Consider the following 52,954-nt stretch of genomic DNA (forward strand, 5'->3'; position numbering starts at 1 on the left):
AGATTATCCGGAAATTTTTTGGGATAATTACTTTTACTTAATCAAGCATTAATAATGAATTTTTAAGGGATCTTGTATGTTTAAGCAGCTATCAAAAGGAAAAAATATTTATGTTGGCACTGAATTAAGAGACAGATTAGACAAGATTGTACTCGACATCGGTCATTACATAGGAAGACCTGTCACAGTAAATGAATTTATCCGTTATTTGGTTGAGAAATCAGGAGATGAAGCGAAAGATAAATTAAAAGAGCTACTAGGGAGCTCAGAAGAAAGAAAATGTATCGATGAAATGAGGTAAATAGGAGATCACGCAATCAGAGATTTTCTCCTTCAATTTATAGACGCCTTATTTTTCAACGTTATTAAGACACAAACGCTAAGTTTTTACTCAATTTAACTATTAACCGTTTTAAGGAGACTTAAATGAACGGCAAGGTCACTTCATGCCTAAAAAACCCTTTCACTGTGGGTGCGGTAGCTATGTGTAAGGTGTTAAAGCAACAAAAATCGTTATTCACTCTGATGTTTTTTGGATTATTAATGTTTATTCCTGCCATGCAGGTTTATGCAGACCCACCGACAACCGGGGATTTATTCAGTGGTGGCAAGGAGGTGGTGAAAAGTACCTTTGGTAAAGGCTCAACCGTTGTCTGGATTTTGTACGTACTGAAAATCCTTGCTGCGATTTTTGCTTACGTAAAAACCAAAAATCTGGCGGTGTTTGGCGGGATTGCCGCGGTGATTGTGTTTGTTAACGTGGTCTTCGGGTTGATTTAAATGGATGCCGCTTCTCGCTATCAGTTCCCTACCACGCTTACCCATCAGCGTCGTTTTTGTGGGCTGACGATGGATGAGGGGGTGGTTTACTTGCCGCTTATTGGTTGTGCGATTTTCGTCAATATGTGGATATTTGCCCCCGCATTAGCCATCGCCTTTGTTGGGCTTCGCAGGCTTAAGCAGGGCAAAGGGTCAAGTTATCTGTTGGGGCTGGCGTACTGGTGTCTACCGACTTCCATTATGCGTTTTTTTATCACTGTTTTACCCGAAAGTTTCAAACGGTACTGGATAGCGTGAGGCGCGTGAATGGATTATCAACTGCGAAAATCATCACAAAAACAACTGGCCATCGGGGTCGTGACCTGTGTGGTGATAACGGTGTTAAGTTTAGGTGTTTGCTACCGCCTGCTGATGCAAAACAGGGAATTGACTTCTCAGCTTATTAACAATCATCAAACGATTATTACCCCCATGGTTGACCACGAAGGTTTTAGCTTTTACGGCACGCGCGGTGATGCGCGTTATCTTCGGCTGATGGCCTTAAGTCTGCTGAATCTGCGTCTTAACGTTTCGGCGCAAACCATTAAAGACAGTCATGATTTGTTGCTGGCCTATAGTGATACGCATTTACGCGAAAAATTAATAGAAGTGTTAGCCGAAGAGCGTCAGCGGATGGCTATCAATGAAGCCAGCTCTACCTTTTATCTCAAGGAAGTCAAAGTGAGTCCTGATAGTGGGGTGGTGGATATTACCGGCGAATTGCATTTCTTCTACGGCATTAAAGCGGTGGAGCCGGTCGAGAAGCACTATCGCTTGCTCCTTGAGACGCGCGACGGGGCATTGAAACTGACGGATTTTGTGGAGTTGCCGGCATGAACAAACCGCTTTTTTGCTTAAGTTTTATTTTGATTTCCACATCGGGTTGGGCAGAGAACCTGACCGTTACCCCCCACAGCGTGGTGCGACTAATGGTGAGTAATCGTGAACCCAATGTGATTGCGGTGATGAACGACCGGATTGTGGAAGCCAATAGCGCCGCCGGCAAGCTCGCCGATAAAAAAGCGACCGACAGTGGGGCATTAATTTTCACCACCGAGGAAACCGCGCCGTTTTCGCTCTACATCGAAACCGAAAAGGGCTTTGGTTTCACGGTCAATGCGATACCGGTTAAAAAATCCCAGGGCATCAATGTGAGCGTGATGAATGCCGAGGCGAAAGCGGAGGCGGTTGCCCAGGATTGGGAGAAGACTAGCGACTCTTATAGCCAGTTTATTACCCGTACTTTCACAGTAGCGATGAACGACAATATCCCTACCGGTTTTGTCAAAAATGGTCGTGTAAATGTCAACTGGTCAGCTTCGGCATTAAACAATTTTCGCTTTCGGGACAGTGTCAGCTTCCAGGGTAAACAGTTTCGGCTATTACGGGTTAATATTGAGAATAAAACGACCCAACCCATTCAGTTAAATGAGCGGGTCTTTTGGGTACCCCAAACGATGGCCATTGCGTTTAATCCGACCGTTAACACCTTACTACCGCATGAGCAGGTCACGCTGTTTCTTTTGATTAAGGAGAAACCGCAATGAATATCAATCATTTTATCCGCAAAAATCAAAAGGTGGTATTTGGTGCAATTGGCCTCGGTGTGGTGGCGATTTTCACGCTGCTGTGGTGGATAAACAGGCAAGCCTCAGGCGTGGAACTCACCGCTGCTGACAGCACCGCACAATCAGGTAATCCCACCGCTCAGGAGCCGGATTTAACCGGCGCCATCACTAATACCTTTGACAATAAGGTGCAAGGCAATGTGGTTACGGATGCGCAGCTAAGCGAAAAAGCGAATCGGCAGACGATGGACATGTTGCTAAAAGAAATTCAGGGCATTAAGCGTGATTTTGATGCGGTTAAAAACGAAAATAGCCAGTTAAAGGCTAATGTGGGTCAGCTTCAGGCTGAAATACAGAGTAATCAAAAAGCAATGGAAAGCCGGCCGACACCAGGGGCAAGTCAAACAGAGTATTCCTCGCAAATCGCTATCCTGCCACCGAAAGGCCAGCTTGAAAGTACCCGTTTTACTTATCCGAAAAAAGAAAATACAGCCTCATCCGGTTTTTATGTCCCCTCGGGGACGTTTTCAACCGCCATCGTGCTAGAAGGGGCGGATGCCAATGCGTCGGTGAAAGGCGAAACAAAAAAAGTCGCCATGCAGTTTAAGTTAACGGGACTTGCCCATCTGCCTGGCAATCAAAAGCTGGATAAATTAACCCACTGCTTTGTCACCGCATCGGCCTGGGGCGAGATTTCGAGCGAACGGGCAGAAGTGAGACTTGAGCGCCTGTCGTGTGTCATCAACAACAAACATATTGACCAGGTGGTTGAAGGACATGTCGGTTTTTATGGCAAAAACGGCATTAAAGGCATACCCGTTATGCGCAATGGTGCCATGCTGGGACTGGCTTTTGGGGCGGGTGCACTAGGGGGGTTGGGTAACGCCTTCTCGCAAATTGGCAATACCACCGTCGGCATGGGGGCAACTCATCAGGCTACGACTCAGGAGGTCGCCAGACAAGCGCTCGGTAGCGGGGCTTCGACCGCAGCCAATAAACTGGCGGATTATTACATTGAGCGCTCCGAGCAATACCATCCGGTTATCCCGATAGGCGCTGCGAATCGTGTCGAAGTGGTTTTCCAAAAAGGGTTTAAGGCGGAATTTATTGAAGACCTGGAAGCGAAAAAGGTCAGCGAATCACCCACCAACTGGCGAAAAACGTCAGCAACAGCGTGAAAACCAACCTGCCACCGGAACTGCTTAACCAGTTGGGCAGTGCCGCCTCAATGGATTTATCTGATTTTGTCACACCCACAAAACCACCGTCAAATCACGGAGGCATAAAGCCATGAATCGATTCGCAACAAACATCCTCGTCGACATTAATCAGTGCGTTGAACACACGTTACAACAGGTTAAAAAAGGCTTTTTTTACTTACCGGTTATCTTTTTCTGGTTAACGATGATGTTTTTTTATGTGGGGCATTTATCAACGGATGAAGTGTTTAAATTTAGCGAAGTAAGCCAGGTGATGGATGCCGGCTGGCAACTGCTTGAACAGGTTTTTCGCTTGTCGCTTTGTATCACGCTGATACTTTGTGTTTTGCAGCTTGCTATCGGTCTTTTTCGTCGAAATTCCGACCGGACGCCATTAACCAAAGAGGAATAACCTGATGAATACGTTAGCGCAGAAACCCATTATCAAACATCCATTCCTTAATGGGGTGAGTACAAAAAACCCCGCGATGCTGCCGATTAAACAAAAGGCGTCAATCGTTAAAAAAATCGCCCTGCATGGCTTGCAACTGATAATGAATGTCAGTTTTTATTTTCCCATGACGTTTATTTGGCTCACGGTGGCGTTTGCATTAAACGGTCATTTTTCAATGACCTATCCCTTTGAACCTGAGGCGGTGGTTTTAACGTTCGATAAGGTCGCCGACCTGCTTTTCCCTGTTTTTCGTCTGTCACTTGCTATCACCTTAATGCTTAGTTTTTTGAGGCTGGCTATCGGGGTTTTTCAAAAAAAATCTAACAAGAAGGACTCAACATTATGTTGAAGTATCGCATAGCGCTTATCAGTAGCATTGTGTTGCTCTCCGGCTGCGCTGGCATGAATAGTGAGTTTGAATTTGGCAAACCTGCCAAAGACTCCGGTTACTGGATGAGCGAGGCGGATGCGATGACCGATACCGCCAGTCACTTAGTCGCCCAATATAAAGGCGAGGTCGTCAAGTCCGCTAAAGGATTTACGCTATCGGCTTATCGTTTAATTCAATTAAACCCGATGCAAACAGCTGTAACATTTTTAACTGAACGACCTCAGAACATAAACAACCCATTACCGTCACCCGCTAAAAATCTTTCTTCACGCTGGCTAACGAATAACGCCCTCACACAGTCCAGTACTGCCTGTCCGGCAAGTCCTTGTCTGTCTGAAATCAGCGCACCGTCTCGGCAGGTGGAGCGGATAACGCGTGCATGGATTGCGCCTTATGTTTCACCGGATGAAGTCGTTCATGCTGGTGAAGTGGTTTATTTCGTGACCACCCCGTCCAGCTGGGCAAATGTGGAGAAGGTGTGATGTTAAAACACGTCAATCCACTCAAAATTATTGAACTGGTGGGCAACGCCTTGATGGAAAAAGACACCACCCGTGAAACGGCAAAAAAGCTCGAGTCGATGGATTATCCGCATTTACGCGATCTGTTGCCCTATCGGGATTATGACAGCGACCATCAGTTGTTTATTAATCAGCACTCACTGGGCTTTTTGCTAGAAGCGCAGCCCCTAATCGGTGCCAATGAAAAACTGGTCGAATCACTCGAAGAACTGGTGAAAAACAATCTACCGCGCGATATGCCACTACAGGTGATTTTACTGTCCAGTCAAACGGTGTATGAAAAATTAGCTAACGGATTGCGTGATTTTAGCTGGCAGGGCAATCGTGCTGATGAATGCAATCAAATCACGCAGGGGTTTTATCTTGATGCGACGCGCCATCAGTTTGCCAATCCCCAAAATCTGCCGTTGACGCTCAGAGATTATCATCTGTTTTTTGCGTTCTGCCAGCCGTGCAAGCGGGTAACGGAAAGGGAAATCATCAAAATCCGTGAAACCCGCCGTAATCTGTTAAGTGCACTTAATGCTTCGGATATTCATGCGGACAATGCGTCAATTACCCGCTTTTTGCAGATGATGCGCGAAATGATTAATTTGGACACAGAAAGATTGAAGCCGTATTTAGCAGAGTGGATAGAAGACAAAGCGATTAATCAGCAGATTGTGCAGAACAATACCTGCTACTGGTTTAAGCCTGGGTATGTCGAAATCACGGGGCGCAATGAAGAAGATAACCCGTTTTCCACCCGAGCCATTCACTTTAATCTCGACAGTAATCCCAGAGAGCACTACCTCTGGCAAAACGGCAACATCATTTCTAATTTACTCAATCCGCAAAACGGCATCCGCTGCCCATTTGTGATGAGTTTTATTATTCAAACTGAAGACCAGTCACGGAGTCAGGGTGAAGCCAATAAGCAGTTTCTGGATTTGGAGCGGAAAGTCTCCTCGTCTTATGCCAAATATATCCCCTCAACCAAACGCCAGCACGCGGAATGGAAGAGTTTGCGCGAAGGCTTGCTGTCCACCGCGACGTCACTGTCCGGTTATTACTTCGGGGTTACGCTCTTTTGTCGTGATGATGAAGAGGAGGCCGCTAAAGAAGCGGAGCGCACCAAAAAAGCGTTTGCCATGCAGGGGCTTAATATGGTCAGAGCGGATTTAATGCAGATGCGTAACTTCCTGGGGCACCTACCTTTTGCGGTAGGCGATAACCCGAAGCTCTGGAAAGACTTCTTAAAAACCGGAGCCATTCAACGAGCCGAATCTTTTCAGGCGGTCAATCTCATGCCGATTATCGCCGATAACAAGCTCAGTCAGGCAGGGATAGTCTTCCCGAGTTACCGCCATCAACTGGCGTTTCTCGATATTTTTGACGCAAGTTTGCCCAATACCAATTTCAACTGGTTTGAATCGGGCACCTCCGGCGCAGGGAAATCGGTGTTGGCACAAACGATTGCCAGACAGGTATTAGATAGCGGCGGTTATTTGTCTATCTTTGATATCGGTGACAGCTACAAGGCGTTTTGCCAGAGTGTGGGGGGCACCTACATTAACGGCGAAACCTTGCGCTTTAATCCGTTTGCCAACATTACCGATATCACCTTGAGCGCTGAGCGCATTCGTGACCAGTTGTGCATTCTGGTAAGCCCCAATGGATTGATGGATGAAGTGCATGAATCACTGATACTCGAAGCCATCACCGAATCCTGGCCTAACAAAAAACAGGATATGCGTATTGATGATGTCGTTAACTATCTAAAAAAACATCGCGGTAAAATCGAGACGGCTAGCCGTATCACCGGTCGCATTGATGAAATTCTGGTACTGCTAAACAAATACACCACCAAGGGGATATACGGCAAATACTTTAATAGCAGTGAGCCGACCTTAAAGCCGGATATGCGCTTTGTGGTCACCGAACTCGGTGGCTTAAAAGCCAATCGGGATTTGCTCATGGCAGTGTTATTTACGCTCATGCTCTGGTCAGAAAACCTGATGTACAACACGCCACGCAGTTTACGCAAGATGAACATCATTGATGAAGGCTGGAAACTGCTGGATGCCAAAAGCCCTAAAGTCCGCGATTTCATCGAAGAAGGTTACCGTACTGCCCGTCGGCATAATGGCTCATTTGGCACTGTAACACAAAGCATCCGCGATAAAAATTTAAGTACGGCAGCGCTGGCCGCTTATGACAACAGCAGCTTTAAATTCACGCTGATGCAGGATGCAAAAGCCTTTACCACCTTCCAGAAAGAAGAACCTTCCACCTTCAACGAAATGGAGTGGGCATTAATTCAAAAGTTTCCCCCTGCCAGCCGTGCCGGATTTAGTGCCGTGCATTTAAGTGTGGGCGGTTACAGCAGTTTTCATCGATTGATGCTCGACCCGTTAAGTAATGAGCTTTTCTCTTCCCGAGGTGACGACTTCACCTATCGGGAAAAACGCCTAAAGGAAGGGGCAAGCATCAATGACATTATTTTTGAAATGGCGCAACAAAAAGACCCTGCGTTATTGGCGAAATTAAAGCAGGTGAAACCATGAGAGAGGTGGTGTGAATTGGACATCATAATCATCATGGCGTTGATAATCATCGCATTGTTGTGTGTGCTTCTCAAGTTACATCCGCAGTCAAGGTGGCGCTGGGTGATTCAGGTGGTGCTGGTAGTTGCGATGACCACTGAGTTTTTCATGATTTCAACAAGTATTCGGGGTATTACCTAGGTATGTCATGGGATAAGGCTTTAGTTAGCGTTTGTCATATCGATTAACTGTTTTTGGAGTACAAATAAATGCAAAAAATAGTCGCATTACTCAAAGGCATAGCCGCATGAAAAAGACCGCCATCATCAATTTTATCACGGGGAGCTTATTAAGTGCTCTGCTGATGATTTCCGTACACCACTGTCTTTGTCCTCGGACGAACATTATCACCTTTGATATGAAAAAGACCCCTGATCGCTTTTTACTGCAGGTCAGCAAACTGGACTTGTCAGATGAGAAAAAAGACCAGCTGATAGAACGATATAACAACACCTTAAAGCGGGTACTAGAAAAAAATAGTAAAAGTAACACTGTAATACTGGTCAATAGTGCGGTGATGGCAGGGGCAGTCGATAAAACCGCTGATATCCAGCAACAAATTGCCGAGGCAATGAAAAACCATGAATAAGTGGCTGCCTTGTATCGGTATTTTGATGAATTTCAGTGCAGGAAGTCTAGCCACTGAAATCGGCACGTTTGGCGATGTTTGGGCGATAGCCGAACAAAATTTGCTGACGGTGATTAAAGAACAGGTGGAAAGTGCCTTTTTAGGCAATGAGGAAAAAATTCAGCAGGAATGGCGGCAACGGGTAACAAAAAATGCCGAGCGACCTGAACCGGTGCAGGGACTCACCAAAGCGGTAAAATATACCACACGAACGTTTGACCCCAGTTTCACCGTCACCAAAGATATTCGTGACCACAACGGCACGGTGTTTGCGCGCAAAGGGCAGAAGATAACCCCCTTTGATATCACCCCTTTTAATGAAACGCTTTATTTCATCGATGGCGATGACGAAAAACAACTTGCCTGGGTCGTGGCGCAAAAACCCAAGACTGCCATCCAAAAAATCATTTTGGTGAACGGAAATATAAAAACCACGGCAAAGACCTTAAATCAGCGTATCTACTTTGACCAAGGTGGCGTTTTGGTTAACCGGTTTGGCATTGAGAAATTACCCAGTGTCGTGGATGAAATGCCAAATCAATCCTTGCTACGGATAACCGAGGTTGCGGTACAATGAAACTCCAAAACACGCAAAATGGAGAAAAGGGAATAATGAACAAACATCTCATTATCGGATCACTACTGGGTGCATTTTTGTTGCCAATCATTTCATTGGCAGAGGAGTTAACAGGGCTAGAAAATCTAAAAATGCTTGGGGAATATTACGACAGTGATAAGGGTGATATTACCCCTGTTGTCAATCCTGCTGGCAAAGTCAGGGTCATGGTGCTTTATCACTATCAATGTGCCGACTGCGCAAAGATGGCGCCGATGATTTTAAAGTTAGCCAAAAACCACCCTGATATTCGATTTGTTTTTAAAAATCTGCCAGATGAGTCAAAACAATCGTTGTTGGCGGCGCAAGCCGAATTGATGGTATGGCTAAATGGTGGCGAAGTAGCATTTTTAAATTATTACGCGGATTTATTTAGTGGCATCAGTATTGATGAGAGCTTTAGAAAAAACGGTGTTCCTTTGCTGGACAAAGAATCTCAACTTAGGGGTTTTCAAAATGCTAACGAAAAACTGGCAACAACGATCGCATTTTTTGCTGAGCAATTTAATATACAAACATTACCCGCGTTAATTATTGCTAGTAGCGAAAACCCCGTTGCACAGAATAATTCAATATTAACCGGTGTGGTCGATGAAAAAACGTTATTAGCTGCTGTTGAAAAAGCGAAGCGAGGCAAATGATGAAAACGCGACGCTTGCACTTATTGTTTGCTTTTTTACTACTCAATCCGATGCTAGCAAAAGCATCGTTGTGTGAGGGTCGCTGGGTTAATCCCATTACCGATATCTGCTGGCGTTGTCTGTTTCCAATCAGCCTTGGTGATATCAGTTTAAATAGCAGTAGTCTACCGGATACGCGTAATCCTTCATCACCGATTCAGCTATGTCCTGCGTCACCGCCGTTATTTCAGCGTATTGGTCTTGCGATAGGTTTCTGGGAGCCGTTTGCCATGACCGATGTGACGCGCTCACCGATGTGTATGGTCAATATGGGTGGTTTCACCATTCCGATAGGACAAATTGGCATGGGAAAAGGCACCAAAGGCGCGAATGAAAATCCAGGCGGCATGTACCACGTTCACTGGTACAAATATCCGCTTATCAGCTGGCTTAATATCTTAACCACCATCGGCTGCATGCAAGGCGGGGAATATGACATTGGCTATCTCTCGGAACTTGACCCGATGTGGATGGACGACAATCTGGCGCTCTTTACCAATCCAGAGGCAATGCTGTTTGGCAACAGTATTGCCCAGTTAGCCTGTGCTGCCGATGCGATTGCCAGCGAAGCCCGCTTGCCACTCGATGCGCTCTTTTGGTGCGCGGGTTCACACGGCTCGATGTATCCGTTTACGGGGACGGTTTATTCCGAAAGCAGTGGCATTAATAGTGCGTTATTACTCACCGAGCGCATGAATTTTAAATTACATTGATGCGGCGTGCGATATTTGAAGCCAAAACGTGCGATAAATGGTGAGCTACTCTTGTTTCCATCAGTGCAACGGAATTACACTGTTATTTTTCATCGGAGGCACTTTGGTCTGTTCTAGTGGTACGATCAACGGGACAATATTTGTAGATGATGGCCGATGAAACTAGATAAAGTAATACAAGCTTTTTTCTACTATGGCAGGACTCAAGTAATTCTTGAGCCTACTGTTCCTATACATAAGATAAATGAGCAAGACCTACCGCCGATACGCTCTCTCTGCTTCTCGCCGCTGTAAGCTCCATTAGCCCCAAAGCGTTCATCACATAAAAGAACGCCCTACTTACGAATAGATGTTGATAGAATCTGTCAAACTATGAAAATGAATCCCTTTATCTTTCAATTCAGAGATTAAACCGATTAAATTCTTGATGCTGTGTCCCAGCGAGGGCAAAATAGCGAATATTTATTAACCAAACTGCTCGTCAATAGAGCACTCATGTTCTCACCTTAGTCTCAGAGGTAGCACTTAAAATGCTACCTTTTGAACTATGGACACTCCATGTGTATATTTCAAGAGTAAAAATTAATCAACCGCTGATTGATAGTTTTAAGGTCATATGCTCGTTCAGCTATGTCGCACATTAGCCACTCGTGTAATTCTTCACGCTCTGGATTATCAACATCTTGAATATCTTTGAGCTTTTGGTAATATCCCCAAAGCCCCCCAGAGTCTTCAGATGGGCAGGCTTCCGCTCCCTTTATACAGATGGGGAGCTGGAGTAATTCCTGATCAGGCAATGATGATTCTTCAAGCAAAATGCAATGATCCCAGTTGTCTCCGAAATCGTATAAGTAAACCATTTTTTCTCCTTTCTTACGAAGGAGTTTGCTCAAAGGCACACCTGTACTATCTTGCAGATATGTTTCTTTAAAATCGTCCATAATCATTCCATATCGCAAATCTCCTTTTTCAAAACTGTACAAATGATCATTTGTACAACCCATAGCTAATTGTATAACCATGTGTAGTTCATCAAGAGGTATTGTCTTCAGAACGATCAAACGTCGCCAAATTAGTGGTTTACTATCAATTAGTGTGATTTTTATTTGATATAAATCCTTTCCCGAAAATTCACTCATTATTATCCCCCTTAAATAAATACAGTCTCTTTAGTCTCACACTCCACTAAATTTTTCAAGTCTTTGCTAACGTTTGGCAATCACATTGAAAAATAGGTTTGCTTCCTCTCGCCCAAACGGTAGATATGCAATCTAATCTATGATCAATAACTTCGGGGCCATCACCGAACGTGATAGATATTGTTTGAGCTTATTTTGTCGTTTTGCAGTTGAGAGTTGCAACATAAGTTCAGCCGTCGTGGTAAAGCGGTTTTTTTTCTTCGTCCTCTGCTTCTCGCTGCAGCCAAACCTGCCTGAGTACGTTCAACAATAAGCTCCCGCTCCATTTGCGCCAAGGCACTCATCACATGAAAGAAAAAACGACCTGCTGACGAAGAGGTGTCGATAGAATCCGTTAAACTATGAAAATGAATGCCTTCATCTTCAAGTTTGGATATTAAAGTAATCAAATGTTTAATGCTGCGACCCAGTCTATCCAGCTTCCAGACCACCAATGTGTCACCCGATTTCAGTGCGTTTAGAGCACGTTTTAATCCGGGTCTCTGGTCTGTTTTTCCGCTGATTTTATCCTCAAAAATCTGTTCACAATTTGCGCAAATCAAGGATTTTTGCTGTAAATCGGTGTTTTGGTCATTTTTTGACACCCTCATATAGCCTATTTTTGCCATTTTAGCCCCTTAACCTTCCTCTAAAAGACTTATTATGCCTGGTTTTGGTCAAAATATTAGCTAAATTCTGAATTCAATAAAACCTTGGTTTAACGGAAACGGTAGATTGTGCAAAAAATGCCACACCCAATCAGCGTAAAATTAACGGCAAAACTCTCACTCAGGATGTGCAGCTAACTGCCACAGATGTTCATGCTGTTACACCCGAAGTATTGCGTGTCGAAATCCCGGTAGGTATTCCCCTGCCTTGGCCTGCTGAAAGAGCGCCGACCGGTTGGTTTATCTGCAACGGTGAGCCATTCGATAAGAAAAAATACCCGCTTTTAGCACTCGCCTATCCATCAGGAAAACTCCCTGATTTACGTGGTGAGTTTATTCGTGGCTGGGATGCTGGGCGAGGCGTGAATCCTAGGCGTAAGGTTTTATCGTCTGAAACTGCATCACTCGAGAGCCACGCTCATGGTTATCGGGACAGGTATTATGTTGAAGATGATGGTCCACTAGGCCACGCAAACAATAAAGAAAAAATGCCTGTAGGGTATAATGCAGATACAGGTTCACGTGCTACGGATGGAGATAATGATTCTTTTCTATTCATTGACAAAACAACGTCTAATGCAGGCGGTAGCGAAACCCACCCGCGAAATGTCGCGTTTAACTACATTGTCAGGGCGGCCTGATAATGTTGAGTTAGTAGCAAACCAGCTCCCATGTTCTCGGCGCTTTAATCCCTGTTCTGGTATAATCTGCACTGATAATTAACGATTTTCCGACTATTTCGACATAAGTACCTAAATTGCCCTCGGGAGCAATACCTTTGTATTTTACCGTCGCGTTTGCCGAGAAAATGGCATGAGGGACGGGACAAGGTAAAGATACCGTATAAATCTGTCCGGCATTGAGTGGTGGTGTGATGCCCCATTGTCTGATAAGGCCGCTGTCACCACATTTCCACCATCCATTCGTAGCGAGGTGAGCTGTATTTTTTGCTCCTCGATTGTTAATCTGCATATTAAGCCAGCTGCTTAACGCCCCGCCCCAAATAGGGCCAGTTACATCACCATTTTCTTGATAAACCGCGGTTCTGCCGCCCCATGAGATATGCAAATTGCTATGAGTATTGATGGTTCCATCAATTTCTACACTCTTTAACCAATGCAATCGATCATTATTCCAGGAAGCTACTTTTGCATTATTAGCATAAAATGCCACGTTGCCATCGCCATTAGCCCGTAATCCTGAATCGTTATCGCCGATATGCACAGATTGGGTCACATGGAGGTTGCCATTGACGCTACCACCCGTTCGTTTATCCAGTGCATTTTTTGCACAATCTACCGTTTCCGTTAAACCAAGGTTTTTCAGAAAAAGATTCTTGTCTGGGATGTCAGCGCCATTTTGATTTTTTGCTAATTTCTGATTTAATAAATTAATCACTGTTTCCGAAAATTTCGCATCATTACCAAGGGCTTTAGCAAGCTTGTTTAGCGTATTCAAATCTACTGTGGAGCCACCAATCAGCGCGTTTTTTGCTTTATTCGCTTCTACCTCAGATAATTTTTTCACTGCTTGATAAAGCTGGTCATGCTGGCTTTTATTAAGACGAATACCTGAGCGTTCAATAACGGTACACACTTCCTCTTGTAGTGCATCATAAAGATCACTATTCAATTTTGTTGACGGTGTTCCCGTAGTCGGATCGCCGTTGGTAAACCCGTTTTTTCCCTGCCCGAATTTATCTTTTTGGGCGGTAGAGGTATCAATTCGATGCATCATTTTCTCCTTTAATGTAGGCAAAAAGTACTTGGGTATGTGAAGGACACAGGCGCTCAATAACACATTCCACGGCGCTATCTCCCCACGTCCTAATCGACTCATTGCAAGCACTGGTACAGCTAATCCAGCGTATATTCGCTTCAGCAGGAATATTTATCCGCCAGTAATAGCGCCACTTGTCACCCCAAGCCGGATCGGGTGTACTATCAAGATGTTGAAATTGTTCTATTGTTGCTGTTGGATAGCCCAATATTTCCAACTGCTTTTTGAAAAAAGCCGCATTAATACCGCCCACAGTATTAACCTTGGCATCAAGCACTTGTTGCCTTTCTTCTAGTGTTTGCGCTCTATTAGCCAGGCATTTATCCGGCAATCCGCATAATTTTTCGTAACGGTTAATTAATTCAACCGATTGGGCCGGGTTAATTTCAATCATCAGGCTATCAGCATGTTGATGGGCTTGAGCCAGTGAAGGGGCTAGCCCTTTAATGAGCGGATCTTCTTCATCCCATGCGGGGCCGGGCGGTAATAACGTTCGCAACAATTGCGTATATTCGTCGTCCAGATTTGTCATAATGCTCACTCTTTATATTTTGCCCACGTGACCTCACCCAATACCGGCACTTCCGTCTGGGCTAATTCAATATCTGCCGTTGGCGCAATAAGACGATGAGCGATTTCACCTGCTGCAAGACTGATAGCTTCAGCGAGTCTTGAAAGAAAAAGCTTGCTGCCAGGTTCGCCTTCTCGTTGTAAGAAGGCTTTGATTTCTGCGATAACCGCTGCCCGTATTTCTGGCGTATCCGTTGATAAGGCTATCGAAATAGCAACGGTTTTTGCTGTAACGGGGAAAATAGTTAAGCCACTTCCGGCAACAGGAGCAAGGGGTAAGATATGCTCTCTGACTTTGGTTAAGATTTCCTGTGTGGGGGCAGGATGGTCTACATCATCACTCGCCACCATCACCCCAACCGTGCCGATACCGTTTTTATGGCGATGTGTCCATGCGCGACTTATGCCTAAAACTTCTTTCGCCCAGCGAACATAATCACTATCCGCACCGCCTTGTGGCGTATCGTACCAGCGCGCCATGATGCGTTGTCGCCAGCTATCCAAATCTTCAATATCGGCTCCTGTCCTGATGTTATCGGCATAACCGGTAGACGACAGTCCCGTTATCGGGGTTGCAAGACGTAACGCGATACCATCTTCACAATTGCCAGCCTGACCGCTGCTTTTTGCAACGACGGGCACACGAAGTACACCACTGGCTGAGGTTGTTGGGGCTGTTGTGGTGTAGATTTGACCATCATCACGGTGTATTTCAGTGTCAGCGGGCAGCGATAGGGCATTTTGTACCCCCTCCCAGCGAACAAATCCGCTCGCGTTGGGTGCACCTTTGCGGGGACAACGCTTGATATTACCGTGTCGGGTCAACCAGTCTTCATCCGCTAAATCCGGCAAGATATTGCGCGCTAAATAATCGATATAGCCGTATAGAGTATGAATGGCGGCAGCCTGTACTCTTGCGTACACTTCAGCATCGAGACGGCGCAACACGCTATCTTCATTAAATCGTGTTAGCAAATCACCACGAATCGTGTCTATCAGTTGTGGCAGTGTCGGGCGCGAAAAACCGCTATTTTGCATGGATCACGCTCCACAGGTTGTTGATGGTCATCGTTTTTATATTATGGTCAGGTAAGGTCAGGGTGACGGTTGCGGTTAATTTATCGATGCCTGTGCGCACCACGTCGACATCAACCCGAAGCGCGATACCGTCGTCTGTCATCCATGTGAGCGACTGAGCGATATATTCTTTCGCCTTTTGCACTGTCTGGTTAGTTAAAGTGCTACGTTTTAACAAGTGCAATCGAGAGCCAATCCGGTCATTTTGTACGGTCGGCCAGGTATCGCCCCACCACCCAAACGGCGTATCTGTGTTATCATCCGGTTCAGCGCGTCGCCAGGTGAAAAGCGATATCATCACTGCCCGCCTGAGCCGTTCCTGATCGGGTAACGCTGTATTCACTTTTTTATTCATCAGCATATTATTTACATCGGTTGATTGGGCTTGCCTGTTATGCCACCGCTATCACCTTTGTGATCGTGGGTATTGTACTGCGCTCGCATGGTGCTCAATGAGCCGGTTTTGTCCTGTACTTCTGCCTGTGAAACGATGGAGTGTGCCGCCGTGATCTTTCCAGGCGTTTCTACTTGTTGAGTGTTGAGTACCACCTTATTTTTTGCATTGATAACAAAGGTTTCTGTGGTGGCTTCTATCAACCGTCCACGCTTGAGCACGATGCTATCGCCCTCATCGGTATAGATTGCCACCTCACCACTTTTGAGGCTTTTTAATCGAGAACGTCGGTCAGCAACGTTAATCACAATGCCGTGAGAGCGATCCCCCGCGAGGAATAGCGCTATACCTTCTGCACCGGCATGGGCCGTCGAGGTGAAACCGTAAGGCTCCAGGTACTCCATACCGGCTTTCGTTTCGCCTGCCAGTAATGCCACGTCCACGCTCTGGCAAGCTTTACCACTGTCGAGTCGTTGCACTACCCCCCGCGACCATAGACGCGCAAGGCCGCGCTGCAAAGTAGAAAAAATATTTTGCATAATTCACTCATTAATAGGTTAAACTAAGAAAAACAGGAGATTGTGGAATGGGCCAAGTTGCATTTGATACACTACAAGCATCAGAAGAGCTTCAAACCGCTGGACTTACCAGTCAGCAAGCCAAGGCTATCTCGCTTGTCGTACGCAAATCCCATGAGGTTGCTGATGTGGCAACTAAAGCGGATATTGCAGAAGTTAAGCGTGATATATCTGATGTTAGAAAAGAAATAGCCGATGTCCGTAAGGATTTATCTGCTGAAATAGCCGATGTCCGTAAGGATATGGAGCATCGCTTTGAAAAGGTTGAATTACAAATACTAGATGTACGTAAAGATATCAGCATAATAAGCAAAGATTTACTTTTTAAACTGGGTGGGTTGATGGTTACATTGTTTGGCTTGACCATTGCTGCGATGAAGTTTCTTTAAATATCAGTTTCTTCCTCTAGTGCTTTCAATTTCTCAAGTGGTGGAATATAAGCAGCTTCCGGTGCAACACGTAATTCACATAACGTACCACTCTCATCCTGCGTATAAACAACTTCGCTAATGACCAGTTCCCGATTGTTAAAGCCGAGCACGGGATCAAAAACAATAACCCGCTGGTTAGGTTTCCACAGACTGCCGTCACCTTGCCGCCACCCCTGCACCGTATAAGTGGTTTCCTCGGTTCTGGCTGCCCGTTGCTGTGCTTCAAATTGACTCCGAGCGCGACAACTGGCTCCGGTTGCATTGCCGGATTGCTGGATATGTTGCGGACGATAGCGCGTTATCTGGCTATCCCTGGCTCTGGCGCGGAGTGCTGTCAGCGTAGCTTCCCCGAAATCGTCATCATCACCCGATCGTTGACCGGCTACTTGATATTCAGAAAAGCGTTCACGGATACTTTGCTCGGTATCACAGGTAAGAATATTTTCACCCCAGACCAGCGCGGTGGTGGCTTTGTCATTACCAACCAGACCAATTAACAAATTGCCGTCTTCGTCATCCCAGGCGAGCGCCTGTTGGCTTCCTAGCGCCTTGTTTAATACTTCGTGTACTGTTTCGCCGTAATCGGCCTGAAAAGCCTGTAGCGGCGTTTTTGGGGCCTTTTGGCTAATGACCTTAATGCTAAACGGTTTTGCCAGTTCTGACGCGATTTGATGTAAGGTTTTGCCCGTAAAAAGCGTCGTATTCGCCGCACAGTCGATTAAATCTGCTGTCTTACTACGACCACTGATACCAACCTGGATATTTTTAGCGTCATAACGTATCGGGGTGGCTTCAATCCAGCCAGTTAAGACTTTATCCTGACCGATGAGGACTTCGACAGGTTCACCTTTTTTAATTCTGGGCTGTAACGGTACACTGCCAGATTCACCGGGCCACTGGCGGGTGATTTCCACATTGAAATCGCGTGAGAGTCGCTCTATGCCTGCTGAAATCTGTACCCGCGTCCAGCCCCCCCCATTCGCGCCCGTTGACGCGCAATATCACGTGATGACTCATCTTGCGGGTACTCTCAACGGTTTCACTGGCATAAAGCCAGGATGATTAACGGCATTTCGGCGGGTGATATCGGTTTCCCGTGCCGCATTGTCATACCACTTAGCGGCCAGAACCAGCGCCGGTAGCACTGCCTCGGGCGTGCGTGTTACCGTTTTTTCAACTTGCGCCAGTCGTGTTGCAATATCCCGGTTAGCATCGGTTTTCACCTGTTGCAAGGCAAGGAACAGCGCATCATCAAGCGTTAATGCCTGTTCGTGCTCGATAGCCTGATTCAGCGTTTCTCGCACCGTAACCAACGCATCCCACGTTACCGCCGAGAGTCCTTCAATGTGACTGCCTGCCATATGAGAAACCGCGTGTAATGCGGGATGGGAAATATTGACATGTACTTGACGTTTTCCACGTTGATTAACCGGTAACATGGCGGTACGTGGTGGGGGGAGTTGTGTTAATCGCCACGTCGCCTCATGGATGGCCGTGGCACGCAACAAAGCGGCAATACGATTACTGTGCCTACGTTCAGACTGTACGCTTGGCCTGTCGCTTTTCCATACTCCACGCGGCGCTAAATCATTCCCGAGTGTGACACCCGATAGCGTTTTGATTTGCTGTGCCAATGTAGAAGCATCTTGCGCGGTACGCCTGCCAGCACGCCACATCCGCTGTATCGCTTCGCCCAGGTTTTTACCGGATGAGCCGGACTTTAAGATCACCGAAATATCGCCATGCAATAGCCTTGACGCGGCAGTAATGCCGCTATCAATAGTGTCAAAGGCTTTGGTGACGTTGTTAATCATGCTTTTAGTACGTGCTAACACGCCAGCCTGTGCAAAATCCGGTAAGCTTTTTAAGCCTATATGAGCAAAAGCTTCGCCAATGCGATCATTTAGTGCTGAACTGGAAGAAATTAGCGTTTGTCCCGTCGCAATACCTGCTGTTGGGAAAGAAAGCTCACCAGCCTCAACGACGTTAAAGCTGACGCGACACATCCTTCCATCGCGTCCGCTATGGCTTACTCTCACTTCACCGTCAATACAGACAGCTATTTCACCGTAGTAGGGATGTACCAGCGTTCCCGGCCCTGGCGTATCAATAGCCACAATGAGCCGATCTCGGGCCTCGAAGAAATCATCACCAACCAGATAGGCATTGATAGTAAATCGCTGGGTGGCGCGTCCAAGATCTTCGGTATAGGGCTTATCCCGATTCGGGTATTCGTGAACCTGTACACGCCGTCCGAACGTCCCCTCGTCGTCTTCTACCTGAAACGGTACGCCGCGAAAAGACGCTGGACGCAGGTTATCTTTCCAGCTCGTCATCTAACCCTCTATATTTAAATAAATGTGATTTTAATCAACAAATGTTATTGTATTACCAGGGCTTGTTTTTCAGTTCAACGGTGCGAAGTTTTTCCATTACATAATTGAAATAATTATCTGCATCGGATTTATTATCAAAGGAAATTCGCCTTAGATTACCACTTACATCAATCGAAATTTTAAAAGGGGGATTAGGATTTAGTTTATTAGGATAATATTTATCTATAGATCTTAGTTTAGATAGGCTAATAATAATGTCTTCGTTTTTATTATCTTCACGATATTTTATTCTTACAAATTTCATGATTGTCACTCCTTATTATTTTCTTTTGGTGATAAATCAATCACCTCTAATTTACTGGCTATATACTCGAAATAATCATCACGTTCTTTTGTATTTTTAAAAGATTTCCTTTCGGAAAAAATTAATATCTCAGGAAGAGATACACCTTCCCATTTTCTTATTTCTCCTATAGCCTCAAAATTAATCCCTATCGTTTTTGTTGGTTCATAGGCATTACCATTGTCGTAATTATCAACGTCTATTGTTAAAAAACTCATATGACTTCTCCTTTGTTTTTACTTACTGCCTGGAAAATCGGTTATAGCCGACATCGAAACTCAGCCAGGGTAGGGCATTACCAACGGGGGCGACACGCATACCTGGCGGAGTGTTTTCAAAGATAAATCTGACCTCACCGTCTCGTGGCTCAGTTTTGCTGAATGAATCCAAGGTATTTTTGGGTTCTTCCTTAAATTGCCAGTTACCCTTGTCATCTTTAAGCAAATGACTGTTGCCAATCATTGAACGACCAAACTCGCCCCAATCCCGCGCTGTCCGGAGGTTTTGAAACCATTCATTATCACCGAATGCGGCATTGAGACCTTTGTCGACAAGTGGTTCGACGCCCATCGATACCGCACCTATCAACCCGGCTTTTCCCAGTACCCCCTTGATGCCAGATGGACTGTTTTTAGCCAGTATTTTCATCTCACGGGTGACATTGCGAATCGATTTCACCATATTGACAGCCCATTTTGTCGTCACAAAAACCAGAATGCCTGCGAGCACGGTTTCCCAACCGCCTATCGCCTGAATAACGCCATCAATATCTTGCCAGACCGATTTAATAATCGGGCCGATCGTTTCCCAGTTGTCGACAATAAGTCCACCGGCTATGACCATTGACGTGACCAGTTTACCTAGCCTCGACATTTTCATCACACTGTTAAAAATCCGGAAAGCACGGGTGACTACGCCGATAGCGGTTGCGGTTCCCAACAGATAAACGCCCCACTTAGCGAAGGATTTAATCAGTTCTGGATTAGCTTTTACCCAGGTGCGAAATTGTTCAATCAATGGCTGGATTTTCTTTGTCATTTCGACAATAGAGGGTAAAAAAATTGACCCGATGCTGACACTTGCAACATGCATCTGATTTTTAAACAGTTGTATTGCATTTGCGGTAGTGGCGGCCCGAGCAGCATATTCCTTCTGCATAGATCCGCCGTACTTTTGTTTATCGGCGACCCTATCTAGGTTAACTTCCAGTAATTTAAGGTTGGTGAGCAGCGGCGCAATTGATCCCAGAGATTCAGAGCCAAACAAGTCATTTAATAATGCCATCTGATCTTTTTTAGGCAATTGTTCAAGGGCTTTCAGCACCATCAACATGGCGCCTTTCGCATCTTTCTGCATCTGTGCGGCCAGTTTTTTGGGGCTGATTTTTAAGGTGTGTAGCGCTACTTTTTGTGATTTTGTCGCTGATTTCCCTTTGGTTAACGCCAGCATAAAGTTCTTGATGCCGGTTGCCGCCACGTCTGACTCAACACCCATCCCTGCAATGGTTGCGCCAAGTGCTGCAATTTCGCCAGACGCAAGACCGCCAACTTCACCCAACGGGCCAATCCGTGTCACAATTTGAGAGATTTTCGCGGCATTGGCTGGCCCGTTGTTGCCAAGGGTGTTGATTTTATCGGCCAGCGAGACGACATCATTTTGCGTCAACCGGAAGGCGGTACGCCATTGTGCCATCATCTGCCCAGATTGCTCAGCAGTTTGGTCAAAGGCGATACCCATTTTTACGGCAGATTGCGCGAAGGACATTAGTTCTTCTTTTGCTATTCCTGCCTGACCACCTGCGGCCACAATCTGACCAATACCGTCTGCGGCCATCGGCAATGCTGTCGACAGCTTAAGAATATCTTCCGACATCTGTTTAAATTGCTCGGGTGTATCAAAATCAACCACCTTGCGGACATCAGCCATCGTCGACTCAAAGTCTATCGCCTGCTTGATAGGGCCAGCCATTGCGGTAACAACGCCAGCCCCTAATGCAGCAGCCCCTGCCAGTCCTGCGCTAAACTCCTTCTTGAAGGACTTCATTTCACGCCGCATTCCCTTTAACGGGGCAGAGAGCTTATCGACGGCAGTGATGATTGCTTTTAACTCAAAACTATTAGCCACCCTGTCGCTCCTCGTTGATGCGAACAGCCTCCGCTTCCAGATCAAAGAACTGGCTTAGCGGATGCTGGCGTAATTCAAAGGGGTTTATGCGCCAGAACCAGGCAACGTTGTAAAATCGTCGTCTGAGACTACTAAGTTCTGGGCACTGGTAAAAAAACTCACGATGGTCATCGAGGCGACAAATACATCATGTAACGATAACTGTTGCGCTGAAGAGCGTGGGATATTAGCCAGTTCAGGAAGATAAGCGAGTGCTGAGCGCGTATCCAGGCGTGTATCGCCTCGCTCCGAATAACTAAACGGAATACCAAATTTTTCTACCTGATCAAACGTGGGTTCCTGAATTTCCAGTACGGTGACTTTGTTATTGTGTACCTGAATCGGCTTACTTAGTGCTATTGATTTCATTGATAAAATCCTTCATCTCCGTGAAATTCCATCTCGACAGTGCCTTCATCAGCATTATGTGAAGATTCGCCGGATAGCCACGCGCCTGACAACACATAGACCATACCGTTAGCTAATTCAGCGGTAATGGTCATTTCATCTGCTGTCGTGAGTTTTTCTATCGGAAAACTTCGTTCAACTTTAAATTCTGCTTTGATATAAGGGGCACGATGCGTTTCTTTGTAATGCACACTGCCATCAATACCCACCAGATCTTCACGGATAACCGTATTCATCGGTACTTCTACACTGCCATTCAGTGAGAGTTGTTGACCATCTACCTTAAAATAGCAAGTGCCGCCTATTTTTCTTTTGCCTGTCATCACACCACCTCACCCTGGTTATATTGCAGCCTGAATTGATTCGCTAACGCAAATACCCGCAGTTGGTTGATATAATCCGCCGGAAAGACCACATCAATCCGATTAGGATCATTGGCGTTGCGCTCAACGATGAGATGCTGCCGAAAAGCGTCGAAATTTTCGACAATCCCTTCATTTTCCAGTTGGCGATAAACCGCACAGAGTTCGCCTTTAATCACCGCTGGCGTAGCAATCGCTTGCCCTGACCCAAATCGCGTACCATCACTAGCCAGTTTTTGCCGCCCGTATTTGCTGGTTATGACGGATTTTAATCGCCGCAAAACATAGGCACTGGTATAGAGTGTTTCACTGTCCAGATAGCTGTTATCGGCCACGCCGTAACTGTTTTTCTGGTAGGTCGTCACATCGCGCTGAATGCGTAATACGCCGCCTTCGACATTGGCGGTGGCGATACCGTGTGAAAGGAGGGATTGCTGCTCTGTCAGGGTGAAGCGCTTGCCAGACGGTGCGGGTAACACCCCGTTTAACTCGCCCGTGTGGGTCGGTCTCGCCGGGTCATTACGCAAAAATATCGCGCACCGTGCCAGTCGTGCCGCAACCAGTTCATCAAGCGCAGTTTGTGTCGCTTTCTCATAGCCTGCAATGGTGAGATGCGGATCATTAAGCGTGTCGCCAAAAGCGACCAGTTCACCGACCGTCCCTTTTTTGGCCGTATAAACATGGCCGTATAACTGTTGATAAGGACTCCAGCGACCGTTCGTGTCGTTCATCTCCGCACTCATCTTTTGCAAAGAAACAGCATCAGAGAAAGGCAATCCGATAAAATCAAATAATAAGTCACCCATTGCACTGATAACGCTATCCATATCGGGTGAGCCAACGCCACCACTCATGGCAGTAATGGTAATATTAAGACCGTGAGGCGTATTCTCACCGCCTGTCGGGGCATAATAGTTCATCATCAAAGGAATATCGTTACCGGTTAACCCTTTATGTTTCGCCGTTAAGCTGATTTTTTCAGCCGCTATTGTCGCGGTGACGGGTAAGTCCTCGTTATCGTTAATCGCCTTGCCAAGGGCGGTGGCAACCGTATTCGCCGTATCCGATTTCTTGACGGCCGCTAAAATACGTTGATTACCGATATAGAATGTGACGACACCGGAATCGGTTGCAGTGCCACTTATCGCAATCTCACCTTTTGCTTCAGTGCCTGTCGTTTCAGGTACGGCAATGACAAACAGTTCACCGACGGCATCAATCCGGCGATACGCTTGTACCATGCGGTGTAATTGGCTGCCACGACCGGCTAATTGTTGCATCATTTCTGCCGAGGGCATGATCATGGGTAAATTTAAGGTCATTTGTGCAGTGGGTAATGCATGACCAATAAGCAACGCCGGCCCACTGACTTGCATCGTATTGGCAGCACTGTTATCCATTTCGGGATAGAAGCCAGGCACACGCAGATTGGCGTTCACGGTATTAAAGCTAATGGTCATTCCTGCGTCTCCTCTTTAATAATTTTTTTTAATTTAGTTTTTACGGGATCAGTCGTTTCTTGCACGATGGTGGGATTATCAGATTGACTTACTTCTTCAATATCATCGTCCTGTTTCCTTCTGATCCAAAAAAGCGTTTTTTGAACCTGCAAACCTTCTTCGGGCAGATATTCCCCAAAATATTCTTGGGTATCGCGCATATATTGCGGAATAGGCACTTTTCGCCCGTGCTTGGGTTTTATAAAAACAATTTCTGGTTGGGTACCCATCATTTTATCTTCATCTCCAGATGCGATTTTACGTTGCCTGGCTGTTCGTTCAGGTCAATAGCAACGGTATGCAAATCGGGTAAATTGTTCAGGTCAGCATCGTGGCGGGTATCTTCGGCGTTGATGTCTGTTTCAGTATTAAATTTAAACAGGTAGTGATATTCGGCGCGGTTTGAATCGGCTTCCTCTGCACCGGCATAATTAATTGCACCACAACCCGGCTCTGGCTGCCAACCCAGTAATGCCCGCCAGATTTCAGACCTGACTTCATTTAATGTGTCGACAGAGGGATAGTGTCCCTTTTGATTACGGGCATTATTTAAAATCACCACGACATAAAAACTTTCGGTTAATGATTGCCAATAATCCGTTTGTGACCGTTGTTCACCGACAACATCTTCTCCCGGAATAACGTAAGCAGCGGGTAAAGCCAGTTTGCCGCAATCCGGTAAATCCTCATATTGAGAGACACTGCCTACTCTGTTTTCAAAACGGGGACACAAGGTTCGTAATGCCGCAATAATGGGACTAAGTTTCATGATCCTTTCCTTTTCGTCTCTCTGCCCGCAGTGATTGACGCAGTGCTCTCTTTAGCGTGTAGCTCGTCCAGCTTTTCAGCTGCGTTAACGTGGCGACCATGTAATTTTGACGTTTCTCAATACGCCAACCTCCGCGTTGGTGGTGACGTTTTTGTCGTTTGTGCTGTTTAGACATACCGCGAGAAGCGCTACGTACCCCGTAATGCAGAAAAACAGGATAAAAATCGCCTTCAATCGGTTTACTGCCGACACCGCGTTTCTGATTGGGGGCGATCTTAACCATTAACCCGGGTCGGCGTGATGTCGCTTTCGGAACGTAATAACCAATAGATCGCGCTAATCGTCCGGTTTGCCACCGTGGGGTTTCACCGGGTCGTGAACGGCCACCCCGCTTCATCAGTTGACGACGTGCGGCTTTCAGATGCATTTGACCGACTTTCACAAAAGCACGACGGATCCTGGCGCGATTAAAGACAAATTCTTTGGGTTGATGAAAATCAATATGGAGATTATCCAAAATCATTTCCCCTTTCTGGTTGACTGCGCATTTCTTCACAGGAAAAAGACAGAAAACGCCCCGCACTGTGGATATCAATAACGCCCCGTATGAGGTAGACGACACCGTTAATCAGTGCTTGATCACTTGAGTAAAGTGATTGTCTGTATCTCACAATGATTTTATGCGTGATGGTTTTGTTGATTTGAAAAGAATGGAGGCGAAGTGTGTCACTCACGGGGATCAATTTTCCCCAGACGGTATGCTCGTCTAGATTTGCTGTCTGTATCCCGCTGCCGCCTATCGGTTCATCCTGTCGCGTATAAAACAAAACGCGCTTATTTAACTCCCCGGGATCGGGGAAACGGGAATACGGTCTGCTATAATGCAGTTTCATAATCCGCTCAGCCTGTAGTCATCAACTAAAAACTTAAAAAACGGAAAAATAGACCACTGTTCCATATCGGATATACCTCCACGATGCTCATATAACCCGGTCACCAATAGCAACATACCCTGAATAATCGCCGCATTGATAACCAGGCCGTTAGGGTCATTTTTCGGTACGGAGGCTTTGTAGAGATGACGGTTAAGATGTGCGATGGTTTTTTGCTCTACGGCGGCGATATAACTATCAAGCAGCACATCTTCACTGTTATCGTTTAATTCAATCCTGCATTGTCGTTTGACCTGTTCTTTGTCAATAAACATGTTGGTTTATTTCCAGTAAAAAAATGGCCTACATGGGTAGGCCATCGAGTTTAATGTTGATGACTAGCCACCACTACCTGATTGACCGCCTTTCCCAGCCCCCCCTGCATTTGACGGTGCGGCAGGCGACACCGCTATTTTGGTTAAATCCCCTTTGATAAAGGCTTCGGGGCGGTAAACCGCGAGTGCCAGACGCTCTTCACAACGAATCGAGATCATGTTCTTCTCAAAATCATCGGTATTTTCGGTGCTAATCACCACGTTGGCTTCTTCACGGTCAAACAGTTGAGCACCTAAACTAAACGAACCCACCAGGAATTTATCTTTAAACTCAGTGGCTTCTGTGACAACAACGGGTAAGCCCCACAACGTCGGTGTCGTCAGGGCTGCCGGATTGGAGAGGAGATAACGCCCCAGCGTATCCTTGATAAGTTCAATCTGTGCCCAGTTAGTAAAGTGCAACACATGGCCTGTCGCCGGGATCCGTGCCAGTTGCGCTTGTAGCATGGCAAGCCGCAGATCATCAATCGCGGTGCGATGTGCCGGTGTTAATTCCGCTTTGAATGCTGTGGCCTGAGTAAAGATCCCGTTCAGGTTTAAACTGGTACCGTCACCGAAGAGAATTTGCTGCTCTTCAACGTATTTCAGGCCATAACGTAGCTCCATATCGATAAGGGAGGCCAGTTGCGAAAAGTCATCCAGAATTTGCTTGGAGGCTTTAAACATATGGGCAATCGTGCGAACGGGGACTGTTGCCTCTTCAAATTCAATCGTGCTATAGGGCTTCGCGGTATTTTCCGCGACAGTCTTGGCATTATTGGTAAATCCTTTCTGCTTCACGTAATAAATCGTGTTACTTTGCGTCTTTCCACTGGCAATCAAATCACGAATAAACAACCGTTGCTTCGGCTTGGTCAAGATGTCTGATTGACGGTCGGGGGCGACAATCGTTCCGGTGACATCCGATGAAATAAGTGCGGCGTTAATCGGCGCGACTATCCGTTTGCTGGATTCCATGCCCGATCCTAAAGCCTGCACGACCTCCATACCAACCACCTGTTGACCGATAGAACTCACCACGTTCAACGCATTGGCGACGGGCATTTGGGCAATATGTTGTTCAACTTCGCCTACCTGGGCTTTCAGGGTTTTTTCTGCTTCGCGTAAGGCGTTTAATTCGACCGCCATTTTATCAACGGCCGCCTTGGTTTCTGCGGAAATTTCACCGGATTTTTGCGCTTCTTTCAGGGCTTTCTCTGCCTGGGCGCTATATTTGCTGCTGGCTTCTTCAATAGAAGCCGTTACTTTCTTAAACATTTCATTAATATCAGACATATTGTCTCCAGTTTAATGGGGTATCGACACCAGACGACGCAAGGCATTATCCAGTTGTGTCACGGTCTCGGAAGAAACATCAGGGGTAGCGGACAGCGTACCGTGATAGGGCGTGATAGCGCTCGGCATATCACCCCGTAAAGCTTTAAATAATCGTCGCCGTTCAGCGCGAGGTGTATTGGTTTTCGCCAACAGAGCATCCAGTTTTCTCAGTGCGGTGGTAGGCGAATCGTTATCCTGTTGTGTGCTATCAGCGGGCAGGAAGGCATCCGCAAACCCTTTCTCCACCGCTTCGCCGCCATTAATCCAGGTTTCACTATCCATCATCGCGGTGATCGTTTTTTCATCCATCCCGGTTCTGGCGACGTAAATATCCCGCATGGCAAAATCAAAGGGGGTCATTTTTTCGGCAATGTCGGCAAAGTCATGGCGATTACCGACGGCCATACCCCAGGTGTTGTGGATCATCAGAAAAGCACTGCGCCCGATTTGTATCTCATCGCCTGACATGGCAATGATTGAAGCCGCAGAAGCCGCTAATCCCAATATTTTTACGGTCACTTTGCCCGCATATTCACGGAGTTGATTGAAGATAGTCAGCCCTTCAAACAGATCGCCACCCGGCGAATTGATATTGACGGTGACATCTTGACCTTCCAGTGAACGCAATATTGCGCCAATCCGTTTAGCGGTGATCCCTTCGCCTGCCCAATCCTGCCCAATCGTCTCAAATATCGATAGCGTATTATCATCCTGGCTTGATGCCCTGATGCTGCTGTTCCATTTTTCCAATGCTGACGGTGAAATTTCACTGGTCATTTTTGGACAGGGAAAAACCGCCGGTAATCCCGGAAGTGCATTTTTTTTCATCGGGAAAAACTCCAGTTATTCTGTTTCTTGCTGGTTGCCAGTCGGGTGATGAGAAGGGTTTTTTTCAGGGAATAACCAAGCACTTAGCGCGGCTCGTGCTTTTTCGCCGTCATTTTCCTGCCCCAGTTGATTGAGGGGCGTCAGGTTCAACTGAACGGTATACAGGTCTCCGCCATCAATCGGCGGCAGATTTTCCAGTCTCCGCACATCATTGCGATTCATCCAGCCATTTTGTAGCGCGGTCGTGTAATAAGCCGCTCTACCACTACTGTCGGTTCTGAGCAGTCCTTCAACAGAAAATTCCGCAAAATAATCCTCGTCATTATCCAGCAGACAGCGGGCGATTTCCTGTTCAATATTGACCAGTAAGGGCCGTAAGGTATTGGTCAGGAAAATCAGGTTCATCCCTTCCACGCTCGAAGCCCAACTGCTTTGTTTTGTAATATGACCGACCATAAACGGCGGAACGCGACACCAGCGGCAGATTTCTTCGACGCTATGATCGCGGCTTTCCAGCATTTGCGAGGTTTGTGGATCGAGGGTGATACCATTAAATTTCATTCCAGCTTCCAGCAGCATCACTTTGCCGGTATTTTCTGACCCTGAAAATCGTTCAAGTTCTTTATTAAACGTTTCTCGTTGCTCCTTGCTGAGTAATTTGTCGAAAGTGACAAAACCGGATGCCGACATGCCTTTCTGGAAATACCGCGCTGCCGTTGTTTCGAGTGACATCGCGGAGCCAAATACCTCACGACCGGTTTTTAACGGCATCATGCCGCAAATGCCGTCTAATCCGAACCCCCGTATGTGCATCATGTCATTATCTGCAATCACTCGCGGTTTTAATGAGGAATAACCGGGCTTGCTGTCGTGGGTATAATGGTATTCCAGTCGCCCGTTATCACGCCGTTTAACAATGATATTTTGGGGTAATAGTGGGACGAGGGAGACCAGACGCTGACCGACCTTCTTTTTTTCAACAAAGGCATTACCGCGTAAACACAAGCTGGCAACAATCATTTGGATAAAACGCGACGGTGTCATTTCCAGGTTGGGACGACGACACAGGACAGGATAAGCAGGGTGTTGCTGTGCGAGGCTGCGTGAACCATCCGACTCACGGTGATAGAGTTTGAGCGGTAACGTGGATATCGATTCACTCAGCAGACGCACACAAGCCCAAACCGCAGAAAGTTGCAGGGCTTTATCCGTTGTCACCACTTGTCCGCTCTTACTCTGGCTATAGTCATGAAACGATGACAGCGTATCCGTTAAATTCTGTGGCACCCCTAGCCAGTTGAGCACCGCGCTTTTAATTTTACCCGGAGATTGATGTTTTTTCACTACAGTCCTACCATAATCGGATTGGTTAAAAAGCCATCCAGATCGCCGCTTTCTTCCTCAACAACCTCGGCGGCCCCGATGGCCATCGCCAGTGCTACCACACCGTCAATACGTCCGTTGCTACGGCGTTTGCTAAAAACACGATTGCCGTTTTTATCTTCTTCAATAACCGTATTCGCGGCGTTCCAGCGTAGACAGGGGTTGAAATCAATACGTAATTCGCCACCGAGAAGATGCTGCTCAAACAATTCAATGGATCGCGGCATCCAAAGTCTGGATTGTTTTGATTTGCCGAAGCCTTGTCCGTGCGGCGTTAATAGCGTATTCACCCCTTCGTTTTCCAGTTCTGGCCGTAAATAATCAATATGATACGCATCGTAGGCAATACGATTGAGGGTATAGCGTGCGGATAATTCGGCTATCCGTTGGGCAACAAAGCTCAGATTAATCGCATTCCCTGGCGGGGCGTTAAGATAACCCGCTCGCAACCAGGCATCGTAAGGCACTCTGTCGACCCTGGCACGCTCCAGTAAGGTGTCTTTCGGTGTCCAGAACTCGACATAAGCCACTTTTTCTTCCGGCCAATAAAGCGCCAGCGCCGTTAAATCCTGCTTGCCGGATAAATCCAGGCCACCGTAGCAGGGGGAGTTTGCCAGCGCCGCTAAATCCAGCGAGGTCTCCTCACACGCTATCCAGCTATCACTATTAATCCAGGGATTCTCAGCATCGACCCACTGACAGAAATTGAGACGACGAACCAGGCTCTCTTTGGCGGGCATCCCACGGGCTTGCGTGACTTGCTCCTGTAAATAGCGTTCGCTGAACGTATGCCCTAATGAGGGATTCGCTTTTTTCCAACAACCGCTATCTTTAAAGGGGTCATCGCCTTCGTCCAGCGAACAGATAAATGCGAAAAAGCTATCATCTTCAATGCTGCCCTCTGCCACTTTACGTCCGTATTCGTGATAGTCGTAACACACACTGGTTTTGTTGTGGCCGCTATTGGTGATCATGAAAATCAATGCCTGTTGGCGGCCTTTTGTGCCTGCCCGCATCATTTCAACGACCTGATTACTTTTGTGTTCGTGAATTTCGTCAATCAAGGCACAGTGAGGACGCGGGCCGGATTGCCCATCATCGGCACTGATAGGCCGAAAAAAAGCACGGGCTTGTAAGAATGCCAGATTCCATTCCTTACCCGCCCCACCGGATTTCTGGATACGTTCGGCCAGCTTTGGCGATTGGTCTACCATCGCGACGGCGTCACGAAACAGGATCATCGCCTGGTCTTTTTTGGTGGCAGCGGCGTAGACTTCGGCTCGCGCTTCATTATCGGCAACCAGGCAATATAGCCCTATCCCCGCCGCCAGCGGCGATTTTCCTGATCCTTTTCCGGCTTCAACGTAGGCCATACGAAAACGGCGTTGTCCTTCGTTGTTTCGCCAGCCAAAAAGGGAGCCAACGATAAAACACTGCCAGGGGAGTAAATTAAACGGTTTGCCTTCATAGATACCGCCGTTCAATTTCAATACGTTGGAAAAAAAACGGATGGCACGCTGTGCGGATCCGACATCCCACAACAGACCCCGCGTATTACCCGTCGATAAATCCCGCAAGTGACGTTGACAGGCATGACGAATATCGGGGCCAGCAAGCTCCTGACCTGAAACCACCAAGGTGGCATAGTCGGTAGCTAAATCAGTGAGCGAAGAATTCGTCGAGTTCTTCGGGGTCTTTTTCTTTGTCATGTGTCCTCACCTTGGTTCTTGCCGCGGGTGTTAAGCCAAATTCAACCAGATAGCTTTTAAAGCGTTTATCGGCATCTGACAGCATCGAAACGGCGGGATTCGCCTTGATTAATACGCCGTTTTGAGAATGCACCTCAAACGTTTCACCGTTGGTCTCTATCAAGGTGCGATACCGCAGGATCTCAGCGTAAATATCACACAGCCTTTCCAGCGCAAAAGCATCGGCGATCGTTAATACGCCCATGCCATTTAGCAGCAGTGTTAGCCGTTCCCAGGTTTTTTTTGCCGTATTGGATAAGTGTTTTGGGGGAGGGGCTGAATAGGATGGTGGGGTAGGCTCTGCGCTATTGAGCGGTCGTCTACCCGGATTACCGGCGATTATTTTACAGGCAGTCGGTTTAGGTCGTCTTCCTGCCATAAATACGTCCTTTTTTGTTAAATAAAACCATCAATTTTAAAATATATTTATTTTCAATAAGATAAGGCGCGATCAAAAAAAGTTTTCATTTCGCGACTGTGCGTACAGAGGGGGCCCTCAGGTCAGTAAGCTTTATTTACTGGAACTTTTAACCCACCCTCCCTATTTATTCTGTTGATACCAGTGACTATTGGGATTACTCGGCATCCCGTTTTCATCACAGCCAAAGCCCTTGTTACCTTTTTCCATCCGTTGCTTGGTTGTGTTGTGATGCTGAACACAGAGTGGTTGCCAGTTCTTTTCATCCCAGAATAGTTTTTGGGCTATCTTCAATTCTTCTGTCGTCTTAGCCACGCGCAGACGATGCGGTATGATATGATCAACCACGGTTGCCGGATTGATGAAATTATTGGCTTGACACATGGCACATAAAGGATGTTTGGCAAGAAATGCCCGCCGCGCTTTATCCCAGCGAGAATTGTACAGTTGGGTTTTCTTCATAAGGACAGCCATGTTTTAGAGGAAGGTCTAGGAATTTGGCTGGGCATATTCCATCATCCGTGTTGATGTTTCATGCAGGATGGCATCTGTTATATCCCAACAACAAAAGGAATAATCAAAGTGATAACTGAATTCTCTGCGGCTATGGTCGCTCTTAAAGAAACTATTAGTCTTGCGAAAACCATAAGTGAAGCTAAAACTGATGCGGACGTTAAAGCAACCACTTTTGAACTACAAGGAAAACTTTTTAATCTTCAATCTGACTGCTTAGGTCTCGGTGAGGTGATCCAATCGCAAAAAGAACAAATAGCGCATCTCAAAGCAAAAATTACCGAGTTTGAAAACTTTGCACGCGAGGCTGAAGGTTATATTTTGAATCAACTTGAAACAGGTACATTTGTTTATTCTAAAAAGCAAACTGTGAATGATGCGGAAGTAAGTGTGCATCTTTGCCCATATTGCTTCACAAAGAAGATAATATCTATACTTCAACCAGACCTGAAGGCCTATTGTAATTCTCATTGTCCCTCCTGTAAAAATAATTACGAGATGCAAAAAAGAGAGATAGGTCTCTAATATGAAATGGTATCCAATTATTAAAAAGCTAAGCACCATTATGAACGCTTTTGTGATTTATTCACTTGGCGTCTCAGGTAACGGCATCCAATGGCTGGCTGTGCACGTTTTCTGGATACCTTGACAACAATCTGCATGGTGAAAGTGGTAATTACCAAGATAAATACCGACCAGACATTCTTTTCTATCCTTGCGATAAATAAGTACTTTATTGTTTATCTCTGGCATACGTATACAACAATCAATCCAGTTCATTCATTCTTCGCTTCCTGTTGATGAGACAAGACGACTTGCCGCACATAGTCTTGCAAGCCGTTTATTTGCTGCTCGGCAATCTCAATTCTATGTCGGAGGATGAAATCAACAAAAAGCCCGAACATTGTCGGGCTTCCGTACTCTGCGTATTGCAAGATGCTTAGTTAGCGCATCTTCTGGTTCCATTACTCTTAATCTTGCTGCTAGGCACCCCATGCTTAATCCGTACATTTTTGCCGTATCTTTAAAACAAAGGGTTTTACCAAAGGCAGTGATAAATCTATTTGTTCGCTTGTTCCTTGCTTGCTCATGCGCCGTGGCCCATCGGCAGTTGGCAGGACCATATCCTTGGTTATTATCTATTCTCTCAATGGTTGTACCATATGGCCTGCGCCCCATATCAGATAAAAAATTCTCAAATTGAAGCCACCTCTCATCAATCATTATCCCTCTGCCACCATAAGAAGGGTAATTGACATTTTCGGGGTTGCAGCAGCGGCTTTTCATGTCTTCCCAGGTGAAATATTCAGGAGTTTTCTTTCCGGCTCGAGCATGTCCGTGTTTTATCTTTAGGCATCCACAAGAACGAGTATTACCACTAGTGAGATTACTGTGTCGGACAACAGTTTCGTTACCACACTCGCAGAGACACAGCCACATTTGTTGATTATGCTTATTTTTACCTGCGGAGCAAACCACTGTTAAACGCTCAAATACCTCTCCCGCCAATAAATTATTTCTTATTAGTCTCATCAATAATTCGCCTTATGTAATCCTGAAGGTATTTTATTTTTGCTTGGTCGCTGATGATTCCAGATCTAATATCGAGAACGTTTCGTCCAGCAATTGAAGAGAGTTCGATGGTTCCTGCATGGCCCAGGCTGCTGGGGCTGGTAGTACTGATTGGACAGTTACCTTTGACGAGCACCCGCCCGCCGCTATTAAGCTTACGACGCAAATCATCATTCTTAGCTTGCACATCGGCTAATTCCTTAGTGTGTCTGGCATCCAACGCTGAGATGGTCTGCATTTGATGGTTTAACTGCTCAAATGCAACTTGCTGTTTTTCCCTATCCGATACAGCAATCTTTCGTGCTTTCTCAGCATCATAATACAGTGTCCGGTAATACAGGGTTGCGCCTAGCATTGAGGTCAGTAGCAAAGCGATAATAAGAGGAATTTTCCAGTTCATTTTTCTACACAATACGCTATACCGTTAATCGCCCTTGCGGTTTCAAAATTTAACTCAAATATGGCTTTCGCTTTTTCGCACCGCTCTTTTGATGAAAATTCCTGACTACTCACTGAGGCAAAATCAGTCTCTGCAAAAGGGGCTGCATACATAGCAAAAATTAATATCCACATGGAGTACTCCTCGTTATCTTTTGATTTGAGGCTGATACCTTCCAGCCCAGACTTTGGCAACATGTAGGCAATCGGCAAAAATCTTACCCTTTGCGCTAGCTGCATTACGGCGATAATGTTCTAGTGCCACGTCTGCACTAATTCGTGCCACTGATTGCTCGTACCCCTGCTTAACGAGTTCAGTTACTACGTGTTTCTCAATGAATTCGATATAGTTCTTCATGCGGTTTTTTCTCCTCATCTATATCAGGAAAATCACCCAAGTCGCAGAGCTTGAATTGAATAAGGTCTTTCACCAGTTGTTCAGCTTTTTTAATTGATTTTTTCTCTTTCTGGCGTAGCGTCATCAGATTGCTACCTTTTTGGCCGTGCTCCGTGAAAGAATACTTTTCAGCCAGTGCGACCCGATCTTGCATCTGCTTAATGGTGAGTTCTGTTAAACCGGACAAGTCGAGAAGGTTAATATCTTGACCACCTTCTAACTCAGTCATCCTGTCGAACACGGTGGCCTGTAGTTCGTAACTGTAGCTCATAGCCATCAAACAGGCTTCACGCTTGGGGAAGCGGTAGCAAGGAAGATCACGACCGGTGCTGTCTTTGTACTGAGCAAAAAATTTTGCTGAGTGCTCGCCTAACACTTTCGGTACTTTTGTTAAAAAGCTTCTGTGTTGTAATTGTCTGTATTTCTTGCAAGGGAACGCCAATCCTTCACTTTTTGCTTTTGATGCACGGTCAGCGTTAATGTAGTCGATCATTTCAAGGCTACTCATGGTAGGTTTTCTTGATACAGGTAGTACTATAACATTTGAATATTGCATTGCGTTTTCCTTTTGAAATGAACCTTTGCCGCACAGGAAATCAGTCCATCGAGGCTCGCCAGCACTAACCGACTTCCTCAAAGGCTCATTTCAAATGGTTCAGGTTCGATGTGATTCTTTACGCAGCGGGGCGTATAGAAAAGCCTTGAACGATAACCAAGGCTCATTGAGTTGGATTGATTAGTGCATTTGGATTTAAACAAAGTTCCCGTTCTACCTCCCGGCGTTTAATTAGCCCGTTTGATAGCTTTCCTTCATCGTATTTCCATCGTCGCATCTGGTCACAAGCGCCTTGAATATCTCCGGCATTCAACTTTTTGAGTAGCGTTGAATTGGTAAATGCTCCACTGCCGATGTTATAAACAAATGAAGTCAAGGCGGCTTTTTGTAAATCGGTGAGCGGCACAGTAACATAACGTTCAACGGTAGAGTGTGCTACCTGCAAATCCTGCTTCATCAAATCGTTGCATTCTTCTTCGCTATAAATTTCCCCGAGCGTAACGTCCTTTCCGGTATGACCGTGACAGACGGTGAGCACACCGCCACTATCACGATAAGGTTTATAGCGCTTACCTTCGTGCCACTGCACCAGGACGGCAGCCAGTGCTAGTACACCTCCTGCCGTTGCCGCCAGAAGGCGTTTTTTAAGTTGGCTATTCATTAAGATTTCTCGTTCGATAACGATATTCCTTGTGTCGGTAATACCAGTTCAGTCCAACAGTCAGCACTGAACAGATAATACCCGTCACCAGCGCCCATTCACTAAGCGATAGCGCACCGCATAGAAACGTCGTCGCGCTGGCACCATAGGCAGTGCCCGTTGTGTATTTTTCAATGTTATTCATAACAGATGTGCTTATTTTAAAATGCTTGAGTGATAAAGGTATATTTCTGTGAAGGGGTTAAAATGACCGCTTCGGATAGCCAGAGCAACGCTTAATGGCGGCAATGCAAGCTTCCTGCTTTTTTTCTGAATCCGCTATAAATGCAGCCTTGCGCCATTGTGTTACGGCGCGACGGAAGAAGCCTATTTTCTCGAGATTTTTCGCTGTTTCTGTCAGTTTTTTATATTCTGTCATAATGATCCCTCACAATACTCATCAATAATCACCACACACTTCCCGCCCTTGGTACCGCCGTTATCATCAATTTTCTTTACCGTCATCACGCGAACCTGGCTATCATCGTCCCAAATATCCGCCCCAGTTAAAGAATCGAGTACGCCTTTGGAGTAATTGTCCACATCACGCTTTATCTTGTTCGGCAGATAGAGCTGCATCAATACAGAGACCTCACCTTCAAATTTTTGAAGACCGGATTTCTGGCGCATCTCATTGACAATTTTTGCCGTTGTTGCTTTAAATGCTTTAGCTTTATCACTTAAGTAGGGGCGTTTTGAATTATGTCGCCAATAAGTATTAACGCTGGGCGGGAAAGGGAGTTCGATTATCATGTTTTCATTCAAACCTTACTGGGAAATATTTATCTAAAAACTTTTGGATTGATGAAATTATGTCCTCAGCTTTGCTTTCCCAGCTATTAGCATTCTCATTCACATACCGTAGTGCGCCAAGATACAAAATGACTGGGAGGGTTGGAATAATAAATAAAAACCGGATAAAAATGTTGATATAGTTACTCATGCTTCACGCTCTTTTTAATAGTTTTTTTCTTTGGACATATGTCATTCTGCACCCAAGCCTTCTCCACGGTCGCCAGATAAACAACACGCTGCCCTTGCTGTTGCCCGCCTTTCCTTCCTTGCCTGTTTCGGCAGAGATAAATGAGAGTCGCCCCTCGGTGATAAATCGCGCTTCATGAGAGGTTTTTATCGCTTCCTGAAACCATGCCGTAGACGTATCGGAAGGGAGTAACATCACTATCGTTTGATTCTGCCTTCGGTATTGTTCGGCGGCTTTCTTAACCCAAGGCATAATCTTGCTATAGGGGGGATTGCAGAAAATGGCCCCGTCGCTATTCCAATCGCATCTCAGTGCGTCTTGCTGTTCAGTTAAAAATTCTTTGCATAGCGCGTTACTTTCATCGGCAGCAACATCCAGCTTAAAACCAAATTCAGCATCCAGTGTTTTAAAAACGTCAACAGGTGTTCGCCATCTGTCTTTGAATGACTTTGGTGTATTACTGATTAGCATATTTAAACCACGGTAGGATTTTTATATAACGGAGAATTCCAGACTTTGTTAATCATGCAGCGTGGCGTGGGTTTATTTTTACGGCTTTCTTCAAGTTTCACCGAAACATCCCACAGTTTTTTATCGATATTTAGTGTTTTTTCAACATGAAATCCTTTCTCAGTATATTGCTTAACCAGCCTATTGGCTTGTCGTGTGCTAATGGCTTCGTATCGAAACCAGCTTTTTCGTAAATATGTCATAGTCTTATTTGATAATTTGTGTGAAAATTTTAAATAGAGATAGGTATGTACTTTAGTGTGTACATTTTATTGGAGTTGAGTTAATGTATATCCATGTACACATATGGAGCATTAAGAATGCAAACAACAAAGATATTCAAAAATGGCAATTCACAAGCCGTCAGAATCCCTGCTGGGCTTGCTTTTGAAAATACAGATATGGAGCTTGAAATCGAACGCATTGGCGATGAAATCCGGATTCGGCCCGCTCGTCAGTCCCTAGAAAATGTGATGGATATATTTGCTAACTTCTCATCTGATTTTATGTCTGAAGGTCGTGACACCCATGAACAAGTAGACAGGGATACCATCTGATGCCTCGCTACATGCTGGATACAAACATGTGTATTTACCTCATCAAAAACCAGCCAAAACAGGTAGCAAAGCGTTTCGCAAATTGCTTTGTTGGCGATGTTGTTATGTCGGCGATTACCTTTGCTGAATTAGACTACGGAGTAGCGGTATCCAAAGATCAAGAACGAGAGCAAAATAACCTTAATCGACTCGTAAAACTAATAAATGTAATACCATTTGATGTCAATGCTGCTCGTGCCTATGGTGCAGTTCGCATGGCCACAAGAGAGCGGAAGAAAGACCATCTAGACAAGCTAATAGCTTCACATGCTATTGCATTAAACATCATACTAGTAACTAACAATGAACGTGATTTCATCGCTTATCCCGGTCTTCAAATCGAAAATTGGATAACATAGACGCAAACAATTTGTCAAGCCATAGCGGTTTTTTGATAGCATCTAATGCTGAAAACGCCGCTCGTGCTTCTTAGCCGCCTTAAAATCGACTTCCGAGTATCACTCAACGCCAAAACCTCTTATAAGCCTCTCTACGGCGTTCAAACTCAAAATCGCTAGGGGTTGGTTGCCTATATCGAGAAAACTCCTTATAGAGAGTTTTAGGCCGCTTAAAATCGATTTATGCAGCCATCCGTGAACGGTAACTTCCCCACGTGAACGTCAATGTACAACCGCCCCCGTCGTTCATACGGTCGATAACACGCTCCCCGATAAATCCGGCCAGTTCGTTCAATGCCAGATTGCTGATGATTATCGTTGGCTTCATGCTCTCGTAGCGCGTGTTAATGACCTCGAATAAGATCATTTTTTCCGCCTCGCTACCAAACTGAACGCCTACCTCGTCGATGATGAGCAAGTCAGGTTGCGTATAGCGCTTGATAACATCAGCTTCTGAACATTCTGCGTTTTTGCTCCAGGTTGATTTAAATTCGCGGGCAATTCGCAAAACTGTCGTGAATAGCGCTGAATTTTGGTGTTCGTTGATAACGTGCTTGGCAATCGACAGGGCAAGGTGATTCTTGCCGGTTCCTGGCTTACCGCACATCACCAAGCCGCCACCACGCTTAAGGCGTTCAGGCCAATGGGTGGCATAGGCATTGCAGAATTTTAAGCAACGCGCCGCATCAGGATTCACTGGCTCGTAGTTATCCAGGGTCACATTGGCAAAGCGTTCCGGCAGGTTCAGGTTATCCATGAGCGTTTTAATTTTTGAGCGCTTGCGGTGTTTTTCCTGCTCGGCTTCGGCTTGCTCCAACTGGGTTAATTTTTCGGTCAGGCAAGCAGGGCATTCACTTCTTGTTTCAATCCCTTTGCCGTGCAGTGCCATCCTGCGGCAACGTTGTTTGAATAAGCCGTGCCTGTCACAGATGGCCTCCTTCTCCTCGTAAACCGTGTGCTCTAGTGGCTTGGGTGGCGCATTCAGGTCTGCCAGTTTTTGGCGTACGGCGGTAATTTCTGTGTTGTAGTTCATAGACCCTCCCTCGACAAACACTCCCTCGCCCAATCGGGTAGCCGCGGTTCCCCATAGTCCTTGTCAGCAAAGCTATCTGCGACAGAGTGGGCCTTGGCCTGCTGGGTTCGTGCGAGCTGCTGAGGCTCGAAGAGTCCTTGCCAACCGTTGGCGATACTGGCGTTGATAATCTCTTCCGGCTGATGCCCATTGTCTCGGCACTTGCCTAGCAGCTTGATAGCCTGAGTCACCGTCTGCTGGGATTTGATCGGCTTTTTGATTTCCTTGCGGTACTGCACCCAGGAATCCCAAACTGGTTTGGGTAGCCAAGTGGGAAGTTCTGCCGAGCTTGGGTCAAACGATTTTGATTTTGCCGAAGGAGGGGTTTGGGGTGGTTTATATATATTGTCTTTTTTGTCTTTTGTAATAGTGTCTTTTGTGTTTCCCTGTTTTGGGGAAGAGCTATTACCCATTTTGGGGAAGGTTTTATTCCCTGTTTCGGGGAATGTTTCCCCCTTTTGGGTATTACCTTTTTTAGGGAATGATTCCTTCCCCTTTTCGGGTAAGTTTTCCCTGTTTTGGGTATTACCCTTTTCGGGTAAACTTTGCCACTCAGAAACAACTTTGTTAACCCCTATGCAATTTCTATCCATAAAAAGAAATTTACGTGCCAGAAGTTGGTTTTTTGCAGTACAAACCCGCGTCTCTGGAATGCCTGTTATTTTAGCTATCTGGGAATTAGTGATACGGTCAACTTTTTTATTAAAGCCGTAAGTTTTACGAATAATCGCAAGCATTACTTTTTGTTGATGAAGTGTAATATTTGCCATTAACAAGGCATCAAGAAGCGTATTCGCTAACTTTACATACCCTTCTTCCAATTCAGCAGCATGAGGCTCTTTGTTCTCGTTCACAGTGCCAAAATCCGCATAAGCAACGTTAGTCATAGCAGACTCCTATAATTATTTTAAATCGATGTGGAATAACTTATGGTTCAGCTGTACTTATCAATTTCATGTAAAATGCAATCGATATCCGCACATAAGTAATCCATTATTTCAGGGAGCCAAGGATTCGGTTTGCTGTAACATTCATCCGCATCAAAGTACTTGTAAATGTTAGCGGCGACTTCTCTTGCTCTAATTAATCTGCTATGACTTTCGTGGCTAATTTCCAGCTTTATTTTTTCCTGTTGGGCAGGCGAGATATCAACAATTCTCATGTTAATTGCCTCCCATGCCAGCGTGTACAGGTTGACGACCAGCCCAGATAAGGCGGCTGTCTTTGAATAGGGCGGTGAAGGTACGGAAATCCCTATGCGTGAATGACACTTTGCCGTAGGGAACAGCTGAATTTAGAGGAATAATCCAGTAAGTATCGGTAAATTTAGGATGAGTTTGGATTGGGGTAGTAACCATAGCGGTTGCCTCTCTACTAAGTTCTTTCAAACCTCACCAACCTGAGTTCAAGCAGGGTGGCGAGACGTAACGGGATTGAACTACCGGTAGTAGAGAACCCGGCGAGCCTTACGGCTCCCCCGCTACGCCTCACCATTATAGGAGCGCAACGCTGGTTATGACGGACGTAAAAAAACCGCATACTGCGGCTTATATCCGCTCTACAATTCGGGAGTTCAAACCCGGCACCCGTTTTGTTAAGGTGCTGGGTACAATATAGCTCATTTTTGTTCTTGCCGTCAAACGAGTTCGCTTGCCGTTGCTTCCTGCTCAGCAATAAGTATGTCGTTGAATTTTTTCAGCGCTTTATCGTTATAACGAAAGGATTCAACCTGTTTAGTGCTATAGCGTGACTTGTCCAGATAGTACTCACCGTATGAATGGGTCTTCATATTGTTGTCATTGGCGATACGGCCAATCTTGTTCGCTGAAACATTGAACATCTTGCCAATTTGCGTTGCGGTATAGCTCTTCTCTTCAAGCACAGGAAGAGGGATAACTTCACTGCCTGCTATAGGATTAATCAGTCCAGCAATAACGGCTTGACGGGCGGTGTCGGAAAGACCTGTGGCCCACTGGAAGGTCTTTTCGGCTATCTCCATCTGGATTTGCATCGCTCGTGCCTTACGGTACTCCGGTAAGCCGCTACCTTCGTCACGGTGTACTGTTTTCATGCTGTAGCTGCCCTGCTGGCGTAATGCAGGTAACACCTCTTCGCATACCCAATCTTGTACACGTTCAGCAGAGGGAAGTTTGCTTTTCAGTATCAGCCGGTAGAGAGCGGATTCTGGCGCAAGTGCTACGCCCTTGGGATAAACACCTAAATTCAATTCTAACGATTCGTTATAATCAAGCCTTATCAGATGCTTACAGTGATCAGCTAGTGCTTTGGAAGGATTTGTGTAGCCCAGCGCCTTCGCCAGTTCGACCGCAAAGAACACAGGCTTTCCTTGGTAAAGCGTCCCTTGTAATTCAATATCTGCATCAGCAGACTTAAAGAGCATGAGTTGTGTTTTGGTGATTTTGGTCATAATAATTTCTTCACTATTAAATGAATTTCGTAAAAGTCTATTACCGAGCTACTTGTAAAATTTTGCTTGTTGACCCTAAAAGGGTTTAAACTAAAGAAAAAATAGGAGATTCCTAAATGGGCCAAGTTGCATTTGATACTCAAGAATTTGTTGAGACACTAGAAAACGCTGGATTGCCAAAAGATCAGGCCAGAGCGATCTCTATCGCTGTTCGCAAGTCACACGAAGTGGCAGACGTAGCTACCCGGCGTGACCTTGAGGACGCGCGGAAAGATATTGATGCCAGATTCGATAAAACGGATGCCAAAATTGCGGATGTCCGTAAGGACATGGAGCATCGCTTTGAAAAAGTTGAGGCTCAGATTGCCGATGTTCGTAAAGATATGGAAAATCGATTTGACAAACTGGGTTTACAATTAACAGTCAGATTAGGGGGTATGTTAATTTTGGCAATCGGTGCGCTTACAGCCATTTTAAAACTTGTTCACTAGACGAATTAAATCCGCGTTGGCATAACGATAACGAATGTCTTTTTGTTTAATTCGGCAATTGCAGCATTGTCATTACCGTTAAGTTTAATCTTTATTGATTTGTATTTGGGGTTATAAATTTTTGCGGCCTTCTCGATATCCGCAAGATAGCTAGCATTGAAGCCAATTTCTGAAACGGGCCTGTTTTCCTTGGGTATTATTCGACTAATATCAGGGTATACCCCATCAATAACCTCACAAATTGCTACACCAACCCTTATACCGAAACAATCAAGATAAGTGATAATGCCCAATTCGGTGTCTATTTTTGCCTTATCAAATTTGACGAACTTAGGCCCTTTGATAGCAACGATAACGTTTTCTTTCAGATCTTCGGATTCATGCTCACCGAGAAAAGCACGATGACCGTCAGTCGAATAAAGTTTTTTCTCAGGCGCAAAACAAATGCCGTTTAAATAATATCTTTCATCACATTTAGCCTGAAAAATCATCGCACTAAGAAGCGCCTGCTTACTAACAGTTAGAATCATTTTTATCCTCGATAAGCCTATTGAACTTTATAATTTATTCACTAAAAAACACATCATCACCGGGATATTCTGATTGATATTGCTGATAGCCTTTTTCTGCAATTTTCCGCTCGTCTTTATCCTGTAGTGTGGCAAGCTTCTTATCGATTGTTTGAGCGGGTAGCCCATTAATCTGTTCATCTAATGTTTGTTTTGTTTGAGCGATGAAGGGTAAGAGAATATCGAAGCTATAAGTATCCTGTCCGTTCGATTTTGTCTTTAGTGTTTTTTGCAGCACCAGTCCAACACGCTTATTGGTAAGTTCCGGCGCTATATGGGTATGGGCATTAATCATTTTGGTTGTTAACTGCTGAACGCCAGCACAGCCCATAATAGCGTTAATCATATTGACACCGAATTTATTTGGCGTACCGTCTTTTTTCTTCGTGTATACATTCAGATAATTTGCTTTTTTGCCATCATCTGCTTCAACCGAAAATTCAATTGATTCAGCGCCGCCGCTACTGGTCATATATTTTGCTTCCTGAATCGTGACAATATAAGCGCCTGATTCATTGATAAAAGCACTTTGACCGGCAGCTAAGGCGGCTTCTTGATTGTACGTAAAGGTGATATTGTTCAAGATACGTCTCCTTAATGTCACCGATCATGCAAAACTGATCCACTTGGTATTATTCGCACATTTTTGTACGGATAATTTATGTTAACCAAGGAGATATTTGTGGATATTCATGTTCGCTTTGCACAAGGACAAAGCCTTCGAAAAATTGCCCGTGAATTGGGCATATCCCGTAACACCGTAAAACATCATTTACAACAACAGACAATGCCAACTTATGCTAAAAGAAGTCAACAACCGACTAAATTAGCACCCTTTAAACCTTATTTGCTTCATCGAATTGAACTGGCTAAACCTGATTGGATCCCTGCAACAGTCTTATTTGATGAAGTAGTTGAAAGCGGCTATCAAGGCGGTATTGCTCAATTACGCCGATTTGTTTGTCAATTTAAACCAAGCATTGTTCCCGAAGCTGTCGTCCGTTTTGAAACACAGCCAGGTCAACAAATGCAAATCGACTTCACCAGCATCCGGCGAGGTAAAAAATCACTAAAAGCGTTTGTTGCAACGCTAGGCTATTCGCGTGCGAGTTATGTAAAGTTCTTTGACAATGAACGAGCAGAATCGTGGCAACAAGGTTTACGAGAAGCTTTCGACTATTTTGGTGGTGTACCACAGGAAATATTGTGTGATAACGCAAAATCCCTCATCATCGAACGGGATGCTTATGCAGAAGGTGAACATAAATTACATGTCGAAATGCTTCAAATGTCGAAAGATTACGGGTTTAAATTGTGTGCTTGCAAGCCCTACAGGGCAAAAACTAAAGGGAAAGTAGAGCGCTTTAACCACTATTTAAAAAACAGCTTTATCGTACCATTAAATACCGACCTTCGTGCTCATAATCTTGAACTGGATATTGAGATAGCTAATGCAAGAGTGGGGCCCTGGTTACAACGCGTTGCCCATCAGCGGATTCATGGAACAACGTTAGAGAAGCCAGCAGATAGACTAGCTAAGGAAGTTAAGTATCTTCTACCCTTACCAGCAAGGGTTTGCCAATCTATCCCGCAGACTGATACGCTTAATATCCGTATCGTACCGCCCCTTGAATCTGTCAGTTTGCAACACTCAATCAGCGTATACGAAGCATTGCTGGGAGGTGAACATGTTATTGCATGAACAAATTGAACACCTGTGTGAGTCATTGAAATTAAATTCTATTCCGACTCATTGGTCATCACTTGCCGAACAATGCATTGCCCAAGACAAAAGCTACGGAGAGTTTTTACTGTCCCTATTAAAATGTGAGCAACAACAACGAGATGAACGAACCCGTAATCTTTTGAGTCGGATGGCAGGATTCCCAGCACATAAAGAACTTAATACGTTCGATTTTAAGTTTGCAACGGGGATCCCCAAACAACACATACAGGAATTAAGCGCATTAACGTTTATTGAACGTAATGAAAATGTCGTGTTGCTTGGCCCAAGCGGTGTAGGCAAAACGCATTTAGCTATTGGGTTAGGATTAAAAGCAGTACAGGCCAAGAAGAAAACCCGCTTTACCACGGCAGCTGAACTGATGTTGCAACTCTCAACTGCCAAACGACAAAATAAGCTCAAACAATATCTATCACGTTCGGTGATGGCCCCGAAATTGTTGATTATCGATGAGATTGGATACCTGCCGTTTGGGCGAGAAGAAGCAAACCTGTTTTTCAATGTGATTGCCAAGCGTTATGAGCATGGCAGTGTCATATTGACGAGTAACTTATCATTTGGGCAATGGCCAAATGCTTTTGCTGATGACGCAACATTAACTGCCGCTATGCTTGATCGTTTACTTCATCATTCGCATGTACTGCAATTAAGCGGTGAAAGCTATCGATTGAAAGATAAGCGGCGCTCAGGAGCAATGACTGAGTAAAAGTGGATCAATTTTGATTGATCGGATTTAGCTAAAAAGTGGATCAGTTTTCGGTGATCGTTGACACCTTAAGATGCAATAGTCTGTTTTATTCTATTTTTGGTGGATTGGATAAAGTCAAGAAACTGAGTGCGGCGCATTTTAAGTTGATTAATATCTTCCCCATGATTTTTTCTATACAACCTGTTTACAATTAACTGTCCTCCCTCTGGGAAATCAGAACAGTAGCTGACAAAATCAACCCAATCACGTCCTGTACAATCAAGGTGGCCTATAAGTTGCCATTTGTATGCAGGGTCAAAAGATTCACGTTGCAAAGTGGCATAATGCACGGGTGCGGTAACTGACTTAATTTCAATAACACCATCATTTCCAACTAATCCGTCTGGGCTATCGCCATAATCACCACAATCAAAAAATCCGCCATTGGTTACATCAAAAAAATTTGTTTCTTCGTATAGCCTTCTGGCGATTGGCTCCTGTTCGTGTCCGCGTAACATGTGGTCATTAGTGAAACTAAATTCTGATTTTTTCTCTGTTATAATTTCTAGCGCAATTTGTAACGCATATCGCTTTGCCGGTTCGCCAAAAGCTTTTCCCTGGTTGGCCATAAAACAGTTAAATTGCGATACAGTAACTTTTCCTAAACGAAGCGCATCCCACACTTCCGTATTTTGCTGCACATCATGCCATTGCATTAGCGCACTCCTTCGTGAGACGTTCCTGGTCTTCCGGCGACATCTCAACATGTGCTAATACTTTTTCTAGCGAGCCAGTATTCAGATAACTTTGTTTGGCTCTTTCCCATGATTCTACTTTGCTTGGCGTTAATATTTTTTTCTTGATGATAGCGGGGTATATTCTTAAACCATCGACATATTCCTGTCGATTTTTTACCCGCTCAACGCAAATCATGACTTTCACATTTTGCCAATCTTCAAGAAACGGCGAACCGGTTATTTGTCTAACCATTTTGCTATTAGTCGCATTGAGAATCATTGGCTTAACTGCCTCGTCGGGTCTAATTTCTTTCTCTTTAAAATAAGCCGTGTTAAAAACATATTTTGTTCTTCTGGTCTTATCCGGTTCAAATAAAACCTCAGAGATGGTTAATACTGTTGGTTCAACAATATCGGCGCTGCTCAAATAAGGTGAATCGAACGCCTTTCTATAATGCGTTTTTTCTGTCATTAAGCTGGCACCTCGTAGTAAGCATCACGGCATCGCATCAGATATAAAATTTGTTCAACTTTCTGGGTAACGTCGTACAAGACTTCATCGAATCCGTCGGTAGTTTCCAGTGCCAGTAACCATGCGTCGTATTCATCTCCTTTATCTGCATCGGCGAGTTTTTGAGCAAGATAAGCGTTGGTTAAACTTTCGTATAAATACTCGCCGCCCGGCTGACAGAATTCTGCTTCTTCAAACGTTAATTTTTTCAGCGCCCGAAGAATTTCATTTTCAATTTGAATGTCCATGCTGCTTCCTTCTTCGGCGATAGTGGTTATTAATCCTAGCTTACATTGCTTATTCAGCTACTTTGTAGCTTATGTCATCATTTCTCATGACATATTCGTATTGTGCAGCTAAATTCACTAACTCGAATGGTAATAACTTAAGATTAGAGTATTTTTCTAATGCCAATTTCCATGCTTGATATCGACAGCCCATAGTTTTTTGAGTAAGTAATTTTGCAACATCACCGTCACGCAAAGATTCGTACAAATCTTCCGCATCTTCGATACAAATTTCTTTTTCTTCTACAGATAACTTATCTACAGCATTAAATATCGAATTTTTTGTTAATGTTTCCATTATTGAACCTTTGAGTTGGTGTATGAAAATATTTGTAATGAATGCACCTCTATCTATAAGAAGTGCATTGGTTATAAATATTTTATAGTGCATCATTGCCGCCCATCCTAGGCCCGCCGAGCACCCGACGCAGGGTTTAAAGTCGCGCCGTTCGACTATATTTAAAAAATTACCTGTACACCTATCGGTGTACGCTAGTTCAATTTGTTAAAGAGCAGTTCCGCAGCAAACGCTGGCTATGGATTTTTATTCAAATTTCTTGCTTGGTTCACAACCCAAGCCATTTAAGCCAAGCGTCACGTTCTTCTGCGGGACGATTAAAGTAGGCTTCTCGGACTATGCGATTGAATTCAGCGAGGTATATCCACGTTTCGCTTACCCGTGAATTAGGTTTGTTAGGGTCTTGAAAATCCACCACAGGTAATTTTTCTCGTTTAATCATCACTCTCACGGCTTCATCTGTCTTACCGATCAACTCGGCAAACTTTTCTATCGTTACCGCATCAACGGGATATTGCCCTGTGTAGTCACTCTTAATCATTCGTGCCTCATATATTTCAGACCCTTCTAGACCGCTGTAGACCGTTCCTGACCTTTTAAACATCAAAAAATAGAGCTTTAATCTGTTATGCTTAAACTGGGTGCATTTGCTTGAATTGACCTAATTTGTGGTGGATTTCTCGGCATTTGCTTAAGGTTCTTAAATAAGAAGCTTCTTTTTTTAGAAGCTAAGGTTGCTTCTTGTATGAGAAGCATGTCAAGAGATTATGCAAAAAAACTTTTTCAAATTAGAAAAGCTGAAGGAATGACTCAAAAAGCTTTTTCTGAATTAACAGGAGTCTCATTGGGGACAATTCAAAAATATGAAACAGGGCATCAACAGGCGCGGGCTGAAATCATGGAGCGTGTATTAGATGTTGAACAATTTGAAAAATATTCATTATGGTTGACTATCAATAAAGTCGCGCCATCAGCCGGACAAATTGAACCGGCTTTCTCTCTCAGTGGCTCAGAGGTCTCGGAGAAGAAGGATCAAAGAAAATCGTTCCATACGAAGGAGAATGGATGTTAGCACTACATGATTTTTGGATGGTGAGTGAAACAATAGTTATCTAACTAAAAGGGATTTTTTCGCCTCATATAGCTATTAATTACAGATAGTTATAATAGATATCAAGATATCACATTATCATTATATCTTGATATCTAAATTCTATCTTGATATAGTGATATCTTTATATAAGGATAGCTAAGGTAGAAGTTCTTATGATTTATGCTGTAGTTAATACAAAAGGTGGAGTAGGGAAAACAACTACCGCAGTTCATTTAGCTACAATGCTATCCCGAAACGGTAAAGTCCTACTGATTGATGGTGATCCACAAGCAAGCGCCGCTAGTTGGGCAGCTTGGCGTAGGGATAACCCAATCTATACTCCTAGCCCCACAACTACTTGTCTTACAGGAAAAGCCATACTTAATGAAGGAAAAGCATTAGCTTTGAATTTCGATCATACCGTTGTTGATGTTGGAGGGCGTGACGCTTCGGGATTACGCTCTGCTTTATTGCTAGCTGATATGGCTATTATACCTATTGGGGCTTCTAATCTCGACGCAGCAGCGATGGCAGATATGTTAGAAATTTTAGAATTAGCGAAAGATTACAATCCTAACTTAGACGTGCGAGTGTTGCTGACTCGCGTAGATCCAAGAACGAAAGATACAAAAGAGATGTTAGATTTTTTAACTGAGCAAAACATTACGGTACTTAAAAGTTATGTTTGTGAGCGTGTAGCTTTTCGTAGAGCAATCGGAGATGGAGCAACAGTATTTGAATTTGGAAAAGACAGCGCGGCGATAAAAGATATTGAATCATTTTTCGCGGAGGTTAAAAAATGAAAAAGAAACCGGATTTAAAGCTGTTTAAAGATCCTGAAAATTTTCTGAATGGAGGTGCAGCTGATATAGCTGAAAAGGATTACACGGTTAAATATAAAGGTAAAATTTCAGAAAAAAAATCAACACAACAAAAGATATTTCGGTTATCAGTTGAAGTTTCAAATGCTCTTAAGCTTTATATTGCTCAATCTCAAGCAAATACAGGAATTAGGATGACAGAAACAGAAATAGTAGAAAAACTATTAAGAGAGTATTTAAATTTAAAATGATATCAAGTTATCTAACTATCTTGATATCAAGATATCTAATTTAAAATCAATTAATTATTTTTTAAGAAATTAATTTACTTAACAATGTTTTTTTAAGCTTATAGACCTCTTTCTTCCCTTTTTCTCTCTTACGGGAAGCTTCAGCTTGTGGGGTGTTTTGATTACGGTTTTTGAAAGTGACTTTGTCTGTAGAATTATCTAGAAAGATTTCATAATCTGGAAGGTCATTTGTTACACATAGATTTTTAACTAATCTTTTAAATTCTCTTTTATTTGATGAGCTACCTGTTTTTAAATGAAGTTTTTCTAAACTAATTAAAAATTCAGACTGACTACCACAATGTTTACGTGCTATTTCGTACAATCGCCTATCTATTGCTTTACGGATACGAAAATAATCAGGACTAATTTTTAACACTTTAGTTTTAGTGATTGCTTGATAGAGCCAATCAGGTAAAGTTACCTCTACCATACCTATATCTAATTTACCTTTTTTTTCTTCTAAAATTCTAGCTTTTTCAATCAATCCAAAGATAACAGTTTCTTCTTTATCTTCTGAATATATTATATTAGTTTCAATAGTAGTACCTCTCAGCCTTAGCAAGGCTTTTTTTAATTCTCGATAACCAATACCACTAGTACTTCGATTAGTAGTTACAAAAAAATCATAGGGAGTAAAAGTAATAGTACGACTAATCGGCAATCCGCTATTGATAGCTTCTTGCAATTTTGAAATAACATAAATCCAAATATCCTTATCAAAAACAGTGGCTAATCCATCAGATGTGGGTTTTATTTTTACAGTAACATTTTCATTTTTATACTCTCTTGTTTTTGTGTCTCCTCCCTTTAACGCAAAAAATGGATGCTCCATGCTTGCTACTTCATCTCTAAAGCTGCAAATACCTACCTCATCTGCAATAAAAAATTGCAATTCCTTGTGTTTATGTGGACGTAATGTCTTCATTTTATTTGTATAATTAGCCACAGCCTTGATCCTGTCATAGTTAGGATTATTGGTTAGAGCTTATTAAGTGATAGCACACCTAATAAGCTCGTCATAAAAATCTTTTCGTAACTTACACACACGCATTATATAGTAATTTACACACAAAGACACGTAATTTACACACAAAAACGCTTTATCTGACAAAAAAATTGGGGATAACTAAAATTCTATTCGTAATTTACACACATTCTATTCGTAACTTACACACAAAGACACGTAATTTACACACAAAGACACGTAATTTACACACAGATGGTCGATAAAAAATAACCATATATCATATACTTAAACCTATCTTTTTTTCTCTTAACTGTTTTAACTTATACATAACTATATTTAACTACGCGCGCGCGAAGCTTGACTGTGGATAACTTTTCTTGGCGATCGACACAGGAGGGTTTGGTGTGAACGTGCTAAATGTAACATCTGATGCTCTTCCGCTTCCTCGCCAAGACAGACTCGCTTTGCTCGCTAATCTTGGCTTGCGGCGAGCGGTGAGGGTTAAAATGAAATGACTATCGGAAATCCTAGCTTAAAATCGATTTTAAGCAGCCTAGAACGCTCTGTACGACGTTTTCACCTTCAAGACAAACAAAACCCACCACTTCAACCATCGCGCTGTAACCTCTTTTTGTCTTCGACCGTCGCACACCTGTGTTGCTGCAAAGCCCGTTAAAACCAAAACCCGTCTATCAGGGCGGCGCAAGCGCCTTAAGGTCAACAACAGTCGCAGTTCGCACTGCTCACTGCTCCAACCCACAGCTTTGTATTGCTTAAGAAAATCAGTTACAATTAACAAAAAATGAGGAACATCACTTATGGCCCAAGTTGCATTTGATACACAAGAGTTCGTCGAGACATTAGAGAACGCAGGCATTACGAAAGAACATGCTAGGGCTATCTCTCTTGCTGTACGGAAATCTCACGAGGTAGCCGATGTAGCAACGAAAGCTGATATTGTTGAGTTGAAACATGAAATTGCAGAAGTAAATCGGAATGTTGCAGATGTTCGCAAAGATTTATCTGTTGAAATTGCAGATGTTCGCAAAGATTTATCTGTTGAAATTGCAGATGTACGCAAGGACATGGAGCATCGCTTTGAGAAAGTTGAAACACAAATAACTGATGCAAGGAAGGAAGCCGCGGCTCGTGCTGATAAAACTGATGCAAAGATAGCCCTGTTGCACAAAGATATTGAAAGTATATCAAACAAGCTAATCATTAAAATGGCTAGTATTATGGCTGCTATTGTCGGGCTTGCAACAGCCATCATTAAACTGGTTTAAATTGATTAATACTAAAACCGCCTGTAAGACTTTCTGCGGCATTTAAATTCAAAAGTGCTACATTGGGTTACCTATATCAAAAAAACACCGTAGAGGGCTTTATAGGTGCCTTAAAATCGATTCCTGATGCCTACTCGAAGTCAAATCTGGCACTGAACGCGATAACACTCATCAGTTAACTGGAAAATATTTGTATATACTAGCCAGTGAAACTCCATACAGTAATGCCAACTGTTTTCTAGTATTGCCGGCCTCAAGTAATTTTTTAGCCTGCTGTTGCTGTGCCGAAGATAATGAGCAAGGTCTACCGCCGATGCGCCCTTTGCTTCTCGCTGCGGCCAAACCTGCCTTAGTACGCTCAACAATTAGCTCGCGCTCCATTTGTGCCAACGCACTCATCACGTGAAAGAAAAAACGACCTGCTGACGAAGAGGTGTCGATAGAATCCGTCAAGCTGTGAAAATGAATGCCTTTATCTTCCAGTTCAGAGATTAAGCCGATTAAATGTTTGATGCTGCGCCCCAGCCTATCGAGTTTCCAAACAACTAAGGTATCGCCCGTTTTTAAGCAATTTAAAGCGCGTTTTAATCCGGGTCTCTGGTCTGTTTTTCCGCTGATTTTATCCTCAAAAATCTGTTCACAATTTGTACAAATAAGTGATTTTCGCTGTAAATCGGTGTTTTGGTCATTTTTTGACACCCTCATATAGCCTATTTTTGCCATTTTATCCCCGTATAATCCCTCTTAAAGCCTTGTCATCGCTGGTTTTGGGCAAAATATTAGCTAAATTCCCGATTTAATAAAACCTTGGTTTAACGGAAACGGTAGATTGTGCAAAAAATGCCACACCCAATCAGCGTAAAATTAACGGCAAAACTCTCACTCAGGATGTGCAGCTAACTGCCACAGATGTTCATGCTGTTACACCCGAAGTATTGCGTGTCGAAATCCCGGTAGGTATTCCCCTGCCTTGGCCTGCTGAAAGAGCGCCGACCGGTTGGTTTATCTGCAACGGTGAGCCATTCGATAAGAAAAAATACCCGCTTTTAGCACTCGCCTATCCATCAGGAAAACTCCCTGATTTACGTGGTGAGTTTATTCGTGGCTGGGATGCTGGGCGAGGCGTGAATCCTAGGCGTAAGGTTTTATCGTCTGAAACTGCATCACTCGAGCGCCACGCTCATGGTTATCGGGACAGGTATTATGTTGAAGATGATGGTCCACTAGGCCACGCAAACAATAAAGAAAAAATGCCTGTAGGGTATAATGCAGATACAGGTTCACGTGCTACGGATGGAGATAATGATTCTTTTCTAT

78 protein-coding genes and 5 pseudogenes (1 of these 83 running past the window's edge) are annotated in these 52,954 nt (G+C 44.5%); 29 read left to right on the forward strand and 54 right to left on the reverse strand.

Annotated elements, in window-relative coordinates; translation table 11 throughout:
- Positions 1-76 precede the first annotated feature (76 nt).
- The 15 genes and pseudogenes from V3224_RS24960 to traU all read left to right on the forward strand — a co-directional run.
- Positions 77-301: a hypothetical protein gene (locus V3224_RS24960; RefSeq protein WP_334473054.1), complete on the forward strand. Its 225-nt coding sequence runs from the start codon at positions 77-79 to the stop codon at positions 299-301.
- 125 nt (positions 302-426) lie between these two features.
- Complete coding sequence (locus V3224_RS24965) at positions 427-780, forward strand: type IV conjugative transfer system pilin TraA (protein ID WP_334473053.1); 354 nt, start codon at positions 427-429, stop codon at positions 778-780.
- Positions 781-1,077: a type IV conjugative transfer system protein TraL gene (gene traL / locus V3224_RS24970; protein WP_334473051.1), complete on the forward strand. Its 297-nt coding sequence runs from the start codon at positions 781-783 to the stop codon at positions 1,075-1,077. It begins immediately after the preceding gene.
- 9 nt (positions 1,078-1,086) lie between these two features.
- On the forward strand, positions 1,087-1,656 hold the full coding sequence (locus V3224_RS24975) for a TraE/TraK family type IV conjugative transfer system protein (RefSeq protein ID WP_334473049.1): 570 nt from the start codon (positions 1,087-1,089) through the stop codon (positions 1,654-1,656).
- On the forward strand, positions 1,653-2,366 hold the full coding sequence (locus V3224_RS24980; RefSeq protein ID WP_334473047.1) for a TraK domain-containing protein: 714 nt from the start codon (positions 1,653-1,655) through the stop codon (positions 2,364-2,366). The genes V3224_RS24975 and V3224_RS24980 overlap by 4 nt, the downstream gene beginning before the upstream one ends.
- A complete protein-coding gene (locus tag V3224_RS24985) occupies positions 2,363-3,565 on the forward strand; it encodes a TrbI/VirB10 family protein (protein WP_334473045.1) in 1,203 nt (400 codons plus the stop codon). Before V3224_RS24980 ends, V3224_RS24985 begins: the two co-directional genes overlap by 4 nt.
- Before the next feature lie 112 nt (positions 3,566-3,677).
- On the forward strand, positions 3,678-3,998 hold the full coding sequence (locus V3224_RS24990) for a hypothetical protein (RefSeq protein ID WP_334473044.1): 321 nt from the start codon (positions 3,678-3,680) through the stop codon (positions 3,996-3,998).
- 4 nt (positions 3,999-4,002) lie between these two features.
- Positions 4,003-4,389: a hypothetical protein gene (locus V3224_RS24995; protein WP_334472963.1), complete on the forward strand. Its 387-nt coding sequence runs from the start codon at positions 4,003-4,005 to the stop codon at positions 4,387-4,389.
- Positions 4,383-4,913: a type IV conjugative transfer system lipoprotein TraV gene (gene traV, locus V3224_RS25000; protein WP_334472964.1), complete on the forward strand. Its 531-nt coding sequence runs from the start codon at positions 4,383-4,385 to the stop codon at positions 4,911-4,913. The genes V3224_RS24995 and traV overlap by 7 nt, the downstream gene beginning before the upstream one ends.
- Entirely contained in the window at positions 4,913-7,498 is a 2,586-nt protein-coding gene (traC, locus tag V3224_RS25005) for a type IV secretion system protein TraC (RefSeq protein WP_334472965.1), read from the forward strand. The genes traV and traC overlap by 1 nt, the downstream gene beginning before the upstream one ends.
- Positions 7,499-7,513: 15 nt before the next feature.
- On the forward strand, positions 7,514-7,678 hold the full coding sequence (locus V3224_RS25010; RefSeq protein ID WP_334472966.1) for a hypothetical protein: 165 nt from the start codon (positions 7,514-7,516) through the stop codon (positions 7,676-7,678).
- A gap of 106 nt (positions 7,679-7,784) precedes the next feature.
- A complete protein-coding gene (locus tag V3224_RS25015; protein WP_334472967.1) occupies positions 7,785-8,126 on the forward strand; it encodes a TrbI F-type domain-containing protein in 342 nt (113 codons plus the stop codon).
- The gene (gene traW / locus V3224_RS25020; protein WP_334472968.1) at positions 8,119-8,742 is read left to right on the forward strand and encodes a type-F conjugative transfer system protein TraW; all 624 of its coding nucleotides are present in this window, start codon (positions 8,119-8,121) and stop codon (positions 8,740-8,742) included. Before V3224_RS25015 ends, traW begins: the two co-directional genes overlap by 8 nt.
- 35 nt (positions 8,743-8,777) lie before the next feature.
- Positions 8,778-9,422, forward strand: a complete 645-nt coding sequence (locus tag V3224_RS25025; RefSeq protein WP_334472970.1) for a thioredoxin domain-containing protein — start codon at positions 8,778-8,780, stop codon at positions 9,420-9,422.
- Positions 9,422-10,171: pseudogene (gene traU, locus V3224_RS25030) on the forward strand (conjugal transfer pilus assembly protein TraU); the annotation flags it as partial. The gene V3224_RS25025 and the pseudogene traU, both read left to right, overlap by 1 nt.
- A 572-nt stretch (positions 10,172-10,743) precedes the next feature.
- Here traU and V3224_RS25035 read toward each other — a convergent pair.
- The 3 genes and pseudogenes from V3224_RS25035 to V3224_RS25045 form a co-directional block, all read right to left on the reverse strand.
- Positions 10,744-11,313, reverse strand: coding sequence for a plasmid pRiA4b ORF-3 family protein (locus tag V3224_RS25035; protein WP_334470793.1), 570 nt, complete (start codon positions 11,311-11,313; stop codon positions 10,744-10,746).
- Between the two features lie 69 nt (positions 11,314-11,382).
- Positions 11,383-11,571, reverse strand: a pseudogene (locus V3224_RS25040) (ATP-binding protein); the annotation flags it as partial.
- A gap of 2 nt (positions 11,572-11,573) precedes the next feature.
- Positions 11,574-11,981 (reverse strand): annotated as a pseudogene (locus V3224_RS25045) (recombinase family protein); the annotation flags it as partial.
- Positions 11,982-12,148: 167 nt separating this feature from the next.
- On the opposite strand from V3224_RS25045, the gene V3224_RS25050 reads away from it, so the two are divergent.
- On the forward strand, positions 12,149-12,661 hold the full coding sequence (locus V3224_RS25050; RefSeq protein WP_334473224.1) for a phage tail protein: 513 nt from the start codon (positions 12,149-12,151) through the stop codon (positions 12,659-12,661).
- 10 nt (positions 12,662-12,671) lie between these two features.
- Here the strand turns inward: V3224_RS25050 and V3224_RS25055 are convergent, their stop codons facing one another.
- From V3224_RS25055 to V3224_RS25075, 5 genes are read right to left on the reverse strand one after another with little or no spacing between them, the layout of a single operon-like run.
- Positions 12,672-13,754, reverse strand: a complete 1,083-nt coding sequence (locus tag V3224_RS25055; protein WP_334473226.1) for a gp53-like domain-containing protein — start codon at positions 13,752-13,754, stop codon at positions 12,672-12,674.
- Positions 13,741-14,331: a YmfQ family protein gene (locus V3224_RS25060; RefSeq protein WP_334472974.1), complete on the reverse strand. Its 591-nt coding sequence runs from the start codon at positions 14,329-14,331 to the stop codon at positions 13,741-13,743. The genes V3224_RS25055 and V3224_RS25060 overlap by 14 nt, the downstream gene beginning before the upstream one ends.
- Before the next feature lie 5 nt (positions 14,332-14,336).
- Positions 14,337-15,407, reverse strand: a complete 1,071-nt coding sequence (locus V3224_RS25065; RefSeq protein ID WP_334472975.1) for a baseplate J/gp47 family protein — start codon at positions 15,405-15,407, stop codon at positions 14,337-14,339.
- The gene (locus V3224_RS25070; protein WP_334472977.1) at positions 15,397-15,807 is read right to left on the reverse strand and encodes a phage GP46 family protein; all 411 of its coding nucleotides are present in this window, start codon (positions 15,805-15,807) and stop codon (positions 15,397-15,399) included. The genes V3224_RS25065 and V3224_RS25070 overlap by 11 nt, the downstream gene beginning before the upstream one ends.
- Before the next feature lie 5 nt (positions 15,808-15,812).
- Entirely contained in the window at positions 15,813-16,379 is a 567-nt protein-coding gene (locus tag V3224_RS25075) for a phage baseplate assembly protein V (RefSeq protein WP_334472979.1), read from the reverse strand.
- A gap of 47 nt (positions 16,380-16,426) precedes the next feature.
- Between V3224_RS25075 and V3224_RS25080 the strand changes: the two genes are divergently transcribed.
- Positions 16,427-16,807, forward strand: coding sequence for a hypothetical protein (locus V3224_RS25080; RefSeq protein WP_334472981.1), 381 nt, complete (start codon positions 16,427-16,429; stop codon positions 16,805-16,807).
- Here V3224_RS25080 and V3224_RS25085 read toward each other — a convergent pair.
- The 19 genes and pseudogenes from V3224_RS25085 to V3224_RS25175 all read right to left on the reverse strand — a co-directional run bounded on the left by V3224_RS25085 (position 16,804) and on the right by V3224_RS25175 (position 32,152).
- Positions 16,804-17,866 (reverse strand): annotated as a pseudogene (locus V3224_RS25085) (phage baseplate assembly protein). The gene V3224_RS25080 and the pseudogene V3224_RS25085 sit on opposite strands and share 4 nt — an antisense overlap.
- Complete coding sequence (locus V3224_RS25090; protein WP_334472982.1) at positions 17,863-19,185, reverse strand: DNA circularization protein; 1,323 nt, start codon at positions 19,183-19,185, stop codon at positions 17,863-17,865. Before V3224_RS25090 ends, V3224_RS25085 begins: the two are co-directional and overlap by 4 nt.
- 52 nt (positions 19,186-19,237) lie before the next feature.
- Entirely contained in the window at positions 19,238-19,489 is a 252-nt protein-coding gene (locus V3224_RS25095) for a hypothetical protein (RefSeq protein ID WP_334472983.1), read from the reverse strand.
- 5 nt (positions 19,490-19,494) lie between these two features.
- Positions 19,495-19,746, reverse strand: coding sequence for a hypothetical protein (locus V3224_RS25100; RefSeq protein WP_334472984.1), 252 nt, complete (start codon positions 19,744-19,746; stop codon positions 19,495-19,497).
- A gap of 22 nt (positions 19,747-19,768) precedes the next feature.
- Positions 19,769-21,652: a phage tail tape measure protein gene (locus tag V3224_RS25105; protein ID WP_334472985.1), complete on the reverse strand. Its 1,884-nt coding sequence runs from the start codon at positions 21,650-21,652 to the stop codon at positions 19,769-19,771.
- Positions 21,653-21,736: 84 nt separating this feature from the next.
- Complete coding sequence (locus tag V3224_RS25110) at positions 21,737-22,060, reverse strand: phage tail assembly protein (protein WP_334472987.1); 324 nt, start codon at positions 22,058-22,060, stop codon at positions 21,737-21,739.
- Positions 22,057-22,422 (reverse strand): phage tail tube protein, encoded by a 366-nt coding sequence (locus V3224_RS25115; RefSeq protein WP_041866670.1) that lies wholly within the window; start codon positions 22,420-22,422, stop codon positions 22,057-22,059. The genes V3224_RS25110 and V3224_RS25115 overlap by 4 nt, the downstream gene beginning before the upstream one ends.
- Positions 22,422-23,921 carry a phage tail sheath subtilisin-like domain-containing protein gene (locus tag V3224_RS25120; RefSeq protein WP_334472989.1) on the reverse strand — a complete coding sequence of 500 codons (1,500 nt, stop codon included), beginning with the start codon at positions 23,919-23,921 and terminating at the stop codon, positions 22,422-22,424. Before V3224_RS25120 ends, V3224_RS25115 begins: the two co-directional genes overlap by 1 nt.
- On the reverse strand, positions 23,918-24,193 hold the full coding sequence (locus V3224_RS25125; protein ID WP_334472990.1) for a DUF2635 domain-containing protein: 276 nt from the start codon (positions 24,191-24,193) through the stop codon (positions 23,918-23,920). Before V3224_RS25125 ends, V3224_RS25120 begins: the two co-directional genes overlap by 4 nt.
- Entirely contained in the window at positions 24,190-24,729 is a 540-nt protein-coding gene (locus tag V3224_RS25130; protein WP_334472991.1) for a phage tail terminator protein, read from the reverse strand. The genes V3224_RS25125 and V3224_RS25130 overlap by 4 nt, the downstream gene beginning before the upstream one ends.
- Complete coding sequence (locus V3224_RS25135; RefSeq protein WP_334472992.1) at positions 24,719-25,252, reverse strand: hypothetical protein; 534 nt, start codon at positions 25,250-25,252, stop codon at positions 24,719-24,721. The genes V3224_RS25130 and V3224_RS25135 overlap by 11 nt, the downstream gene beginning before the upstream one ends.
- On the reverse strand, positions 25,239-25,622 hold the full coding sequence (locus V3224_RS25140; RefSeq protein WP_334472993.1) for a phage head closure protein: 384 nt from the start codon (positions 25,620-25,622) through the stop codon (positions 25,239-25,241). The genes V3224_RS25135 and V3224_RS25140 overlap by 14 nt, the downstream gene beginning before the upstream one ends.
- Positions 25,619-25,936, reverse strand: coding sequence for a head-tail connector protein (locus V3224_RS25145; protein ID WP_334472994.1), 318 nt, complete (start codon positions 25,934-25,936; stop codon positions 25,619-25,621). The genes V3224_RS25140 and V3224_RS25145 overlap by 4 nt, the downstream gene beginning before the upstream one ends.
- Before the next feature lie 63 nt (positions 25,937-25,999).
- Positions 26,000-27,271 (reverse strand): phage major capsid protein, encoded by a 1,272-nt coding sequence (locus V3224_RS25150; RefSeq protein ID WP_334472995.1) that lies wholly within the window; start codon positions 27,269-27,271, stop codon positions 26,000-26,002.
- Between the two features lie 12 nt (positions 27,272-27,283).
- Positions 27,284-28,141 carry a head maturation protease, ClpP-related gene (locus V3224_RS25155; protein ID WP_334472996.1) on the reverse strand — a complete coding sequence of 286 codons (858 nt, stop codon included), beginning with the start codon at positions 28,139-28,141 and terminating at the stop codon, positions 27,284-27,286.
- Between the two features lie 15 nt (positions 28,142-28,156).
- The gene (locus V3224_RS25160; protein ID WP_334472997.1) at positions 28,157-29,485 is read right to left on the reverse strand and encodes a phage portal protein; all 1,329 of its coding nucleotides are present in this window, start codon (positions 29,483-29,485) and stop codon (positions 28,157-28,159) included.
- A complete protein-coding gene (locus tag V3224_RS25165; protein WP_334472998.1) occupies positions 29,485-31,233 on the reverse strand; it encodes a terminase large subunit in 1,749 nt (582 codons plus the stop codon). Before V3224_RS25165 ends, V3224_RS25160 begins: the two co-directional genes overlap by 1 nt.
- Complete coding sequence (locus tag V3224_RS25170) at positions 31,184-31,651, reverse strand: phage terminase small subunit P27 family (protein WP_334473000.1); 468 nt, start codon at positions 31,649-31,651, stop codon at positions 31,184-31,186. The genes V3224_RS25165 and V3224_RS25170 overlap by 50 nt, the downstream gene beginning before the upstream one ends.
- Before the next feature lie 162 nt (positions 31,652-31,813).
- Positions 31,814-32,152 (reverse strand): HNH endonuclease signature motif containing protein, encoded by a 339-nt coding sequence (locus tag V3224_RS25175; RefSeq protein WP_334473232.1) that lies wholly within the window; start codon positions 32,150-32,152, stop codon positions 31,814-31,816.
- Between the two features lie 72 nt (positions 32,153-32,224).
- On the opposite strand from V3224_RS25175, the gene V3224_RS25180 reads away from it, so the two are divergent.
- Together V3224_RS25180 and V3224_RS25185 are read left to right on the forward strand one after the other, a co-directional pair.
- On the forward strand, positions 32,225-32,728 hold the full coding sequence (locus V3224_RS25180) for a hypothetical protein (RefSeq protein WP_334473001.1): 504 nt from the start codon (positions 32,225-32,227) through the stop codon (positions 32,726-32,728).
- 1 nt (position 32,729) lies between these two features.
- Entirely contained in the window at positions 32,730-32,852 is a 123-nt protein-coding gene (locus V3224_RS25185; RefSeq protein WP_334473002.1) for a hypothetical protein, read from the forward strand.
- Between the two features lie 2 nt (positions 32,853-32,854).
- Here the strand turns inward: V3224_RS25185 and V3224_RS30345 are convergent.
- The 13 genes and pseudogenes from V3224_RS30345 to V3224_RS25245 form a co-directional block, all read right to left on the reverse strand.
- A pseudogene (locus V3224_RS30345) lies at positions 32,855-32,983 on the reverse strand (hypothetical protein); the annotation flags it as partial.
- Positions 32,984-33,088: 105 nt separating this feature from the next.
- Positions 33,089-33,490, reverse strand: coding sequence for a hypothetical protein (locus V3224_RS25190; RefSeq protein WP_334473003.1), 402 nt, complete (start codon positions 33,488-33,490; stop codon positions 33,089-33,091).
- A gap of 226 nt (positions 33,491-33,716) precedes the next feature.
- The gene (locus tag V3224_RS25195) at positions 33,717-34,130 is read right to left on the reverse strand and encodes a lysis protein (RefSeq protein WP_334473005.1); all 414 of its coding nucleotides are present in this window, start codon (positions 34,128-34,130) and stop codon (positions 33,717-33,719) included.
- A gap of 41 nt (positions 34,131-34,171) precedes the next feature.
- Positions 34,172-34,348 carry a hypothetical protein gene (locus tag V3224_RS25200; protein WP_334473006.1) on the reverse strand — a complete coding sequence of 59 codons (177 nt, stop codon included), beginning with the start codon at positions 34,346-34,348 and terminating at the stop codon, positions 34,172-34,174.
- 13 nt (positions 34,349-34,361) lie between these two features.
- Positions 34,362-34,499 (reverse strand): hypothetical protein, encoded by a 138-nt coding sequence (locus tag V3224_RS25205; RefSeq protein WP_334473007.1) that lies wholly within the window; start codon positions 34,497-34,499, stop codon positions 34,362-34,364.
- A gap of 46 nt (positions 34,500-34,545) precedes the next feature.
- Positions 34,546-35,118, reverse strand: coding sequence for a Rha family transcriptional regulator (locus tag V3224_RS25210; RefSeq protein ID WP_334473008.1), 573 nt, complete (start codon positions 35,116-35,118; stop codon positions 34,546-34,548).
- Positions 35,119-35,329: 211 nt separating this feature from the next.
- Positions 35,330-35,827 (reverse strand): lysozyme, encoded by a 498-nt coding sequence (locus V3224_RS25215; protein ID WP_334473009.1) that lies wholly within the window; start codon positions 35,825-35,827, stop codon positions 35,330-35,332.
- The gene (locus tag V3224_RS25220; RefSeq protein WP_015873861.1) at positions 35,820-36,011 is read right to left on the reverse strand and encodes a phage holin family protein; all 192 of its coding nucleotides are present in this window, start codon (positions 36,009-36,011) and stop codon (positions 35,820-35,822) included. The genes V3224_RS25215 and V3224_RS25220 overlap by 8 nt, the downstream gene beginning before the upstream one ends.
- Positions 36,012-36,068: 57 nt before the next feature.
- Entirely contained in the window at positions 36,069-36,245 is a 177-nt protein-coding gene (locus V3224_RS25225; protein ID WP_334473010.1) for an ANR family transcriptional regulator, read from the reverse strand.
- The gene (locus V3224_RS25230; protein ID WP_334473011.1) at positions 36,242-36,619 is read right to left on the reverse strand and encodes a RusA family crossover junction endodeoxyribonuclease; all 378 of its coding nucleotides are present in this window, start codon (positions 36,617-36,619) and stop codon (positions 36,242-36,244) included. The genes V3224_RS25225 and V3224_RS25230 overlap by 4 nt, the downstream gene beginning before the upstream one ends.
- Before the next feature lie 4 nt (positions 36,620-36,623).
- Positions 36,624-36,809, reverse strand: a complete 186-nt coding sequence (locus tag V3224_RS25235) for a hypothetical protein (protein WP_334473012.1) — start codon at positions 36,807-36,809, stop codon at positions 36,624-36,626.
- Positions 36,810-36,812: 3 nt separating this feature from the next.
- On the reverse strand, positions 36,813-37,319 hold the full coding sequence (locus V3224_RS25240; protein WP_334473013.1) for a phage N-6-adenine-methyltransferase: 507 nt from the start codon (positions 37,317-37,319) through the stop codon (positions 36,813-36,815).
- A 2-nt stretch (positions 37,320-37,321) separates the two neighbouring features.
- Positions 37,322-37,561, reverse strand: a complete 240-nt coding sequence (locus V3224_RS25245) for a hypothetical protein (protein ID WP_334473014.1) — start codon at positions 37,559-37,561, stop codon at positions 37,322-37,324.
- A 117-nt stretch (positions 37,562-37,678) separates the two neighbouring features.
- On the opposite strand from V3224_RS25245, the gene vapB reads away from it, so the two are divergent.
- Both vapB and V3224_RS25255 read left to right on the forward strand, forming a co-directional pair.
- Positions 37,679-37,915, forward strand: a complete 237-nt coding sequence (gene vapB / locus V3224_RS25250; RefSeq protein ID WP_334473015.1) for a type II toxin-antitoxin system VapB family antitoxin — start codon at positions 37,679-37,681, stop codon at positions 37,913-37,915.
- A gap of 11 nt (positions 37,916-37,926) precedes the next feature.
- Positions 37,927-38,313, forward strand: coding sequence for a type II toxin-antitoxin system VapC family toxin (locus V3224_RS25255; RefSeq protein WP_334473017.1), 387 nt, complete (start codon positions 37,927-37,929; stop codon positions 38,311-38,313).
- Positions 38,314-38,533: 220 nt separating this feature from the next.
- Here the strand turns inward: V3224_RS25255 and V3224_RS25260 are convergent, their stop codons facing one another.
- From V3224_RS25260 to V3224_RS25280, 5 genes are all read right to left on the reverse strand, one after another.
- On the reverse strand, positions 38,534-39,385 hold the full coding sequence (locus tag V3224_RS25260) for an ATP-binding protein (protein ID WP_334473019.1): 852 nt from the start codon (positions 39,383-39,385) through the stop codon (positions 38,534-38,536).
- Complete coding sequence (locus V3224_RS25265) at positions 39,382-40,278, reverse strand: replication protein (protein ID WP_334473021.1); 897 nt, start codon at positions 40,276-40,278, stop codon at positions 39,382-39,384. The genes V3224_RS25260 and V3224_RS25265 overlap by 4 nt, the downstream gene beginning before the upstream one ends.
- A gap of 80 nt (positions 40,279-40,358) precedes the next feature.
- Entirely contained in the window at positions 40,359-40,586 is a 228-nt protein-coding gene (locus V3224_RS25270; RefSeq protein ID WP_334473023.1) for a hypothetical protein, read from the reverse strand.
- A 1-nt stretch (position 40,587) separates the two neighbouring features.
- On the reverse strand, positions 40,588-40,812 hold the full coding sequence (locus V3224_RS25275) for a hypothetical protein (protein ID WP_334473024.1): 225 nt from the start codon (positions 40,810-40,812) through the stop codon (positions 40,588-40,590).
- A gap of 248 nt (positions 40,813-41,060) precedes the next feature.
- Entirely contained in the window at positions 41,061-41,852 is a 792-nt protein-coding gene (locus V3224_RS25280) for a BRO-N domain-containing protein (protein WP_334473026.1), read from the reverse strand.
- A 116-nt stretch (positions 41,853-41,968) separates the two neighbouring features.
- Here V3224_RS25280 and V3224_RS25285 point away from each other — a divergent pair, with 116 nt between their 5' ends.
- A complete protein-coding gene (locus V3224_RS25285; RefSeq protein ID WP_334473027.1) occupies positions 41,969-42,343 on the forward strand; it encodes a DUF1640 domain-containing protein in 375 nt (124 codons plus the stop codon).
- Between the two features lie 5 nt (positions 42,344-42,348).
- Here V3224_RS25285 and V3224_RS25290 read toward each other — a convergent pair whose 3' ends face one another.
- Both V3224_RS25290 and V3224_RS25295 read right to left on the reverse strand, forming a co-directional pair.
- A complete protein-coding gene (locus V3224_RS25290; protein WP_334473029.1) occupies positions 42,349-42,873 on the reverse strand; it encodes a hypothetical protein in 525 nt (174 codons plus the stop codon).
- 34 nt (positions 42,874-42,907) lie between these two features.
- Positions 42,908-43,495, reverse strand: coding sequence for a DUF669 domain-containing protein (locus tag V3224_RS25295; RefSeq protein ID WP_334473031.1), 588 nt, complete (start codon positions 43,493-43,495; stop codon positions 42,908-42,910).
- A 78-nt stretch (positions 43,496-43,573) separates the two neighbouring features.
- Here V3224_RS25295 and istA point away from each other — a divergent pair, with 78 nt between their 5' ends.
- Positions 43,574-44,614, forward strand: a complete 1,041-nt coding sequence (istA, locus tag V3224_RS25300; protein ID WP_334471107.1) for an IS21 family transposase — start codon at positions 43,574-43,576, stop codon at positions 44,612-44,614.
- Positions 44,601-45,362, forward strand: a complete 762-nt coding sequence (gene istB / locus V3224_RS25305) for an IS21-like element helper ATPase IstB (RefSeq protein WP_334467780.1) — start codon at positions 44,601-44,603, stop codon at positions 45,360-45,362. The genes istA and istB overlap by 14 nt, the downstream gene beginning before the upstream one ends.
- 68 nt (positions 45,363-45,430) lie before the next feature.
- Here the strand turns inward: istB and V3224_RS25310 are convergent, their stop codons facing one another.
- The 5 genes from V3224_RS25310 to V3224_RS25330 all read right to left on the reverse strand — a co-directional run bounded on the left by V3224_RS25310 (position 45,431) and on the right by V3224_RS25330 (position 47,718).
- Entirely contained in the window at positions 45,431-46,060 is a 630-nt protein-coding gene (locus V3224_RS25310) for a YqaJ viral recombinase family protein (protein ID WP_334473032.1), read from the reverse strand.
- A complete protein-coding gene (locus V3224_RS25315; protein ID WP_334473033.1) occupies positions 46,047-46,553 on the reverse strand; it encodes a hypothetical protein in 507 nt (168 codons plus the stop codon). The genes V3224_RS25310 and V3224_RS25315 overlap by 14 nt, the downstream gene beginning before the upstream one ends.
- Complete coding sequence (locus tag V3224_RS25320; RefSeq protein ID WP_334473034.1) at positions 46,553-46,840, reverse strand: hypothetical protein; 288 nt, start codon at positions 46,838-46,840, stop codon at positions 46,553-46,555. Before V3224_RS25320 ends, V3224_RS25315 begins: the two co-directional genes overlap by 1 nt.
- A gap of 49 nt (positions 46,841-46,889) precedes the next feature.
- Positions 46,890-47,273, reverse strand: a complete 384-nt coding sequence (locus V3224_RS25325; RefSeq protein ID WP_334473035.1) for a hypothetical protein — start codon at positions 47,271-47,273, stop codon at positions 46,890-46,892.
- Between the two features lie 172 nt (positions 47,274-47,445).
- On the reverse strand, positions 47,446-47,718 hold the full coding sequence (locus V3224_RS25330; protein ID WP_334473036.1) for a Cox family DNA-binding protein: 273 nt from the start codon (positions 47,716-47,718) through the stop codon (positions 47,446-47,448).
- A gap of 213 nt (positions 47,719-47,931) precedes the next feature.
- Here V3224_RS25330 and V3224_RS25335 point away from each other — a divergent pair, with 213 nt between their 5' ends.
- The 3 genes from V3224_RS25335 to V3224_RS25345 all read left to right on the forward strand — a co-directional run bounded on the left by V3224_RS25335 (position 47,932) and on the right by V3224_RS25345 (position 49,342).
- Positions 47,932-48,249, forward strand: a complete 318-nt coding sequence (locus tag V3224_RS25335) for a helix-turn-helix transcriptional regulator (protein ID WP_334473037.1) — start codon at positions 47,932-47,934, stop codon at positions 48,247-48,249.
- Positions 48,250-48,443: 194 nt separating this feature from the next.
- Entirely contained in the window at positions 48,444-49,073 is a 630-nt protein-coding gene (locus V3224_RS25340; RefSeq protein WP_334473038.1) for a ParA family protein, read from the forward strand.
- A complete protein-coding gene (locus V3224_RS25345) occupies positions 49,070-49,342 on the forward strand; it encodes a hypothetical protein (protein WP_334473039.1) in 273 nt (90 codons plus the stop codon). The genes V3224_RS25340 and V3224_RS25345 overlap by 4 nt, the downstream gene beginning before the upstream one ends.
- Before the next feature lie 61 nt (positions 49,343-49,403).
- Here V3224_RS25345 and V3224_RS25350 read toward each other — a convergent pair whose 3' ends face one another.
- Positions 49,404-50,309, reverse strand: coding sequence for a replication initiator protein A (locus V3224_RS25350; protein WP_334473233.1), 906 nt, complete (start codon positions 50,307-50,309; stop codon positions 49,404-49,406).
- A gap of 860 nt (positions 50,310-51,169) precedes the next feature.
- On the opposite strand from V3224_RS25350, the gene V3224_RS25355 reads away from it, so the two are divergent.
- Positions 51,170-51,637, forward strand: a complete 468-nt coding sequence (locus tag V3224_RS25355; RefSeq protein ID WP_334473040.1) for a hypothetical protein — start codon at positions 51,170-51,172, stop codon at positions 51,635-51,637.
- Positions 51,638-51,808: 171 nt separating this feature from the next.
- Here V3224_RS25355 and V3224_RS25360 read toward each other — a convergent pair whose 3' ends face one another.
- A complete protein-coding gene (locus tag V3224_RS25360; protein WP_334473041.1) occupies positions 51,809-52,360 on the reverse strand; it encodes a recombinase family protein in 552 nt (183 codons plus the stop codon).
- A 167-nt stretch (positions 52,361-52,527) separates the two neighbouring features.
- Here V3224_RS25360 and V3224_RS25365 point away from each other — a divergent pair, with 167 nt between their 5' ends.
- Positions 52,528-52,954, forward strand: partial view of a phage tail protein gene (locus tag V3224_RS25365; protein WP_334473043.1) — the 5' portion only. The gene runs 86 nt beyond the window's last position; only the first 427 of its 513 coding nucleotides appear in the window; the start codon lies at positions 52,528-52,530; the stop codon falls past the right edge of the window.

This window comes from Arsenophonus sp. PmNCSU2021_1 (genome assembly GCF_036919435.1).
GTDB lineage: Bacteria > Pseudomonadota > Gammaproteobacteria > Enterobacterales > Enterobacteriaceae > Arsenophonus > Arsenophonus nilaparvatae.

Bases quoted from the DNA above. Each gene is read 5' to 3' on its own strand.
- V3224_RS24960 (WP_334473054.1), top strand. From the start codon at position 77: ATGTTTAAGCAGCTATCAAAAGGAAAAAATATTTATGTTGGCACTGAA.
- V3224_RS24965 (WP_334473053.1), top strand. From the start codon at position 427: ATGAACGGCAAGGTCACTTCATGCCTAAAAAACCCTTTCACTGTGGGT.
- traL (WP_334473051.1), top strand. From the start codon at position 781: ATGGATGCCGCTTCTCGCTATCAGTTCCCTACCACGCTTACCCATCAG.
- V3224_RS24975 (WP_334473049.1), top strand. From the start codon at position 1,087: ATGGATTATCAACTGCGAAAATCATCACAAAAACAACTGGCCATCGGG.
- V3224_RS24980 (WP_334473047.1), top strand. From the start codon at position 1,653: ATGAACAAACCGCTTTTTTGCTTAAGTTTTATTTTGATTTCCACATCG.
- V3224_RS24985 (WP_334473045.1), top strand. From the start codon at position 2,363: ATGAATATCAATCATTTTATCCGCAAAAATCAAAAGGTGGTATTTGGT.
- V3224_RS24990 (WP_334473044.1), top strand. From the start codon at position 3,678: ATGAATCGATTCGCAACAAACATCCTCGTCGACATTAATCAGTGCGTT.
- V3224_RS24995 (WP_334472963.1), top strand. From the start codon at position 4,003: ATGAATACGTTAGCGCAGAAACCCATTATCAAACATCCATTCCTTAAT.
- traV (WP_334472964.1), top strand. From the start codon at position 4,383: ATGTTGAAGTATCGCATAGCGCTTATCAGTAGCATTGTGTTGCTCTCC.
- traC (WP_334472965.1), top strand. From the start codon at position 4,913: ATGTTAAAACACGTCAATCCACTCAAAATTATTGAACTGGTGGGCAAC.
- V3224_RS25015 (WP_334472967.1), top strand. From the start codon at position 7,785: ATGAAAAAGACCGCCATCATCAATTTTATCACGGGGAGCTTATTAAGT.
- traW (WP_334472968.1), top strand. From the start codon at position 8,119: ATGAATAAGTGGCTGCCTTGTATCGGTATTTTGATGAATTTCAGTGCA.
- V3224_RS25025 (WP_334472970.1), top strand. From the start codon at position 8,778: ATGAACAAACATCTCATTATCGGATCACTACTGGGTGCATTTTTGTTG.
- V3224_RS25035 (WP_334470793.1), bottom strand. From the start codon at position 11,313: ATGAGTGAATTTTCGGGAAAGGATTTATATCAAATAAAAATCACACTA.
- V3224_RS25055 (WP_334473226.1), bottom strand. From the start codon at position 13,754: ATGCATCGAATTGATACCTCTACCGCCCAAAAAGATAAATTCGGGCAG.
- V3224_RS25060 (WP_334472974.1), bottom strand. From the start codon at position 14,331: ATGACAAATCTGGACGACGAATATACGCAATTGTTGCGAACGTTATTA.
- V3224_RS25065 (WP_334472975.1), bottom strand. From the start codon at position 15,407: ATGCAAAATAGCGGTTTTTCGCGCCCGACACTGCCACAACTGATAGAC.
- V3224_RS25070 (WP_334472977.1), bottom strand. From the start codon at position 15,807: ATGCTGATGAATAAAAAAGTGAATACAGCGTTACCCGATCAGGAACGG.
- V3224_RS25075 (WP_334472979.1), bottom strand. From the start codon at position 16,379: ATGCAAAATATTTTTTCTACTTTGCAGCGCGGCCTTGCGCGTCTATGG.
- V3224_RS25080 (WP_334472981.1), top strand. From the start codon at position 16,427: ATGGGCCAAGTTGCATTTGATACACTACAAGCATCAGAAGAGCTTCAA.
- V3224_RS25090 (WP_334472982.1), bottom strand. From the start codon at position 19,185: ATGACGAGCTGGAAAGATAACCTGCGTCCAGCGTCTTTTCGCGGCGTA.
- V3224_RS25095 (WP_334472983.1), bottom strand. From the start codon at position 19,489: ATGAAATTTGTAAGAATAAAATATCGTGAAGATAATAAAAACGAAGAC.
- V3224_RS25100 (WP_334472984.1), bottom strand. From the start codon at position 19,746: ATGAGTTTTTTAACAATAGACGTTGATAATTACGACAATGGTAATGCC.
- V3224_RS25110 (WP_334472987.1), bottom strand. From the start codon at position 22,060: ATGAAATCAATAGCACTAAGTAAGCCGATTCAGGTACACAATAACAAA.
- V3224_RS25115 (WP_041866670.1), bottom strand. From the start codon at position 22,422: ATGACAGGCAAAAGAAAAATAGGCGGCACTTGCTATTTTAAGGTAGAT.
- V3224_RS25120 (WP_334472989.1), bottom strand. From the start codon at position 23,921: ATGACCATTAGCTTTAATACCGTGAACGCCAATCTGCGTGTGCCTGGC.
- V3224_RS25125 (WP_334472990.1), bottom strand. From the start codon at position 24,193: ATGATGGGTACCCAACCAGAAATTGTTTTTATAAAACCCAAGCACGGG.
- V3224_RS25130 (WP_334472991.1), bottom strand. From the start codon at position 24,729: ATGAAACTTAGTCCCATTATTGCGGCATTACGAACCTTGTGTCCCCGT.
- V3224_RS25135 (WP_334472992.1), bottom strand. From the start codon at position 25,252: ATGATTTTGGATAATCTCCATATTGATTTTCATCAACCCAAAGAATTT.
- V3224_RS25140 (WP_334472993.1), bottom strand. From the start codon at position 25,622: ATGAAACTGCATTATAGCAGACCGTATTCCCGTTTCCCCGATCCCGGG.
- V3224_RS25145 (WP_334472994.1), bottom strand. From the start codon at position 25,936: ATGTTTATTGACAAAGAACAGGTCAAACGACAATGCAGGATTGAATTA.
- V3224_RS25150 (WP_334472995.1), bottom strand. From the start codon at position 27,271: ATGTCTGATATTAATGAAATGTTTAAGAAAGTAACGGCTTCTATTGAA.
- V3224_RS25155 (WP_334472996.1), bottom strand. From the start codon at position 28,141: ATGAAAAAAAATGCACTTCCGGGATTACCGGCGGTTTTTCCCTGTCCA.
- V3224_RS25165 (WP_334472998.1), bottom strand. From the start codon at position 31,233: ATGACAAAGAAAAAGACCCCGAAGAACTCGACGAATTCTTCGCTCACT.
- V3224_RS25170 (WP_334473000.1), bottom strand. From the start codon at position 31,651: ATGGCAGGAAGACGACCTAAACCGACTGCCTGTAAAATAATCGCCGGT.
- V3224_RS25175 (WP_334473232.1), bottom strand. From the start codon at position 32,152: ATGAAGAAAACCCAACTGTACAATTCTCGCTGGGATAAAGCGCGGCGG.
- V3224_RS25180 (WP_334473001.1), top strand. From the start codon at position 32,225: ATGCAGGATGGCATCTGTTATATCCCAACAACAAAAGGAATAATCAAA.
- V3224_RS25185 (WP_334473002.1), top strand. From the start codon at position 32,730: ATGAAATGGTATCCAATTATTAAAAAGCTAAGCACCATTATGAACGCT.
- V3224_RS25190 (WP_334473003.1), bottom strand. From the start codon at position 33,490: ATGAAAAGCCGCTGCTGCAACCCCGAAAATGTCAATTACCCTTCTTAT.
- V3224_RS25195 (WP_334473005.1), bottom strand. From the start codon at position 34,130: ATGCTAGGCGCAACCCTGTATTACCGGACACTGTATTATGATGCTGAG.
- V3224_RS25200 (WP_334473006.1), bottom strand. From the start codon at position 34,348: ATGTGGATATTAATTTTTGCTATGTATGCAGCCCCTTTTGCAGAGACT.
- V3224_RS25210 (WP_334473008.1), bottom strand. From the start codon at position 35,118: ATGAGTAGCCTTGAAATGATCGACTACATTAACGCTGACCGTGCATCA.
- V3224_RS25215 (WP_334473009.1), bottom strand. From the start codon at position 35,827: ATGAATAGCCAACTTAAAAAACGCCTTCTGGCGGCAACGGCAGGAGGT.
- V3224_RS25220 (WP_015873861.1), bottom strand. From the start codon at position 36,011: ATGAATAACATTGAAAAATACACAACGGGCACTGCCTATGGTGCCAGC.
- V3224_RS25225 (WP_334473010.1), bottom strand. From the start codon at position 36,245: ATGACAGAATATAAAAAACTGACAGAAACAGCGAAAAATCTCGAGAAA.
- V3224_RS25230 (WP_334473011.1), bottom strand. From the start codon at position 36,619: ATGATAATCGAACTCCCTTTCCCGCCCAGCGTTAATACTTATTGGCGA.
- V3224_RS25235 (WP_334473012.1), bottom strand. From the start codon at position 36,809: ATGAGTAACTATATCAACATTTTTATCCGGTTTTTATTTATTATTCCA.
- V3224_RS25240 (WP_334473013.1), bottom strand. From the start codon at position 37,319: ATGCTAATCAGTAATACACCAAAGTCATTCAAAGACAGATGGCGAACA.
- V3224_RS25245 (WP_334473014.1), bottom strand. From the start codon at position 37,561: ATGACATATTTACGAAAAAGCTGGTTTCGATACGAAGCCATTAGCACA.
- vapB (WP_334473015.1), top strand. From the start codon at position 37,679: ATGCAAACAACAAAGATATTCAAAAATGGCAATTCACAAGCCGTCAGA.
- V3224_RS25255 (WP_334473017.1), top strand. From the start codon at position 37,927: ATGCTGGATACAAACATGTGTATTTACCTCATCAAAAACCAGCCAAAA.
- V3224_RS25260 (WP_334473019.1), bottom strand. From the start codon at position 39,385: ATGAACTACAACACAGAAATTACCGCCGTACGCCAAAAACTGGCAGAC.
- V3224_RS25270 (WP_334473023.1), bottom strand. From the start codon at position 40,586: ATGAGAATTGTTGATATCTCGCCTGCCCAACAGGAAAAAATAAAGCTG.
- V3224_RS25280 (WP_334473026.1), bottom strand. From the start codon at position 41,852: ATGACCAAAATCACCAAAACACAACTCATGCTCTTTAAGTCTGCTGAT.
- V3224_RS25285 (WP_334473027.1), top strand. From the start codon at position 41,969: ATGGGCCAAGTTGCATTTGATACTCAAGAATTTGTTGAGACACTAGAA.
- V3224_RS25290 (WP_334473029.1), bottom strand. From the start codon at position 42,873: ATGATTCTAACTGTTAGTAAGCAGGCGCTTCTTAGTGCGATGATTTTT.
- istA (WP_334471107.1), top strand. From the start codon at position 43,574: ATGTTAACCAAGGAGATATTTGTGGATATTCATGTTCGCTTTGCACAA.
- istB (WP_334467780.1), top strand. From the start codon at position 44,601: ATGTTATTGCATGAACAAATTGAACACCTGTGTGAGTCATTGAAATTA.
- V3224_RS25310 (WP_334473032.1), bottom strand. From the start codon at position 46,060: ATGCAATGGCATGATGTGCAGCAAAATACGGAAGTGTGGGATGCGCTT.
- V3224_RS25315 (WP_334473033.1), bottom strand. From the start codon at position 46,553: ATGACAGAAAAAACGCATTATAGAAAGGCGTTCGATTCACCTTATTTG.
- V3224_RS25320 (WP_334473034.1), bottom strand. From the start codon at position 46,840: ATGGACATTCAAATTGAAAATGAAATTCTTCGGGCGCTGAAAAAATTA.
- V3224_RS25325 (WP_334473035.1), bottom strand. From the start codon at position 47,273: ATGATGCACTATAAAATATTTATAACCAATGCACTTCTTATAGATAGA.
- V3224_RS25330 (WP_334473036.1), bottom strand. From the start codon at position 47,718: ATGATTAAGAGTGACTACACAGGGCAATATCCCGTTGATGCGGTAACG.
- V3224_RS25335 (WP_334473037.1), top strand. From the start codon at position 47,932: ATGTCAAGAGATTATGCAAAAAAACTTTTTCAAATTAGAAAAGCTGAA.
- V3224_RS25340 (WP_334473038.1), top strand. From the start codon at position 48,444: ATGATTTATGCTGTAGTTAATACAAAAGGTGGAGTAGGGAAAACAACT.
- V3224_RS25345 (WP_334473039.1), top strand. From the start codon at position 49,070: ATGAAAAAGAAACCGGATTTAAAGCTGTTTAAAGATCCTGAAAATTTT.
- V3224_RS25350 (WP_334473233.1), bottom strand. From the start codon at position 50,309: ATGAAGACATTACGTCCACATAAACACAAGGAATTGCAATTTTTTATT.
- V3224_RS25355 (WP_334473040.1), top strand. From the start codon at position 51,170: ATGGCCCAAGTTGCATTTGATACACAAGAGTTCGTCGAGACATTAGAG.
- V3224_RS25360 (WP_334473041.1), bottom strand. From the start codon at position 52,360: ATGGCAAAAATAGGCTATATGAGGGTGTCAAAAAATGACCAAAACACC.